Here is a 53,035-nt window from a genome sequence, read left to right as displayed (position 1 = left end):
CCGCCTCGGCGGCGGTGGCGCCCACCCCGGGCGCGGCCGCCTCGGCGGCGGTCGCCCCCGACGCGGTCGCCTCGGCGGCGGTCACCGCGTCGTCGCCGTTCCCCGGCGCGGAATCAGGGTTCTTCATGCCGTCACCCCCTGGCGGACGCGCGCGTCCAGCAGCGCGTAGCAGATGTCGATGAGGATGTTGAGGACGAAGATCGTCACGGCGGTCAGCAGCACCGCCGCCTGGAGCACCGCGAAGTCGCGTTGCAGGATCGAGTCGATCATCAGCTTGCCGATGCCCGGCCAGCCGAAGATCGTCTCGACGACGACCGCGCCGTTGATCATCCCCACGGTCAGGTCGCCCGCGACCGTCAGGGCGGGCGCGGCCGCGTTGCGCAGGGCGTGGACGAAGATGACGCGCTTCTCGTCGGCGCCCTTGCTGCGGGCCACCTTGGCGTAGGGGGCCGACAGCGCGGAGACCATCGACCCGCGCACGACCTGGACCAACACGCCGAACGGGCGGATGAGGAGCGTGGCGATCGGCAGGACCCACGCCCCCATCCCCTCGGTCCCGGAGGTGGGCAGCCAGTTGAGGGTCACCGCGAACACCAGGACGCCCATGATGGCGAACCAGAAGTCCGGCACGCTGGCCGAGGCCGACGACAGGAAGCTGGCGACGCGGTCGGCGAGCGAGTTGGGGCGGTAGGCGGCCAGGCTGCCGATCACCACGGCCGCCAGGATGGCGATGCCCATGGTGGCCCCGGCGAGTTGCAGGGTCGCGGGGAACGCCTGGAGCACGGCCTCGGCGGCGGGCTGGGCGGTGCGCAGCGACTCGCCGAAGTCGAGCTGGGCGATCTGGGTGAGGTAGTCGAGGAACTGCACGAACACCGGCTGGTCGAAGCCGTTCTGGGCGGCGAACTCCGCCCGCATCTCGGGTGTCGCGCTCAGGGGCAGGTAGAGGTTGGCGGGGTCGCCGGTCAGCCGTGCCAGGAAGAAGACCCCCAGCACCACCGCGAGCAGTGGCAGGGCGCTGGACAGGATGCGGCGCCGCAGGAAGACGAGCATGGAGTCGGTTACCCCCTCAGCCGTTCCGCTGGATCTCGCTGAGACGCAGCTCGTCGTTGGTGGCCGAGTTCGGGGTGTAGGACACGTCGTCCGCGACGGACATGATGCCGGTCATGTGGGCGAGCACCGCGTCGCGGACCACCTCGTCGTTCTGGTGGGCGAGCGCGGCGGCGAACGCCTCCTGGCGCTCCCCCTCCTGGGCCTGCTCGGCGTCGGCGATCAGCCCGTCGAGCTCCTCGGTGCCGTGGATGCTCTGCGCGCCCTCGGAGCCGTAGATCTGCTCCATCGTGAACGCCGCGTCACCGGCCTGGTTGCCGTGCTGGGCCTGGAGCAGCGTCGGGCCCGCGTCCGCGGGGAAGGGCCGCAGCAGGTACTCCAGCCAGGCGTTGACGTCGAGCATCTGGATCTCCACGTTGAGCCCGACCTCGATCAGGGAGCTCTGCACGACCTCCATGGCCTCGGAAGCCCGGGGGTAGATGCCGTTGCGGCCGATGATGGTGATGGTCGTGTCGACGGGCACGCCGTCGGCGTGCGCCTCGTCGATCAGCTCCGCGGCCCGTTCGGGGTCGTGGGGCCAGGGCTCGATGTCGGGGTTGTGGCCGGTGACGCCCTCGGGGACGATCTGCCCGGCGGGCTGGCCCAGACCGGCGAAGACCGAGGCGACCAGGCCCTCCTTGTCGATCGCGTAGTTGATGGCCTCGCGGACGCGGATGTCGTCGAGGGGCTCCTGGGTCGCGTCGATGCGCATGTAGGAGGTCTCGTTGTTGGGGTACTCGACCGCGTTGTCCCCGGCGCCGTCCTCGGGGGCGAGCCCCACGGCGATGTCGGCCTCCCCCTGCGCGACCATCGCCGCCCGGATGCTGCCCTCGGAGCGCCAGACGTACCTGGCCGACGCGAACTCGGGCGCCTCGCCCCAGTAGCCGTCGTAGCGCTCCAGGGTCAGGCTCGAACCCTGCTCCCAGGCGCCGATCCGGTAGGGGCCGGTGCCCACGGGCTCACGGACCTTGCCCTCGGCGTCGGTGGTGGTGGGCACGACCTCGACGAAGGACAGCCGCAGCGGCAGGATCGGGTCGGGCTCGCCCGTGGTGACCTCCAGCGTGGTGGCGTCGGCGGCCTCGACGGTGATCTCGCTGTCGCCGAAGACGTAGCCGTCGACGTTGCAGCCGATGTCGGAGTTGACGGCGCGGTCGATGGAGAAGGCCGCGGCCTCGGCGTCGAAGGGCGTGCCGTCGTGGAAGGTCACCCCGTCGCGCAGGGTGAACGTCCACGTGGTGTCGGAGGTCTGCTCCCACTCGGTGGCCAGCGCGGGTTCGAGTTCACCGGTGTCGGGGACGCGCTCGGTGAGCGCCTCGGTGATGTTGGAGCGGGTGACCCTGCCGGTCGCGGTGAGGGAGGCGTCGCAGGGCTCCAGGGTGGGCGGCTCCTCCGGCAGGACGACGCGGAGCGTGTCGGCGGAGGCGGCGTTGTCGCTGTTGGCGACCGAGCACGCGGTGCCGGCCAGGAGCGCCGCGGCCGTGGCCAGGGCTCCGGCGGCCCGTACCGGACGGCGGGCGGACGCCGGGGGGCGGGGTGTGAGGGGCATGGGTTTCTCCGGGGTGTGCCTTGTGGAGGGTGGGAAAGGGGGTGCGGGCTCTTCCCGGGACGGGGAGAGGCGCGATGGGTCGGGCGACGGGACGGGGGCGCTCTACGCGGCCGCCGCGACCGCCAGGCCGCGGTCGATGATCCGGCCCAGCCGCTCCCGGTGCTGCGGACGGACCTCCCCCAACGGGGGGCGTACCGGTCCGGCCGAGCGGCCTCTGAGCTCCAGGCCCGCCTTGACCAGGGAGACGGCGTAGCCGGGCGTGGTGTCGCGCAGCTCGGCGAGCGGGACGTAGAACTCGCGCAGCAGCTCGTCCTGGGTCGCCTCGTCGCCGCGTTCGAGCGCGGTGAAGAAGGCCGACGCGACGGCGGGGGCGAAGGCGAGCGAGGCCGAGGAGTAGGAGACGGCTCCGACGGCCCGGTAGGCGCGGACGAAGGTCTCGGCGGTGGGCATGCCGTTGAGCAGTGGCAGGCCGCCGCCGGTCGCGGTCACGGTGCGCTGGAGCAGCTCGATGTCGCCGTGCCCGTCCTTGAAGGCCACGATCTTCTCGCTGCGGGCGAGTTCGGCCACGGTGGCGGGGGCGAAGACCGCGGTGGAGCGCTGGTAGGGGACCAGGCCGACGCGGGCCGCGGCGACGAGCTCGCGGTAGTGGGCGAGCAGCCCGTCCTGCGGGCCGACCTGGAGGTAGGGCGGCAGGACGAGGGCGCCGTCGGCTCCCTCGTCCTCGGCCGTGCGCAGGTACTCCAGAGCGGTGCGGGTGCCGCCGCCGATGCCCGCCAGCACCGGGACCGCGCCCTCGACGCGCGCGACGGCCGTCCGCACCACCGCACGGTGCTCGTCCTGGGTCAGCGAGGCGAACTCGCCCGTCCCGCAGGCGACGAACAGCGCGGCCGGAGCGGCCTCCAGCATCTCGTCGAGGTGCTCCTCGAAGCGGGGGAGGTCGAGTTCACCCGTGGAGGCGAAGGGCGTGACGGGGAAGCCGAGCAAACCCGTGAGGGAGGTGGCGAGTTCCGCTGGGCTGGGGGACATGGGAGCCTCTTGTCTACGTATGGAGATGCGGTCTACCCTAATGGACGGCAACATTAGATTGGTGTCTCAGATCACGTCAAGGGGAAGAGCAGCCCCCTCAGCCACAAAGTGGAAAAAGGGAGATATGAGATCACCCATCACTCAGAGCACAGAGGACCCCCAGGTCACAGGTGTACGGCCGGTGAAGTCCGCCGAGCGGACGATCGCGATCCTGGAGTACCTGGGCACGGCCGACCGGCCCCGCTCGCTGCGCGAGGTCACCGCCGACCTCGGCATCCCCCGGGCCAGCGCCTACGCGCTGCTCACGACCCTGGTCCGCAGCGGATGGGTGGACCCCGACATCTCCAACACGGGGTACCTCCTGGGCATCCGCGCCCTGCGGATGGGCGCCTCCTACGTCGAGCACGACGGCGTCGTGCGACAGGCGCAGCGCGTCATGAACGAGATCGCGCAGGAGTGGGGGGAGACCGTCCACCTCGCCCGTCTGGACGGCGACGAGATCGTCTACCTGGCGACCTGCATCTCGCGGCACTCCCTGGCGGTCGTCTCACGCCCCGGCCGCCGACTGCCCTGCTGGGGGACCGGCCTGGGCAAGGTGCTGCTCGCCGGGCGCCCGTGGGAGGACGTGGAGGCGCTGCTGCCCCCCACTCTCACGGCCCGCACCCCCCACACCTTCACCGACCGCGCGGAGTTGCGGGCCGAACTGGAGCGGGTCAGGGAGCGCGGACACGCGATCGACGAGCAGGAGTCGACCGTCGGGCTGCGGTGCTTCGCGGTCGCGCTGGACTTCGGGGGCGGGGCGGCGCCCAAGGAGGCGCTGAGCTTCTCCGTCCCCATCGTGCGCCTGGACCCCGACCGGGAGCGGCGGCTCGTGGCGGCCCTGCTGGACGCGCGCGACCGCATCGTGCGCTGACCCCGGCGCCCCGGGGCGGCGCGGGCGAGGGGCCCGGGCACACCACCTCCCGGTGTGCCCGGGCCCGGGTCAGCCGGGGGGCCGGACCGGACCCCCGACGGGTCAGCCGGGGGTCAGGCCAGCCCGCGGCGGGCCAGCAGGGGCTCCATCCGGGGCTCGCGGCCCAGGAAGTCGCGGACCGCCTCCATGGGGTCCACGCCGCCGCCCACGGACAGCACCCTCTCCCGGAAGCGGTCCCCGCCCTCGCGGGTGAGGCCGCCGTTCTCGGTGAACCACTCCACGCTCTCGGCGTCCAGGACCTCGCTCCACACGTAGGAGTAGTAGCCCGCGCTGTAGCCGTTGGCGAACACGTGCATGAAGTACGCGGACCGGTAGCGCGGACGGACCAGGGGGTGCAGGGCTCCCGCGGCCTCCAGGGCGCGCGCCTCGAAGGAGGCGGGGTCCTCCACCGCCTCGCCCGGGGCCAGACGGTGCCACGACCAGTCCAGGAGCGCCGCGGCCAGGTACTCGAAGGTCGCGAAGCCCTGGTTGAACTGGCGGGCGGCCGTCAGGCGCTCGACGAGTTCCGCGGGCACCGGCTCACCGGTCTCGTGGTGGCGGGCGTAGTGGGCCAGGACCTCCGGCCAGGTCGCCCACATCTCGTTGACCTGGGAGGGGAACTCCACGAAGTCGCGCGGCACGCTCGTGCCCTGCACGCGCGGGAACCGCACGGCCGACAGCAGCCCGTGCAGGGCGTGACCGAACTCGTGGAAGGCCGTCTCGACCTCGTCGAAGGTGAGCAGGGTGGGGCCCGAGGCGGGCTTGGTGATGTTGAGGTTGTTCACCACCACCGGCCGCTCGTCCAGCAGGAAGGACTGGTCGACCAGGTTGTGCATCCACGCGCCGCCGCGCTTGGTCGGCCTGGCGTAGGGGTCCAGCAGGAACAGCCCCAGGGGCGAGCCGTCCCGGTCGAACACCTCCCACACCCGCACGTCCTCGTGGTAGCCCCGCAGGTCGGACCGCTCGGCGAAGGTGATCCCGTACAGCAGCGTCGCGGCGTGGAAGACGCCGTCCTCGACCACCCTGCCCAGCTCGAAGTAGGGGCGCAGGACGCTGTCGTCGAAGTCGTAGCGCTCCCTGCGCACCTGCTCGGCGTAGAAGGGCCAGTCCCAGGGTTCGATGTCGTGCCCGGCGTACTCGGCCAGGGCGCGGGCCTCCTTCTCGACGTTGCGCCGGGCGGGCCCGACCAGCTGGCCGAGCCGCTCCTCGACCGCGTCGACGGTCCTGGCGGTCTGGTCGGCGACGGTGTAGGCCGCGTGGTCGGAGTAGCCGAGCAGCGCGGCCCGCTCGGCGCGCAGGACGGCCGTGCGCGCGGCGATGTCGAGGTTCTCGGGGGCGCGCTCGGCGCTCAGGGCGTAGAGCCGCTCGCGGGTGGCGCGGTCGGTGAGCTGGGCCAGCGCGGGCTGCACGGTGGTGTTGAGCAGGGGCAGGACGTACTTCCCGTCCCGCTCGATCGCGCTGATGTGCGCCTCGTCCAGGCCGTCGAGGTCGGAGACGTCGTCGGTGACGAGGGAGGCCTCGCGGGTGGCCCGGACCACGTTGCGGGAGAACTCGGTGCTCAGCCCGGCGAGTTCGGTGTTGAGCTCGCGCAGCCGGGCCTGCTGGTCGTCGTCCAGGTCGGCGCCCGCCTTGACGAAGTCGAGGCGGTACCGCTCCAGCAGCCAGGCCTCCTGCGGGTCGGAGGTGGTGACCTGCCGAACGCGCTCCCACAGGTCCCGGTTCAGCGAGATGGCGTCCCTGTGCTGCGCGGCCCTGGGGGCGACCTCCCGCTCGATCTCCTCGATGCCGTCGGTGGCGTCGGAACCGGCCAGGGTGTGCAGGACGGTCTCCACCCTGGCCAGGAGCGCGCCGGAGCGCTCCAGTGCCGCGATGGTGTTGTCGAAGGTCGGGGGCCGCTGGTCGCGGACGATCGCGTCCACCTCGGCGAGGTGCTCGGCCACGCCCTTGTCGAAGGCGGGCAGGAAGTGCTCCTCGCGGATGGCCGCGAAGTCGGGGAGCCGGTAGGGAAGCTCGTTCGGGGACAGGAACGGGTTGTCGGTCAAGGATCGTGCTCCTCGTTCGTCGGTACCGCCCCGCTCCCCCGCGGTCGTGTGCGGCGGAGCTCCGGGTGACGCGCCGGACTCCCCGGCGTCAGGGTTCTCGGCCGGGCGGGCTCCGGCGTTCGGGGCGCTCGTGCTGTTCTACCTTGCTCCCCGCCCCGTGTCACCCGCGCGCCCGGGGGCGTCGTCCGCGCGTCCTCCCGCCGACCTCTCGACCACCTCCAGCAGTCGGCCCAGCCCCTCCTCGAACTCGGCGTCCCAGTCGACCGGGCGGTCCAGCACCTCGCCGAGCCGGTGGTGCGCGGGCACCTGCCGGGGGTCCGCCAGCTCGCGGCGCCCGCGCGTGCCGAGGTTGCCCTCCCCGAAGCGGCCGTTGACCTCCGATACCGCGAAGCCCAGGACGAACGTGCTGATCATCCGTTCCAGGGCCGCCACCTGCGCGTCCGGCACGCCCGCGTCCAGCAGCGCCGCGTAGAGCGCGTCCACGACCCGCATCGCCTCCGGGAGTTCGGCGGGCCGGTCCAGCAGCAGGGGGAACGTCCGTGGGTACCGGTGCGCCAGCGCGCGGGCCCCGCGGGCGCAGGCCAGCAGCCGGTCGCGCCAGTCGGACGCGGGGGCGGAGCCGGGCAGGGGCAGCTCCCGCAGCAGGCGGCCGACGAGCCCGTCCAGGAGGGCCTCCTTGCCCTCGAAGTACCCGTACAGGGCCATCGGGGTGAGACCGATGTCGGTCGCGACCGCGCGCATCGACACGGCCGCCAGCCCCCGCTCCTCCGAGAGCCGCAGGGCGGCGTCGAGGATCTCCGGCCTTCTTTCTTGCTTGATCTTGCGCACAGCCATAGTCTACACCGTAGACAATCGTCATGGAATCCCACGAGAAATTCGAGGAATCCTCCCATGTTGGAAGCGTTATCCCTGGTCAAGGAGTTCGGATCCGTCCGTGCCCTGGACGGTTTCACACTGGTCGCCGAACCCGGCGAGATCGTCGGACTGGTGGGCCACAACGGAGCCGGAAAGACCACGTTCGCCCATGTCGTCTCGGGCCTGCTGCGCCCCGACGGCGGCCGGGTGCTGCTCGGCGGGGAGCCGCCCCGGGCCGCCCGCCGCCTCCTCGGCCTGGCGCCCCAGCACCTCGCGCTGTACCCGACCGTCACGCCCCGCGAGACCCTGCGCCTGTTCGGCGGCCTGCACGGCCTGCGCCGCCGCTCCCTGGACGCGGCCGTCGACGAGATCGCCGACGCGCTCCGGCTCACCGGCTTCCTCGACCGCCGGGTGGGCGTGCTCTCCGGAGGCCAGCAGCGCCGGGTCCAGGCCGCCGCCGCGATGGTCCACCGTCCCTCCCTCCTGCTCCTGGACGAGCCGACCGCGGGTGTGGACCCCGAGACCCGACAGGCCCTCCTCGACGCGGTGCGCGCCCGGGCCGCACAGGGCGCGACGGTCGTGTACACCACCCACTACCTGCCCGAACTCACCGAACTGGGCGCCAGCATCGCCGTGGCGCACGGGGGCCGGATCCTCTCCCGCGGCAGCGCCCCGGAGCTGCTCGACGGCCTGCCCGGGGAGGTGCGCCTGACCTTCGACAACGAGGAGGTGCGCGTGCCCACCACCGACCCCACCGCCACCCTGGCGCGGATGCTCACCGAACACGCGCGGCCGGTGCGCGCCGTGGACCTGCGCCAGCCCACCCTCGACGACCTGTACCGTGCGGTGGCCCGTGCGCACTGAACCCGCGCGGCGGCTGGCGCTGCTGGTCCGCCACAACACGGTGCTCCGGCTGCGCGACCCCGGGCACCTCGTCAGCTACCTGGTCATGCCCATGGTGCTCATGCTCGTCTTCAGCCCGCTCTACCGGGCTGCGCTGCCCGACGGCGGGCGGACGCAGGCCGTCACCGGCATGCTCGTCATGTTCTCGGTGCTATCGCTGTCGGTCGTGGGCACCGCGCTGCTGAGCGAACGCACCTGGCGCACCTGGAACCGCCTGCGCGCGAGCCCGGCGTCGGTCGTGGAGATGCTGGTCGGCAAGGCGCTGCCCGTCTTCGCGCTCCTGGTCCTCCAGCAGGGGCTGCTCCTGCTCTTCGGCGCCCGGGTGGTGGGCATGCCGGTCGCCGGAACACCGGCGCTCCTGCTGTTCGCGGTCTGCGTGTGGGCCTTCGCCCTCCTGGCCGTCGGCGTGGCGCTGGCGGGCCTCGTGCGCGGCCACGGGGAGCTCGCCGCCGTCTGCGACGTCGGCGCCCTGGCCGTGAGCGCCCTCGGCGGAGCCCTCGCGCCGCTCTCCATGATGCCCGCCTGGGCGCAGGCCGCGTCCCCGTTCTCCCCCGGGTACTGGGCGATGGCCATGTTCGGGGCCGCCGTCGCCGGGGACACCGCGACCGTGGTCCGCGCAGCCCTCGTCCTCACCGCCGTCGGGGCGGTCGCGGGCGCCCTGGCCTGCGTCCGCGTCGGCCGCGGCCTCGGGGAACTCCGGGGGTGACAGCGCCGGGTGCGGGGCGGCGGGGACGGGACCACCGCACCGGCAGCTCCCCCTCGGCCGCGCCCACCCTGGCCGCGAGCCCCCCGGCTCACGGCGCGGCGGACGCCGCCTGTCCCGGGGCGACGGCGCGGCGGACGCAGTCCCGCAACAGGGCGCGCCGCTGGTCGTGCACGTCCGGGGGCTCCGCGGCGGTGGCGGCGTAGACGTTGCTCACCGGCGACCAGGCCATCGACATGGCGATGACCACGGCCATCACGTCGAAGGGGTCACCCGGCCTGACGCGCCCGGCGGCCTGGGCCTCGGCGACGGCGCGGAGCTTGTGGTCGTCGTAGCGCTCGTGCTCCGCGACGAGGTGTCCCTCCGGGCGCCGCTCCAGGCGGGCCCAGGTGGCGAGGCGGATGAGGTCGGGACAGGCGAGGTACTCGTCGTAGAGGCGCACGGCCCAGTCGGCCAGGTCCTCGGCGTCGATGGGGGCGACGTTGGTGATGCGCTCCAGAGAGGCGAAGAAGATCGCGTCGAAGAGCCGTTCCTTGTTGCCGAAGTAGCCGTAGAGCTGCGCCTTGTTGGTCCGGGCGGCGGCGACGATCCGCTCGACGCGGGCTCCGGCGATGCCGTACTGGGCGAACTCCCGCGTGGCGGCGTCGATGATCCGCTGGTACGTCGCGGCTCCGCGCGCGCTCGACGGCTGGTCGGGCATCGACTGCTCAGGCATGGCCTCCACGCTAGCAGACCGACCGGTTTGTTTGCGGAATCGGCCCGTCCTGCCTAAGGTCAAATAGACCGAACAGTCTGTTTAAGGAGAGAGATGCGCACCACGACCGGTTGGCAGGCGGATCCCGCGACACGCGCTCTGCGACGTGCATCCCTCCAGCGCCGGGACCTGCGCCCGGACGACGTCGCGGTACGCGTGGACTACTGCGGCGTCTGCTTCAGCGACCTGCACGCCCTGCGCGCGCACAGGAGCGACGCGGACGGGGTCCTGGTACCGGGGCACGAGTTCACGGGCACGGTGAGCGAGGTCGGCGGCGCGGTCACCGGCTTCGCCCCGGGCGACCCCGTGGCCGTCGGCAACATCGTCGACTCGTGCGGCACGTGCCCCATGTGCCGGGCCGGTCAGGAGAACTTCTGCCGCGAGTTCCCGACCCTGACCTACGGCGGCAGCGACCGGCGGGACGGGGCGACCACCCTGGGCGGCTACTCCCGCGAGTACCTCGTCCGTGAGAGGTTCGCCTACCGGCTGCCCCCGGGCCTCGACCCGGCCGGAGCGGCCCCCCTGCTCTGCGCCGGCGTCACCGTCTGGGAGCCCCTGCGGGCCCTCGGGGTGGGCCCGGGCAGCACGGTCGCCGTGGCCGGACTGGGCGGCCTGGGCCACCTCGCCGTCAAACTGGCCGTCGCGCTCGGCGCCACGACCTCCGTCATCAGCCGCACCCCGGACAAGGCCGACGAAGCACACGGGCTCGGCGCGGACGGGTTCGTCGTCTCCACCGACGCCGAGCGGATGGAAGCCGTCCGGGACCGGTTCGACGTGGTCATCGACACCGTCTCCGTCCCCCACGACCTGGCCCCCTACCTGGGCGCGGTCGCCATGGACGGCACCCTCAGCCACCTCGGCCACCTCGGCCCGGTCACCGTCGACACCACCGACCTGCTCATCGGCCGCAAGAGTCTCAGCTCCGCGGGCAGCGGTGGCCGCCCGTCCACCGCCGCCATGCTGAGCTTCTGCGCCGAACACGACATCACCGCCGACATCGAGCTGCTGCCGTCGTCCCAGGTGAACACGGCCCTCGAACGCCTGGAGCGCAACGACGTCCGCCACCGCTTCGTGCTCGACATGTCCGACCTGGACTGAGCGCGGGCCCGGCCGGGCCGGTCAGCCGGCACTCCCGCGGCCGTCGGCAGCCGTCCGCTCAGGCGCCGGGCGTCTCCGAGCGGTGGGAGTGCCCGTGCTGGCGCCCCAGCCCGAAGTAGTGGCGGAAGCTGTAGATCATCGGGTTCCAGCGCGCGGGGTCGACGTGGTCGGTGCCGGGCACCACCAGGCGCTCGTCCGCGTGCACCCGCAGCACCTCGGCCTGGACCACGGTGAGCTCGCCCGAGGCGTCGGCGTCCACGCGCACCGCCCGGGCCTCCAGCTGCAACGGGCACTCGGCCACGCGGGGCGGCGCGACCCGCTGCGACTCCTGCGGGGTCAGACCCGCGGCGGCGAACTTGTCGGCCTCGAAGCGGCAGCCCGGCGGCTTGCCCGGGGGCACGGGATCGCGCCCGGTCAGCGGGGCCAGGCGCTCGACGCTGGCCCAGTCCTCGGCGGCGGGGAGGCTGGCCACGAGTTCGGGGCGCGCCGCCAGGTTGCGCGCGGTCTGCCCGGTGGCCCCCAGTCCCAGCACCAGCAGGTACCCCAGGGCCCAGGCCGAGGAGATCGGGGCGAGGTTGGGGGTGCCGTCGTCGTTGACGGTGGAGATCAGCACCACGGGGGTGCCGAAGTAGAGGATGCGCGGTCGGATGGTGCGGTGGGCGAGGGGCGCGGCCGGGGCGGCGCTCCCCGGGTCCGTTCGCTGGTCGGTGGTCATGACCGGGACTCTAGGAGACCGACACTTCGGTCGCGGCCGAACCGTTCCCGGCCCCGGCGCGGAGGCTCCGGCGCCCGCGTCCGCCCTCGCGGCACCGTTCGACGACGGACTCCGGCCGTCGGCCGTGGGACCCCCGCCCGGACGACGGCGCCCGCACGCCCTCTTGAAAACAAACATCCAAAGTGTTTTTATAGTTTCAAGCACTCGTCGAACGGACCCCCATGGACCTGCTCACCGACTTCCTCGCCTGGGCCTGGCCGCGCCACCTCAACCCGCTGAGCTGGTACATCCGACCGCTGTTCTTCCTGCCCATCGCCTACTTCTGCTGGACGCGCAGGCCCGTGCCGCTGGCGCTGACCATGGTGGCCATGCTCTCCAGCTTCTTCTGGTTCCCCGCGCCCGAGGAGATCGACCCGGCCATGGCCGGGGTCCTGGAGATGGAGAGGGAACTGTTCACGGACCCCACCTGGGTCACCTGGGCCACCCTGCCGCTGGTGCCCGCGCTGCTCGGCTCGCTGTGCGCGGCGTTCTGGTACCGCTCCCTGGGCTGGGGCCTGGTCGTCGTCAACGGCGGGCTGGTGGTCAAGATCGCCTGGACCGTCGCCAACTCCGGCGCGGACGGGCTGGCCACCGTGCTCCCCCTGGGCCTGGCCATGGCGGTGGTCACCGCGGTCGTGGTCGCCGTGGCACGCTGGCGTTCGCTCCCCCTGTCCCTGACCGGCCACCGACACGGCGGGCGGGACGGGCGCGCACCGGCCGCCGCACGCTGACCGGGAACCACCGTCCGCGGACACCGCCACCGAGGGAGGAACCACCGTGCCACCCGCGTTCTCCGCACAGGAGAAGGAACGCATCACCGGCCTGCTGCTGGAGTCCGGACGCGCCCTGTTCACCACCCGGGGGCTGCGCAAGACCTCCCTGGAGGAGCTGGTCGCGCCCGCCGGTATCGCCAAGAGCAGCTTCTACGCCTTCTTCGACTCCAAGGAGGCCCTCTACCTGGAGCTGATGCTGCGCCAGATGGCCAAGGTCAGGGAGCGCGTCATCGACGACGCCCTGACCAGCACCGACGACACCCGCGAGGGGCTGCGGCGGTTCCTGCGCGCCAGTCTGGACGAGCTGGCCGACAACCCCCTGTACGGACGGCTCGTGACCCACCCCGAGGAGATGGACGCGGTCGCGCGCAGGGTCGCCCCGTCCCGGGCCGCCTCCTCCCCCGACAACCCCGCCGTCGCGCTGGGCGCGTTCGTGGACGCCCGGCGCGGGACGGGCGAACTGGTGGACGCCCATCCGGCCGCCATCGTCGGCGTCCTCCAGGCCGTCCTGCTCCTGCCCGTGAACGCCGACCGACTGGCGGCGCCGGAGCACTACCACCAGACCCTCGACCTGCTGATCGACATCGTCGCGCGGGGTCTCACCCCCCGGAAGGAATGACCGACGTGCACGCCCTCCTGCTCACCCACGGCACCCGCGGAGACGTCCAGCCCTTCCTGGCCCTGGCCAGGGCCCTGGGCGCGGCCGGGCACACCGGTGTGGTCGCGGGCCCCGCGTCCGCCGCCCCGCTGGCCGCCGAGTACGACGTCGCCTACCGCCCGGTGGACGACGGCCCCAACGCCCTCATGGGCGATCCCGAGCTGAACGGCGTGATGGAAACCGGACTGCGGGGGCTGCGCGGCGCCGTGCACGCCGCCGCCCTGCTGCGCAGGATCGCCCCGCTCATGCGCAGGGTCCACGACGACATGGCCCCGCTCGCCGACGAGGACGCGGACGTGGTCGTGCACATCCCCGGTATGCCGGGAGGGCACATCGCCGAACGCCTGGGCGTGCCCTCCGTCCCGGTGGCCCTCCAGCCCTCCTGGGTGCCCACCCGTGCCTTCCCCGCCCCCGGCGTGCCCTGGCCGCGGTGGGCGCCCGCGGCGCTCAACCCGCTGACCTACCGGCTGGCCGCCCTGACCCTGCGCGGACAGCGCGCTGTGGTCGAGGAGTTCCGGGACGGGCTGGGCCTGCCCCGAAGGGCCGGGCACCACGACCCGCTGCACCAGCCGGACGGGAGCCCCTCCACCGTGCTCCAGGCGTTCAGCCGCCACCTGCTCCCACCGCGTACGCACTATCCGCCGCGGGTGCGCACCACCGGCTTCTGGTTCCCGCCGCCGGACACGCGGTGGCGGCCCTCCCCGGAACTGGAGGCGTTCCTGGACGCCGGGAGGCCGCCGGTGTTCGTCGGGTTCAGCAGCCTGCCCACCGCCGACCCCGCGGCCACCGGGCACGTGGTGGGCGAGGCCGTGCGCCGGGCCGGGGTGCGCGCGGTCGTCGCCTCGGGCCGGGGCGGCATCACCGCCGGAGCCGGTGGGGACGACGTGTTGGTCCTCGACGGGGCCCCGCACGAGCGGCTGTTCCCGCGGTGCTCGGCGGTCGTGCACCACGGCGGCGCCGGGACCACCGGCGCCGCGCTCGCCGCGGGCAGACCGCAGGTCGGATGCCCCTTCTGGGGCGACCAGCCGTTCTGGGCGCAGCGGACCCACGCGGCCGGGGCCGCCGTCACCCCGCTGCGGGGCCAACGCCTGACCGTGGACGCCCTGGCCTCGGCCCTGGCCCGCGCGGTCGGCGACCCCGCTCTCGCCGAACGGGCGCGCGTCCTGGGCGAACGGGTGCGCGCCGAGGACGGCGCGGGCACGGCGGTGCGGCTGCTGGAGGAGGTCGTCGCCCGGCGCGGGGGCTCCTGAGCCGGGCCCGCGGCGGCCGCGTTCCCCGTCGGCCACGGCTCCGGGAGGGGCCGCGCCCGGCTTCGCCGCGGGGCGGACCGGAGCCGGGCCGACCGCGCGGATCCCGGCTCGGACGGCGCCCCGGCCGGGACCGCGCCCCGGTCCCGGCCCTCACACCGCCGCGATCAGGCCTTGGCCTGGTAGGTGTCGACCGTCCACGCGCGCGCCTGATCGCTCAGGCTCACCCCCAGGCCGGGCCGGTCGGAGAGGTGCATGCGCCCGCCCGAGATCTCCAGGTGTTCGTTGAAGAGGGGGTCGAGCCACTCGAAGTGCTCCACCCAGGGCTCGTGCCGGTAGGCCGCGGCCAGGTGGATGTGGACCTCCATCGCGAAGTGCGGGGCCAGCTGGAGGTGGCGCCGGTCGGCCATCGCCATGACCTGGAGGAACTGCGTGATGCCGCCGATCCGGGGCGCGTCGGGCTGGATGATGTCCGCGCCCCCGTGCCGGATCAGCTCGGCGTGCTCGGCGACGCTGGTGAGCATCTCGCCGGTGGCGATGGAGGTGTCGAACGTCGCGGCCAGGCGCCCGTGGCCCTCGAAGTCGTGGGCGTCCAGCGGTTCCTCGATCCAGACCAGCCCGAACTCCTCGAAGGCCCGGCACATGCGCTGGGCGTCGGCGCGCGACCACTGCTGGTTGGCGTCGACCATCAGCGGCACGCCGTCGCCGAGGTGCTCGCGCACCGCCGCGACCCGGGCCAGGTCCGTGGCGCTGTCGGGGTGGCCGACCTTGAGCTTGATGCCGCCGATGCCGTCGGCCACCGCCGCGGCCGACCTCTCCATGACCTCCTCGACGGGCGCGTGGAGGAAGCCGCCCGAGGTGTTGTAGCAGCGCACCGAGTCGCGGTAGCTGCCCAGGAGCTTGGCCAGCGGCAGGCCCGCCCGCTTGGCCTTGAGGTCCCACAGGGCGATGTCGAGGGGTGCGATCGCCTGGGTGGCCAGCCCGCTGCGGCCCACCGAGGCGCCCGCCCAGACGAGCTTGTCCCAGATCTTGCCCGTGTCGCTGGGGTCCTCCCCCAGCAGGACGGAGGCCACCTCCCGGGCGTGGGCGAACTGTCCGGGGCCGCCCGCCCGCTTGGAGTAGCCGAACCCGACGCCCTCGTGACCGGCCTCGGTGGTGATCTCGGCGAAGAGCATCGCGACCTCGGTCATCGGGCGCTGGCGCCCGGTGAGGACCTTGGCGTCGCTGATGGGCGTGTCCAGGGGAAGGGTGACCGAGGAGATCGTGACGCTGGTGACGCGGTCCTGCGTGGCCGCTCCGGCGGGCGGGGTCATGGACGTCCTTTGCTCGTGGTCGTACGAGTACGTGTGTGTGCGGGTGTGCTGTCGTGCGGGCGCGTGTGGGGGGATTGCGTGCGTGTGCGTGCATGCGGGCGCGTGCGTGTGCGGTCGTGGCCGTGCGCGTTCGCAGGCGTGGTCGCGCCCCTCGGGTGGCGTCCGGTGCGGGTCTCACCCGCACCGGACGCCGCGCCGGGCGGCTCAGGAGGTCTCGATGGCCGCCTCGACCTCGGTCATGAACTGCTCGGCGGCCTCGGCCGGGGTGAGGTCGCCGAAGGCGAGCCCGTCGCTGACGCGGCTGCTGATGTCCACGACCTGGCCCGCACCGATCGGCGCGGGCGGGTTGCCGTCCACGATCGTGCCCTCGATCTCGCCCATGAACTCGGCCATCCGGGCGTCGGACTCGGGCAGGTCGTCGAGGATGGCCTCGCGGACCTCGGTGTTGGCGGGCAGGCCCAGGTCGGCCAGGAGCAGCTCGGACGCCGCCGGGTCGTTGAGCATGTAGTCGACGAAGCGGGCCGCCTCCTCCGGGTGCTCGGAGCCCGCGGAGATCGAGTAGAACATGGCCGGCTTGAAGAACAGGCCGGTCCGGTCGAACTCGGTCTCGCCCGGGTAGCGCAGGAGCTGGATCTCGCGCCCGGAGGCCTCGACCACGTTGCCGAGCTGGTTGCTCCAGAAGTGCGCCATGGCGCCCTCGCCCGTGGCCACGACCGACTGGTCGATGCCGCCAGCCTGGATCTCCACGCTCCGGGCCGCGCTGGGCTGGCCGCCGTTGTCCAGCAGGTCCTGGGTGATCTCGAACCAGGCCTCCAGGGTCTCCTGGGAGAAGCCGAGGCCGCCGTCCTCGCTGTAGAGCGCCTCCCCGTGCTGGCGGGCGAAGACCTGGAAACCGGCCTCGTTGTAGCTCATGCTCTGGGCGCCGACGAACTCGCCGCCGCTGCCCTCGCTGATCTGTCCGGCGATCTCGACGTAGTCCGCCCAGGTCCAGGTGTCGTCGTCGGGCATCTCCACCCCCGCGGCGGCGAAGGCCTCGGGGTCGGCGTGGATGGAGTAGGCGTTGACGCCGCTGGCCGCGCCGAAGGTCTGCCCGTCCAGCTGACCGCTCTCGGCGACCAGCGGGTCGATCAGCGACAGGTCCAGCCCCTCGGCCTCGGACAGGTCCATCAGGGCGCCGCGGTCGGCGTACTCGCGCAGGTAGCGCTCCTCCTGCATGAGGATGTCGGGGGAGTCGTTGGCCGCGGTGGTGGTGGCCAGGCGGTCCCAGTACGCGGACCAGTCGGTGGTCTCCGCCGTGATCCGGATGTCGGGGTTGTCGGCCTCGAAGTTCTCGATGACCTGGAGCATGGTGGCCTGGCGCTCGTTGGAGCCCCACCAGGAGAAGCGCAGCTCCACGGTGCCGTCGTCGGAGCCCGAGCAGGCGGAGGCGAGCAGGACCGTCGCCGCGGCCGCGGCGGTCGCGGACAGGGCGGTGCCGCGGCGGCCGTGGCGGCGCCCTCGGCCCGGGGGTACGCGCATGGTGGTGTTTCCCTTCGGCTTCCGGCTCGCGCCGGTGACGGCTGGGGCTTCGGCGGGGGTGACCGCGTCCGGCCGTCCGGGGGGACGCGGACACGGACGTGTGCGTGGGAACACAGGGGCGGAACGGCTCGGAATGGTCTGGTAAGCGCTATCCAAGGACTAGGATGGTCAGTTTTTAGCACTGTGTTCACATGTGTGTCAACGGTTCACATCCGTGGACCACCTGGTGGACCATCCCGCCGCTCCGACAGTCCCTCTCGCCACGGCTGCCACCGAAGCCGCATGACCGAGCACGAAGGGCGACTCGGGGCGGCCTGGGTTCCGCCTCGGAGCGGACGTGTGCGGCAGTTCTTGCCCCTCAGTATGGAAAACGCTTACCCTTCCCCGGTGCGCAGCGAAACCTCGCGGGGGGAGGGAGCCATCACCTGCGCCGGCGCGCACGCCAGAGCTGCCCGGGTCAGGAGGTGCGGCCCCGGCCGGGGACCAGCGCCGCTCCGGCGAGCGGCACCAGGGCGAGCAGGAGCCAGGGAAGCGGTCCGCCCAGGTCCAGCAGCGCCCCCGCGGGCACGCTGCCCAGGAGCACCACCAGCCCCGACAGCGAGGACAGCGCACCCGTGAACAGGCCCAGGTGGCGGTCCTCGACCAGGTCGGGGATCCAGGCCCGCACCGTGGGCACGATGAGCACCTGGCCCAGGGTCAGCCCGGTGACGAACACCGCGGAGGGCACGAGCCCGCCCAGCGCGCCGACCGGCATCGACGCGGCGGCCCCGGCGAAGCCCAGGCAGATCAGCACCAGCCCCCACACCAGCGTCGCGCGCCGCGTCAGACGAGCGGAGGCCCAGCGCAGCACGGGCATCTGCGTGACGATGTAGAGCAGCGACGCCCAGGCCAGCAGCCAGCCCAGCGCCGTCTGGGAGCCGGTCGCCCGCTCCACCTCCGCGGGCAGGGCCAGGTAGAGCTGGTTGTAGGCCAGCAGGTAGCCGCTGTAGGCCAGGCTCAGCGCCAGGAACCGGCGGTTGCCCAGCAGCAGCCGCAGCCCCTCCCGCAGGCGCGGCGTCCCCCGGTCGACCGCCGCGGGCGCGTCCGGCGCGGTGCGGGGCATCAGCCGCAGGTGCCCGGCCAGCACGGCGGCGAAGACCGCGGCCCCGACCAGGCAGGCGGCGCGGAAACCGCCGAGCAGCAGCAGGGCGCCCAGCGGCGGACCGACGAGGGTTCCCGCCTGCCCCGCGACGGAGAACAGGGCGAGCATACGGGTGCGGGGTTCACCCGTCCGCCGCTCGTGCCGCACGGCCTGGCGCACGATCTCGGTCTCCACCGCCGGGGAGAACAGCGCGGCGGCGAAGCCGATGAGCAGGACCGAGGCGATGACCGACCCGGTGTCCTGCGCGAAGCCGAGCCAACAGAACCCGGCCACGCGCAGCGCGCAGCCCGCCAGCACCACCGGGCGCGCCCCGAACCGGTCGGTGAGCGTGCCGCCCACCACGAACAGGCCCTGCTGGCTGAAGGTGCGCAGGCCCAGCACGAGGCCGACCAGCCATCCGGCCAGGCCCAGGGCGCCGCCGAGGTGATCGGCGAGGTAGGGCAGGACCGCGAAGAAGCCGACGTTGAACGCGAACTGCGAGCCGACCAGCAGCAGGGGCAGCGCGGGCAGGCCGCACACGCCGCGCAGCGCCGCGGCCCCGCGCGCGGTGGTCCGGGACAGGACGCTCCCGCTCCCGCTCCCGTGTCCGTTCCCGCTCCCGTCTCCGCGTCTGCGGGGAGGCCGTTCCGGGCTCACGAGGCGCTCGGCAGCGGCCGGTCCCGGAAGGTGCCGGGGAAGGCCGGGACGGCCTCCACCAGTTCGCGGGTGTAGGGGTCGGCGGGGTCGGAGCAGACCTGGCGGGCGGGGCCGGTCTCCACCAGCCGACCCTCGCGCATGACCGCCGCGCGGTGCGCGACGTGCCCGACGAGTGCCAGGTCGTGGCAGATGAACAGGTAGCCCAGCCCCAGTTCGTCCTGGAGGCCGGTGAGCAGGTTGAGCACCCCGGCGCGCACCGAGGAGTCCAGGGCGGACACCGGCTCGTCCAGGACCAGCAGCCGCGGCTCACAGGCCAGCGCGCGGGCGATCCCCACGCGCTGGCACTGCCCGCCGGAGAGCTCGTGCGGCAGCCGGTCGCCGTGCGCGGGGTCCAGCCCGACCTTCTCCAGGAGCTCCGCCACCCGAGCGGGGCCGGTCGCGCGGTCCCAGCGGCCGTGGATGCGCAGGGGTTCGGCGACGGCGTCGCGCACGCGCAGGCGCGGGCTGAGCGAGCCGTAGGGGTCCTGGAAGACCGGTTGGAGCGCGGGGCGCAGGGCACGCAGTTCCCTCTCGCCCATGGCGGTCAGCTCCCTGCCCTCGAAGCGCACCGTTCCGGCCTGGGGGCGGCGCAGTCCGATCACGGCGGCGGCGGTGCTGGACTTGCCGCACCCCGACTCTCCGACCAGAGCGAGCGTCTCCCCCGCGTGGATGTCGAAGGAGATCCCGTCGACGGCCGTCACCGGGTCGGCCCGCCGGGTGCGGCCCGGGTAGCGCACCACCAGATCGCGCACGCTCAGCAGCGGTGGGGTGGTCATGTCGTCCTTCCTCATGGTGTGTGCGCGGTGCCCGTGAACAGGGAGAACGCCGGGTCGGGCAGGTCCTGCCAGCGGTGGCAGGAGACCAGCCTGCCCGACTCCCCCGCCGCCGCGGGTGAGGGCTCCTCGGCGTGGCACCGATCCTCCGCCAGCGGACAGCGGGGCGCGAAGGCGCAGCCGCCGGGCAGCGCCTCCGGCGATGGGGGCGTTCCGGCGATGGCGGGAAGGCGGCGGTCCTCGGCCCCGGGCCGGGGCAGAGCGGCGACCAGGCCCGCGGTGTAGGGGGCGCGGGGCCGGGTCAGGACCGGCCCCACCGGGCCCGACTCGACGTGGCGCCCGGCGTAGACGACCACCACCCGGTCGGCGTAGCCGCCGACGACGCCCAGGTCGTGGGTGACCAGGACGACCGCGGTACCGGTCCGCTCCCGCAGCCCGCACAGCAGTTCCAGCATCCGGGCCTGCATCCTGGGGTCGAGCGCGGTCGTGGGCTCGTCGGCGAACACCAGGGCGGGTTCGTTGACCGTGGCCATCGCGATGACCGCCCGCTGGCGCATGCCGCCGGAGAACTCGTGCGGGTAGGCGTGCGCGCGCCGGGCCGCGTCGGGGATGCCGACCCGGTCCAGGGCGGCCACCGCCCGCTCCCACGCCGAGGCCCGGCTCATCCGGCGCACGGAGCGCAGGGCGCGCACGAGCTGGGCGCCCACGGTGTGCACGGGGCTGAGCACCGCGAGCGCGTCCTGGGGCACCAGGGACATCCGCCGCCCGCGCAGGGGCCGCAGGGCCGAGGGCGGGGCGCCGACCAGTTCCCGTCCGTCCAGGCGGACGCTTCCGGCGACGGAGGCGCCGGAGGGCGCCATGCCCAGGACGGCGCGGGCGGTGACCGACTTCCCGGCCCCCGACTCCCCCACGAGCGCGAGCACCTCGCCGGGGCGCACGTCGAAGGAGAGCCCGCGCACGGCGCGGACCCCGCCACCTCGCCGTCCGGGCAGGGTGACCCGCAGGTCGCGGACCGACAGCAGTGCCTCACCGCTCACCGCTTCCCCGGTCTCGGGCGCCCCGCCGTCCGGGACCGGAAGGCCGCGCCCGTTCGTCCTCACTTCCTTGTCGCCGATCGTCACGTCAGGGCTCCTTGGGGTGGTGCGGCCGCGGCGGGACGGAACGTCCGGCGCCGCGAGGGCGTCCACGAGCCCCGGGGGAGCGTGGACGAGGAGACGGCGAACGCGGCCAGCAGCAGGAGCATGGCGGCCGGGGCCAGGGCCGCCAGGGGCGCGCGCTCCACGTAGGCCAGGGACTCCGACAGGCTCAGGCCCCACTCGGCCGAGGGCGGCTGCGAGCCCAGTCCGAGGAAGCCGAGCGAGGCGATGGCCAGCGCGATGCCCGGCAGGCGCAGCGCGGCGTGGCGGGTCACCGGCCCCAGGACCGCGGGCAGGACGTGCCTGACCAGGATCCAGCGGGAGTCGGCGCCCAGGGCACGCTGCGCGGTCAGGTAGGCGGCCGCGCGCGTCTCCTGGACCAGCGCGGAGGTGTGCGCGGCGAGCGGGGGCCAGGAGACCAGGGCCACGGCCACGGCGGCGCCGAGGGGTCCGGGCCCGGCGATGGCGGCCACCAGGATTCCGGCGATCACCGGGGGCAGGGCGTTGGCTATCTCCGAGGCGCCCGCCGACAGCGCCGGTGCGAACCCGACCAGCAGCGCGACGGCCAGGCTGGCCAGGCACACCAGCGCCGCCGTGCCCACGGTGGCCAGGGCACCGTGCCCGAGCCGGGCCAGGACGTCGCGGCCGACCGCGTCGGTGCCCAGGGGGTGGTCCCAGGAGGGCGCGGCGAGGCGTTCGGCCACCTGGACGGTCATGGCGTCGCGGGTCAGACCCCACAGGCACACCGCCAGGATCAGCGCCGCGCACACCGCGGGCACCGCGCGGCGCACTGCTCCCGCGGGGGCCGTGGGCGGCGGGGGCAGGGACAGGGCCGCGTCGTGCAGGCCCGGGCCCAGCAGGAGGCGGCGCGCGGCCTGGGCGGCGACCCCGGCCGCGGTGCCGAGCAGCACCAGGCCGAGCACGGAACCCTGGAGCAGCGGCAGGTCCTGGGACTGGGCGGCGCCCAGGGCGGTGCGGCCGATCCCGGGGACGGCGAAGACCGTCTCGACCGCGACGGCGCCGCCGGTCAGGCCGACGACGACCATGGCGAACTGGGGGATGAGGGCGGGGGTGGCCCGGCGCAGGGCCGCGGCGGCGATGGCGGCCGGAGAGCAGCCCGAGGCCGTCCACAGCCCCACCCAGCGCTCGGCGAGGACGGCGGGCAGCGCGTCGTCGAGCAGTCGTCCCAGCAGTCCGCCCGCGGGCAGGCCCAGCGCCAGGGCGGGGAGCACGAGGTTCACCGGCCCCTGCCAGCCGTAGGGCGGCAGCCAGCCCAGCCACACCGAGAGCGAGACCATGAGCAGGACGGCGACGAGGAACTCGGGCAGGGCCGTGAGCATCGCGGCGGCGGCCCCGCTGCCCGACCCGCCCGGGCGCTGGGTGCCGCGCGCTCCGCGCACCAGCGCGGGGGCGCACAGCGCGGTCGCGACGAGCAGGGCGACGACGAGCGCGGCGCCCATGACCGTCAGGGACACGCCCATGGCCGAGACGACCGAGGGCAGCACGGGCGCGTCGGAGACCCAGGAGCGGCCGAGGTCGCCCTGCAGGACGCCGCCGAACCAGCGGGCGAGCGTCACCGCGGGGCCGTCGGCCAGGCCGAGGTCCTCGCGGATGGCGTCGAGCACCTCGGGCGTGGGCGCCTGCTCGGCCGAGCGGGCGCGCAGCACCGACAGGGCGGGGTCGCGCCCGGACAGCCAGGGCAGGAGTCCGACGACGACCGTGACCAGGGCCAGGGCGGCGACGCGGGAGACCAGGGGCAGGAGCCACCCGGCCCCGGTGCGGGCGGGGGCGGCGGTGCGGGCGGGGGCGGCGTCCATCAGTCCAGCCGGGTCCGCGGGGTGACGAGCAGGCGCTCGCGCGGGTCCTTGGCCGAGTCCACGACGTTCGCGGCGTCGCCCTGGATGACGCGTTCGTGCAGCATGGGGATGGCGGCGTCGGTGGCCAGGACGGCGGCCTCGGCCTCCAGGATCGCGGCGCGCCGCTCGTCGCCCGCGGGAGTCCGCTCGGCCTCCTCCAGCGCCGCGTCCACCTCCTCGTCGCACAGCTGGGCGATGTTGAAGGAGCCGTCGCAGGAGAAGTCGCTCGTCATGTAGGCGGCGGGGTCGCCGGAGTCCAGGACGGTCGCCCGGGAGAGGATGAACGCGTCGAACTCGCCGTTGAGGGCGTCCTCCTCGATGTTGGCGTACTCGCGCACGACCTGTTCGACCTCGAACCCGGCGTCCTCCAGCTGCTGCTCCAGGACGGTGGCGACCTCGGGCAGCTCGGCGCGGTCGGTGAAGGTGGCCAGGGTGATGACGGCGCCGTCGGGGGCGGCGGCCTCGGTGGCCCCCGAGCGCTCGGGGCGGTCGGCGGCCCAGGGCAGCGCGGGGCCCAGGAGGCCCTCGGCCACGTCCGCGCGCTCCTCGTAGACGCCGTCCACCAGCTCCTGTCGGTCGATGGCCTCGCGTGCGGCGGCGCGCAGGCCGGGGTCGGTGAAGGGCCCGTCCTGGGTGTTGAGGTAGAGGGTGTTGGTGCGCGGCATGGGCACCTCGGTGATGAGCTCCTGGTCCAGCAGGGCGGTCTGGGAGGTGGGCACGGCCTCCACGATGTCGGCCTCGCCGGTGCGCAGGGCCGCGGCGCGGGCGGTGCCGTCGGGCACGAAGCTGACGTCGATGCCCGGGGCCAGGGCGGCCTCACCCCAGTAGTCGTCGTAGCGATCCAGGCTCGCGGAGGTGGTGCCGTTGACCTCGACCAGCTCGAAGGGGCCCGAGCCGGTGCCGACCGGGCTGACCGTGTCCCCCTCGTAGGCGCTCTCGGCCAGGATCGACAGCTGCGGCGAGGACAGGCGCTGCGGGACGAGCGGGTCGGCCTCGGCGGTGGTGACGGTGACGGTGTCGCCCTCGGCCTCGATCCCGAGTTCGACGCCGTCGAGGATGCGCGGCTTGGGCGAGGCCTGCGCGGCGTACTCCAGGGAGTGCGCGGCCACGTCGGCGGTCAGTTCCGTGCCGTCGTGGAAGGTCACGCCGTCGCGGATGGTGAAGGTCCAGGTGGTGTCGTCGACCTGGGTCCACTCGGTGGCCAGGCCGGGCTGGGGGTCGCCGACCTCGTCCAGGACGACGAGGGTCTCGGCGGTGCTCCAGCGGGAGAGCTTGAAGGCGTCGTCGGTGAGCGGCGAGAGGGCCGACCTGGGCGGCTGCATCATCGCCACCGCGATGCGCCCGTCCTCGTCGGAGGCGGCGTTGTCGCCGCCGGAGGGGAAGCAGGCGGTCAGCAGGAGGGCGGAGGCGGCGGCCAGGCAGGCGCCGGGAGGGATCTTGCGCAGGTGCACAGCGGTTCTTCCGGGTCGGGGGCGGGGAGGCCGCCGCGGCGCGCGGACGCCTCGGCGGACCAGAGCAGCATATGACAACCGTTTTCATTATTAATCCCCCCGCCCCCCGCCGAACAGGGACAAGGCGGGACCGAGGGGGCGCGCCGGACCGCCGCGCGTGGGGACGCGGAAGCCCTGCGGGGAAGGGGATACCCGGTTTGCCCCGGGGGCCCCGGCCGCCGGGGCAGCGGTCGGCCCGGGTTCCGCCCGGGAGGCCCACGCCACCCGCGCGTATGAGGGCCGTCACTCCCCCTGCGTGCCGACGCCCGGTTCCGAGGTGGACGTGGACTCGGGGCGGGTGGGATCCGCGCGCGGCGGTGGGGACGCCGCGCGCGGACGGGCTCGGGGCAGTGCCGTTCGGGGCGACCGGTGCCGACCCGCGCCGGTCGGAGGGCCGGTCCGGGTCAGGAGGGTTCGGCGGTCAGCCTCCAGCCCCGGGCCCGCTCCCGCGCACGGACGAAATCGGCGTGGCGCCCTCCCGCGGCGAGGAGGCCGTCCGGGGTCCCGGTCTCGGCGACGCGTCCGGCGTCGAGGAAGACCACCCGGTCCGCGGCGGCCACGGTGGCGGGCCGGTGCGCGATGACGAGCACCGTGCGCTCCCGCGCGAGAGCGACGGCGGTGGCGGTCAGCAGCGCCTCGTTCTCCGCGTCCAGGGCGGCCGAGGCCTCGTCCAGGACGACGACCGGCGCGTCCTTGAGCAGGGCGCGGGCGATGGAGACCCGCTGCTTCTGCCCTCCCGAGAGCGAGGCGCCGCCCTCGCCGACGCGGGTGTCCCAGCCGTCGGGGAGCTCGGCCACCACCGCGTCGAGGCCGGAGGCGACGGCCACCCGGTCCAGGTCCTCGCGCGTGGCCCCGGGGTCGGCCAGGAGCACGTTCTCGGCGATGCTCGCGTCGAACAGGTACACGTCCTGGAAGACCATCGCCACGCGCCGGGACAGCTCCTCGCTGCCGACCGAGCGCACGTCGACACCGCCGAGGCGCACGCTGCCCGCGTCGGCGTCGTGGAAGCGCGCCAGCAGCCGGGCCACCGTGGTCTTGCCGGAGCCGGAGGGCCCGACCAGGGCGGTGAGCGTCCCGGGTTCGGCCCGGAAGGAGACCCCGTCCAGGACGCGGGGCCCGTCCGGTGTGTAGGAGAAGGACACGTCGTCGAACTCCACGTCCGCGCCCCGGGGCGGGACGGGAGCGTCCGGCTCGGGGAGGGGGCGTGCCTCCAGGACGGCGTTGATCCGGTCGAGCCCGTTCGTCGCCATCCTCAGGGCGGCCCCCTGGTCGGCCGCGCCGGACAGGGGGTGGACGAACCTTGCCGCGAGCACGAGCAGTGCGACCGCCAGGGGCGCGTCGAGGGTGCCGCCGAGCGCGAGGAACACGGTGGCCACCAGGAGCAGGCCGAAGGCCAGCCGCACGGCGAAGGAGTAGCAGAGCAGGGCGGGAACCGCACGCAGCAGCAGTCGGCGGGCGGCGCCGTGCTCGGCCTCCAGCGCCGCGTCGAGCCGTTCACCGCCCCGGTCCGTCCGCCCGAAGGCCCGCAGCACGGGCTGGGCGCGGGCGTACTCCAGCACCCGGTCGGCCGCCTCGTCGGTGACGGCGTCGCGTGCGGCGTCGTTGCGCCCCACCGCCTCGCCGGACAGGGTGAAGACCATCCACAGCAGGGGCAGGCAGGCGGCGGCGGCGAGTGCGATCCGCCAGTCCCACACGAACAGGGCCAGGACCGAGACGACGGGGGTGACCACCGCGTCGGCCAGGGGCGGGTACAGGTGCACGGGCAGGCTGGTGGCCCGGGAGACGCCGTCGGTGGCGAGGCGGTTGAGCTCCCCGACCCGACCGCCGGTGAACCATCCCAGGGGCAGGCGGACGACGTGGTCGCCGAGCCGGTGGTGCAGGCCCCGCGAGAGCGCGCCGCCGACGCGGAAGTTGAGGTACAGGCTGCCCGCGCGCAGGACCGCGTAGGCGGCGGTGGCGGCGAGCAGGACGGCCGCCCAGGGCCAGGCCCGGTCCGGGTCGGGGCCCAGGAGGCGGGTCAGCACGGGCACCAGGAGGGCGAACAGCACACCCTGGAGGGCCGAGACGACGGTGGTGAGCGCGAGGCTCGCGCGCATGGGCCCGGCCTGCTCGGGGCCCAGGGCCTTGAGGAAGGCTCGGATCACTGGTCTTCTCCCGGTTCGTCCCGTGCGTCTTCGCCACGGGTGCTTCCATGGGGCGCGCCCCCGTCACGGGCGCCTTCACCTGGGACGACGCCGTCGCTGGCATCCCCGTCGCCCGCATCCGGGTGCTGGGCGCGCCACAGGTCGGCGTACCGGCCGCCGCGCGCCAGCAGCTCACCGTGGGTGCCGCGCTCCACCACGCGGCCGTCGTCCATGACCGCGATGAGGTCGGCCCCGGCCACGGTGCTCAGCCGGTGCGCGATCACCAGGACCGTGCGCCCCCGGGCCAGTTCGCTGAGGGCGTCCTGGATGGCCGCCTCCGACACCGGGTCCACGGCGGCGGTGGCCTCGTCCAGGACCAGCACGGGGGTGTCGGCGAGCAGGGCGCGGGCGATGGAGACCCGCTGGGCCTCGCCGCCGGACAGGTCGGCGTCCTCGCCCACCACGGAGTCGTAGCCTCGCGGCAGCGCCTCGATCCGCTCGGCGACGCGCGCGGCCCGGGCGGCCTCCTCCACCTCCCCGCGGGTCGCCCCGGGACGGCCCATGGCGATGTTGTCGGCCACGGTCTCCCTCAGCAGCCGCACGTCCTGGAACACGAAGCCGACCGTGCGGTACAGCTCCTCGGTGGGGATGTCGCGCACGTCCGCACCGCCCACGGTCACCGATCCGGCGGTGACGTCGGCGAAGCGCGCGGGCAGGGTGGCCAGGGTGGTCTTGCCCGCGCCGGACGGACCGACCAGCGCGGTCACGGTGCCCGGTTCCAGGGCCAGGTCCACTCCGCGCAGGACCTCCTCGCCCACCTCCCCGCCTCCCTCGGCGCCGTCCTGGGCCGGGTAGGCGAAGCGCACTCCGTCGAAGACCACGCGGGCGCCCCGCGGTCCCCCTCCGGAGCCCTCGGGCAGGGGCGGGGTGGCGAGCAGGTCGCGGACCCGTCCCGCGGCGGCCCTCGCCGTCTGGATCTGCTGCACCCGTGAGCCGATCACGTTCACCGGCGCGCACAGCGCCGGGGCCAGCAGGGCGAAGGCCACCACCGACACGGGGTCGCTCCACCCCAGTGCGGTGAAGCCCGCCCCCGCCGCCACCACGGTGACGGTGACCGTGGGCGCCGACAGCACCAGGAAGGAGGCGACCGTGGCCGGGGTGGTGGCGCGCGACCAGGAGACGAAGAAGTCCGCGAAGGCGTCGGCGGCCCGGGTGAAGCGCTCGTGGGCCCTGCGGTGCCCGTTGAAGTGCTTGACCACCTGGATGCCGTCGACGAACTCCACGGCCGCGGTGTTGATCGCGCCCATCGCCTCGGCGTACTCGGCCATCTTGTGCGTGGACCCGGCCATGGCCCGTGCGAACAGCAGCACGCCCGCGGCCACCGGCAGCACCGCGACCAGGGTCAGGCGCCAGTCCACGGAGGCGAGGTAGGCCAGGGCGACGACGGGGACCGTCACGACGGCGGCCAGGTCGGGCAGGGTGTGGGCGACCAGGGAGTGGACGTCCTCGATGTCGTCGTGCAGGGCCTTCTTGACCCGGCCCGAGCCGCGGCCGGAGAACCAGCCCAGCGGGACCCTCCCCATGTGGCGGGCCAGGGCGCGCCGCACGGACAGCTGCATGTCGTTGTCGGCCAGGTGGCCGACCAGGGTGGAGGCGGTGCCCGCGGCCAGGGCGGCGACCGCTCCGGCCAGCGCGACCGCGACCAGCGTCCACACCAGGGCGGTGTCGGTCGGCCCGTCGGCGAGCAGCGCGGCGGCCGCCTCGGCCAGGCAGATCAGGGGGACGAGGCCGAGCGCGCTGGCCAGGCCCTGGAGGACCACGGCCGCGCGGACGCGCCCCCTGACGGGTTCCATGAGGACGCCGAGCGGGGAGGCCGCGCGCCCGGTCTCCGGTTCCGGCGCGGCCTGCGTGTGCGGTGCGGTGTCCTGTGCGGTGCTCACCTGGCCAGCACCCCGGTCTCCGGGGCGGCCTCGCGGCCGGTCCGGGGCAGGCGCCGCACGGACGGGCCGGTCAGCGCCGCGCGCGGGGCGGGCGTGCCGGTGACCATGTGCCGGTGGCCGACGGGGGCGAAGAACGCTGCCCCCGGTGAGCGGTGGTCGATGGCGGGAATGGTGTCCTCCAGGTTCTGCGGCGTGGTCAGGGGGTGCTCGGCCAGAGGTCGGGCGGGGGTCGGGCGGAGAGAGCGGCAGGACGCCCGCGGCGGCCCCGGTGCGCCTCTCCAGCCCGCCCGCGTGGGCGCTTGTCCGCTCCAGGCCGTGCCGGGCGGCGAACCGGCGCGGCAGCAGGACGGACAGGCCGGGGAGCACCCCCGCCGACAGGACGATCGCGTAGTCCCGTGCGGCGGGGATGCGGCTCAGGCGGTCGTGCGCGGGCCCGTCGCCCGCCACGTCCACGTGGTCGGCTCCGGCTGCCGGGGCTGCCACCGTCTCCGCGTCCGCGATGCGGTGGGAGGGCCCGGCGCAGTCGAGTACCACGCCCGGGCCGGAGCAGCGGGCCCGCAGCGGCTCCGGGGAGTCGGCGTCCACCGCCCGTTCGACGGAGTCCTCGTCGGTGACGTCGACCGCGTGGCCGCGGGCCCTGCGGCCCCGGTCACCAGGGCCACACCGGGGCCTTGTGCGGAACGGGTCGTGGACACGACCCTCCTCTCGTGGAATGCGGCAGCGGGCCCGGAGGTCCGTGGCTGGCGAACCGGCCCGCCCCATGAGCTGGCCGAAAACGTTTCCGGTGTGACGCGAAGGGTCTGACCTGCGGTGATCTTGTACTTACAGCGAGTTTGGTGCACCGAACCTCGCTACAAGTACAAGATCGCGACGGATCGGCGCACCCTTTCGGCCGCTGCCTAGGCACAGCCCGGGCACACGCCCGACAGCTCGAAGGAGTAGTCCAGGGAGCCGTAACCGCTGTCCTCGCGGATACGTTCGACGACACCCCCCAGCTCGTCCGCCTGCGCGATGTCCTCCACCCGTCCGCAGACCCGGCACAGCAGGTGGTGGTGGCGGGAGGAGGTCCTGCACAGCCGGTAGAGGCGCTCTCCCTCGGGCGAGTGGAGGGTGTCGAGGACGCCCTCCTCCGCCAGCCGGTGGAGCGTGCGGTAGACGGTGGACAGGCTGGGCGGCCTGCGGGCGGGGGGACGCCCTCCGGAGAGGGCGAGGTGGATCTCCTGGCAGCTGCGGAAGCGCGTGCTCCGCCCCAGGGTCTTGAGGACGACGTCGTCGTACTGGGACACCCGGGGCATCTCAGACAGCCGTCCGATCGGTCCTCACCGCGAACGGCGTGCCCGCCGCCCCCGGCGCTCGGCGCCGTCGCCTGCCTCCAGACACGTCACGGGCCTCCGGTCATGTGACACAGACTGCATGGAAATGATTTTCATAACCGTACTATGCTCATGCCCGTATCACCTCAAAACCTCCCTAACCACACCGGAAACCGCTCCCCCAGACCCCGCCGAAACCACCGCCCGACCGGGCCCGACACGCGCATCGCGGAATCCGCGAGGAGCCCGGGGCCCGCCCCCGGGAACCGGGACGTCGGCGCACGGCCCTACGCTCGGTCCCGCACGTTCTTCTCCTTCCACCGCGGAGGCACGGCCATGGGCGTCTCGCTCCACTACAGCGCCACGCGCGCCACCCCCCTGGACGCACGCGAGCACGCCCTGGCCGCCGAGGTGCTCGCGGAGGGCGAGAGGGCTCTCGTGGAGGAGGCCGCCGCGCTGCTGCCCCGGTGGCACGCCGTGGGCGAGGTGCCCGAGTCCCACCAGGGGCCGGAGGAGGTGTTCGAGGGGCTCGGCCTGTACGACGGCCGCCACCTGTCGGAGGGCGAGGTGCTGGCTGGCTCCAGCAGGCTCCCCCACCACACCTGCGGCGTCGAACCGCTCCTGTGCCAGCTGCGGCACTACCTGGGGGCGCTCACCCGGCTGCGCGGGGCCCTGCCCGACGCGCGCTGGAGCGTCCGGGTCGGGGACGCCGAGGTTCCCTGGACCGAGGAGGGCGGGTACGACATGGGCGGCGCGTCCGCCTGAGGCCGCGCCGCGGCCGGGGCCTCAGGGACCGGCCCCCTCCCCCGACGGGTTCGGTGCGGTGGGCCGCAGGCCGACGAGGCCGAGGAAGTAGGCCATGTGGTCGGCCATGTCGACGCCCGAGTCGTAGGCCCACTGCGCCTGCAGGCCGTCCATGAGGGCCACGCCCAGGACCGCCAGGCGGTCGGCGTCCTGCTCGGCCGGAAGCTCCCCCTGCCTCTGGAGGCGCCGGATCTCCTCCGCGATGGTCTCGCGGGCCGTGGCGTAGCGTTCCCGGAAGAAGTCGTGGGCGGGGTGCCCCTCCTCGGCGGCCTCCGTGGACAGGCGCGAGTACAGCTGCACGAGGCCGGGCACCTCGGCGTTGTGCCGGACCAGCCGGACCAGCGACTCCGCGATGCCGGGGCGCCCGCCACCGACCTCGGGGCGCCCGTCGGCGGCGCCGGAGTTCTGGCCGACGGCACCGGAGCCCCGGCCGGGAGCACCGGGACGCTGGTCGCCGGGGCGTTGGCCATCGGGGAGCCGGTCGACGGCGTCAGCGCCTTGACCGGCGGCGCCGGAGCGCTGCCGCGCACCCTCCCCGTAGGCCAGCAGGTCGAGCTCGTCGCGGTGGCGCAGGACCTCCACGAAGAGCCGTTCCTTGCTCCCGAAGTGGTGCAGCAGGCCGTTCTGGCTGAGTCCGACCGCGTCGGCGATCTCGCGCACCGTCGCGCGGCTGTACCCGTCGCGTCCGATGACGGTGAGCGCCGCGTCGAGGATCTCCCCGCGCTTGGCCACGCCCTTCGCGTAGGGACCTCGTCGTGCCATGGCGCGACTCTAGCACTTGCCGCGCAAAAACCGCATGACGTACTGTTTTCACACGGACGCGCCACCGCCCTCCGTTTCCTCTGGACAGGAGCGAGCACCCATGACCCATGACCCGACCCCCGGCCTGAGCGGACTCACACTGGCGGAGAAGGCCTCGCTGAGCAGCGGCGCTGACTTCTGGACGACCAAGGCCGTGGGGGACGTCCCCTCGCTCGTGCTCACCGACGGGCCGCACGGCGTGCGCCGGCAGGCCGGTGCCACCGACCACCTCGGCCTGTCCGAGAGCCTGCCCGCGACCTGCTTCCCGCCCGCCGTCGGCCTGTCCCAGAGCTGGGACCCCGACCTGGTCGGGCGGGTGGGCGCGGCCCTGGGCGCCGAGGCCGGGGCGCTGGGCGTCGACGTGCTCCTGGGTCCGGGAATCAACATCAAGCGCGACCCGCGCGGCGGGCGCAACTTCGAGTACTTCTCCGAGGACCCCCTCCTCACCGGCGTCCTGGGCGGCGCCTGGGTGAGCGGTCTCCAGAGCACCGGCGTGGGCGCCTCGCTCAAGCACTTCGCCGCCAACAACGCCGAGCACGACCGGATGCGCTCCAGCTCCAACGTCGATCCGCGCACGCTGCGCGAGATCTACCTGCGCGCCTTCCAGAAGGTCGTGCGCACGTCCGCCCCGTGGACCGTGATGTGCTCCTACAACCGCATCAACGGCGTCTACGCCTCGGAGGACCACTGGCTGCTCACCACGGTGCTGCGCCAGGAGTGGGGCTTCGACGGCGTGGTCGTGAGCGACTGGGGCGCGGTGCAGGACCGGCCCGCGGCGGTCGCCGCCGGGCTGGACCTGGAGATGCCCGGTGACGGCGGCGCGAGCGACGCGCGGCTCGTCGCGGCCGTGGAGGGCGGGGCCTGCTCGGCGGAGGACGTGGACACGGCCGCCTCCCGCGTGGCCGCCCTGGCCGCCAGGGCGCGCGCCTCCCACCAGGACCGCGCGGACTCCGCACGAACCCTGGAGGTCGGCGCGCACGACGTCGAGGCCCACCACGCCCTCGCCCGCGAGGTGGCGGCGCGGTGCGTGGTCCTGCTCAGGAACGACGGCGCGCTCCTGCCGCTCGCGCCGGACGGATCCGTCGCGGTGATCGGCGGATTCGCCCGGAACCCGCGCTACCAGGGCGGCGGCAGCTCCCACGTGAACCCCACGCGCGTGGACGTCCCGCTGGAGGAGATCCGCGCCCTGGCCGGTTCCGGCACGGTCACCTTCGCCCCCGGGTACACCACCGAGGCGCGGGGCGGCGTGGAGTCGGGTGGTGCGGAGTCGGGCGGCGCGACGGACCTGCGCGAGGAGGCGGTACGCGCCGCGGCCGCGGCGGACACCGCCGTGGTCTTCCTGGGCCTGGCAGAACACCAGGAGTCCGAGGGCTTCGACCGGGAGCACATCGAACTCCCCGCCGAACAGCTCGACCTGCTCGCGGCCGTCGTGCGGGCGCAGCCCCGGACGGTCGTCGTGCTCTCCCACGGCGGCGTGCTGCGGCTCGCCCCGGTCGCCGAGCTGGCCCCCGCGGTCCTGGACGGGGCCCTCCTGGGCCAGGCGGGCGGCGGCGCGATCGCCGACGTGCTGTTCGGCCGGGTCAACCCGTCCGGGCGGCTCGGCGAGACGGTGCCGGTCCGGTTGCAGGACGCCCCCGCGTACCTGAACTTCCCCGGCGAGAACTCCGCGGTGCTCTACGGCGAGGGCCTGTACGTGGGCTACCGCTGGTACGACGCCCGCGACATGGAGGTGTCCTTCCCCTTCGGGCACGGCCTGTCGTACACGAGCTTCGCCTACTCCGACCTCGAACTGGAGCAGGACGGCACCGGCGTCACGGCGCACCTGACCGTCACCAACACCGGGGACCGCGCCGGGCGCGAGGTCGTGCAGTTCTACGTCTCCAAGCCCGACTCGGCCGTGTCGCGGGCCCCGCGTGAGCTGAAGGGCTTCACGGGCGTGACCCTGGAACCCGGACAGAGCGAGCGCGTCAGCGTCCTGCTGTCCCGTGAGGACCTGGCGTACTGGGAGGTGCGGGCCGACCGCTGGGTGGTCGAGGACGGCGAGTACGTGGTGTCGGCGGGCGCTTCGAGCCGGGACCTGCGGGCCTCGGCGGCGATCGCCGTCGAGGGCGACGCGCCGCGCCTGCCGGTGACGCTCGACTCCACGCTGGGCGAGGTGATGGCCGACCCCAGGGCCGTGGCCCTCCTCGCGGAGGCCTTCACGCCGCCGGTGGCGGCCGACGGCTCCGCCAACGCCATGGGGATGGACATGGTGCGCATGATGGCCTCGATCCCGATCCGCCGCCTGGCGAACTTCGGCCCGGTGGGGCTGGACGACCTCGAGGAGCTCGTCGCGAAGGTCAACGCCGAGAACTGAGCGCCCCACCCGCCGGGCCGCCCCCTGTGGGTGCGGGGCGGCCCGACGGGTCGGCGGCGGGGCGCTGGGGCGGTGTCCGAGGGTTCCGCCCCCGGTCCGTCCCGCTCGGCGACGCGACCGCCCCCGTGCGCCGCGGTGGCCGGGGACCGGCGGTGTTGTCGGTGGTTCGGGATACCGTGTGCCGCGATGGGCCGGACGGAGACCGTGAGGGACTCGCGGCCGTGGGGGCGGGAAGGTCCCCGGCCTCCGGTTCGGGACTGGTATTCGAGTATCCGCGCCCCCGCCCCGGTCCCCGGGCCGGGGACCGGCCCCGGAACACCACCCGCACGGCGTCCACAGGAACCCGGCCCGAGTCCGGGTCGTTGCACCTCCGTAGTACCCGCCGGAGTTTTTCGACAAAAACGCGGGGAATGCGTTCGGGAAGTAGCCGATGACTGGGTAGAGGGCTGGGGATGTGCCAAAGCAGACAGCCGGAGGTTGAGATGACGCAGGGTATCGGCGACCCCGGACCGATCGTGCGCGCGCTGACCGCTCTGGGCCTCCCCCCCGTGTTCGATCCCCAGCACCGCAGCGGCGGCGCGAGCGAGGAGGACGTGCCCGCGCTGGCGCAGAGCCTGATCGCCGCGGCGGAGATCCAGGCCGGTCCGGACTCGGTGCGCCCCGGCGAGGGCGGCCCGAACGCGTGGGCCCACGCGGTACAGGATCGGGAGGTGGGTCAGGCCCTGCTGTACCGCAGGATGGAGCGGACCGTCAGCGACTGGCAGTGGGCGACCGACCCGGACCCCTCACGGCCGGGTGCGGCGGCGGAGGCGGCGATGTGCGCGGCGCACGCGCTCATCGCCGTGCACTCCGCCCCCGACGGGCACCACGTCCGGGCCGCGCTGGACGAGGCGGAGGACGCCCTGTTGGCCGCCGTGGTGCTGGTACGCGGTTCCCGCTCCGCGGCGGCGTGAGGCGCGCGTCCCCCGCGTGCCAGGAGTCCGTACCGCCTCGGGGGTACGGGCTCCTGGCACGTGCGGGTCCTACCGTTCCAGGAAGTCGGCCGTCACCGCGGCGAGGCGGCGGTGGGCCTCGGCGTCGCCGATGTCGGCGGGGAGGTCTCCCGCCTGGGCCCCGTAGGCGCCGAACTGGGCGTGGTTCATCCCCTGGATCTGGTGCGTGTGCGCGCCGGGCGGCAGGTTCACGCGGTTCTCCTCGACCGTCGCCGGGTCGGACAGGCCGTCCCGGCTGCCCGAGACCGAGATGACCGCGAGGTCCTCGCGGTCGGCCAGGCCCGCGCCCTCCGTGGCGTAGGAGCCCCACAGGACCAGCCCGACGACCGTGTCGTCCGTGCGCCCGCCGAGGTGGGAGGCGGCCATCGCGCCGCCCAGCGAGTGCCCGCCCACGTACCACGCGTCGACTCCGTCGCCGTGCTCGGCGATGGCCCGGTCGGCGCGGTCGGTGTCGAACACCGCGAAGTTCAGCGGCATCCGCGGGATGACCACCCGCACGGCGCTGTCGGCGGCGATCCGCGCCCAGGGCGCGGCGTAGGCCTCGGGTGCCACGCGCGCGCCCGGGTAGAAGACGACTCCGGCCTCGGGCGGGGCGTGGGTGGAGGAGACGACCACGGCGTCGTCGGTCGCGGCCACCTCCACGCCGGGGGCGGCGACCGCCTCCCGCAGCGCCCGCGTCTGCGCCTGGTAGGGGTTGAGCGCCCAGACGGCGAAGCCGCCGACCGCGAGGACGAGCAGGAGCGCCAGGGCGAGCGCGGCGATCCCCAGCGCCTTCTTGGCGCGGCCGGGTTGTCGGTTCTCTTTCTTCACGCTTTCCAAGATACTTGTTTAGTGAGGAAAGATCGGAGGTAGCGGTACGGGCACGCGGGCCGGGCGCCCGCACCGACCAGACGCCGACCGCCGACCACGGGGAGCAGCCGTGACCGCCGCAACCGCCTCGCACACCCCGTCCACCCGCGCGTCCCTGCTGGCCCTGGCCGGGTTCGCCGCCGCCGTCACCGCCGCCGCGCTCGTCGGGGTGCTCTCCAGCACCAGCACCGCCGCGGAGTACGCCGCCCTGCGCCAGCCCTCGTGGGCCCCGCCCTCCTGGGTGTTCGGCCCGGTGTGGACGACGCTGTACGCCATGATCGCCGTGTCGGGGTGGCTGGTCTGGCGCCGCCACGGCTGGCGCGGCGCACGCGCGGAGCTGTCGCTCTACTTCGTCCAGCTCGCGCTGAACGCGGCGTGGACGCCGCTGTTCTTCGCCGCCGGTCTGCGGGGGGCGGCCCTGGTCGACATCCTCCTGCTGGTGGCGGCGCTGACGGCGACCATCGTGCTGTTCGCCCGCCGGTCCCAGTGGGCGGCGGCCCTGCTGGTGCCCTACTGGGCCTGGACGGCGTTCGCGACCGCGCTCAACCTCTCCGTCTGGTGGCTCAACGCGGGCGGCTGAGGGCGGGCACACCGCGGGCGCAACCACAGGACGGTTTTCGGTCGGAAAAGAAACCCCTTTGTGGTCCTGGGTAGATTGCCCGACTCGGAACCCGGCCCCGACCCGACCGCGGCAGGGCGTTCCCGCAGTTCACACGCTCCTCTCACCACGTTCACCCCGGTTCTGCGCGCGTCATCGGAGCGACACGGAGCACACGAAAATCGCTGTCCTGATTTTTATCGTTCCGTTATGGGGAATGACCTGGACACCAGACGGAGAGTGCTGCCGTCACACAGGAGGAGTACCGAGCAAGAAAGAGGAAGCATGCGGATCACCCAGCCGAGCATGAAGCGCATCAAGCTGGTCGTCCCCGACACCGTCGACTTCGTCGGCATCCGCGACCTCGACGGGACCTTCACCAAGGTGGCCTCACCGAAGAAGAGCTACCGCTTCAAGCGTGAGGACGCCTCCTTCGACTTCGCCTCCACCGGCCGAACGGTGGACGAGAACGGAGACAAGGCCGAGATCTTCACGGCGGTGCGCGTGAACTGACGGCGTCCCCACACCCGCCTTCCTCGAAGAACCCCTCAGCGCACGGAGACCGCCACGGGCGGCCCGGGACCACCTCCCGGGCCGCCCGTGCTGTGCGCGGGGCCCACAGGGGACCTCACCCACCTCGGGGGCCTCACCCGTGCCCGGCGCCGCCGCGGCCCGAGAACAGCACCAGGGCCTGGGCGGCCTCAGCCGGAACGGTCAGGTCCAGGCCCGTGGTCCCGCGGAACGCCTGGAGCCGGTTGACCACCGTGTTGCGGTGGCAGTACAGGGCCTCGGCGGTGGCCTTGACCGACCCCGTGGCGGCGTAGTGGGCCAGCGTCTCCAGCAGCCGCGCCCGGCTGTCACCGTCGAGCCGCTCGAAGCGCTCCACGCGGTCGCGTCCGAAACCGGGGATCAGGCCGCGCAGCTGGTCGTGGGCGATGGCGGACCAGACGTCCTCCTCCCGGACGAACCCGCCGCCGGTGTCGGCGTAGCCGGACAGCACGCGGGCCGCCTCGACGGAGGCGGGGACCGCGGCCAGCCCCCGCACCCGCGCGACCAGTCCCCCCGAGGCCCCCGGGGGCAGGTCCGGCCACGGCGTCCGGCCGGTCTCGCGCACCAGGGCGACGCCGTCGTCGAACTCCCACGCCAGTCCCCCGCCGCGTTCGCGGACGCGGGCCGCGGGCCGCTGCTCCCGTTCCGGGGGAGACACCACGAAGGCCACGTCGAAGGTCCCGTGCTCGGGGAGTCCCAGGGTGCCCGCCACCTCGGACGCCACGTCGGCGGCCCGGCTCCCGGAGTTGAGCAGCCGGGAGAACGCCTGGGCCGCCGCCGCCCGGGAGTCGCGTTCCAGGGCGGCCCGCTCCTCCAGGAAGGCGGCCTGCACGTCGCTGATGTACTGCTCGACCGTGGTCAGGATCTCCTCGGCGTGCAGCACGAGGATCTGCGAGGAGCCGGGCCCGCCCGCGCGCACCAGGCCCGCCCAGAGCACGCGGAAGTCGAGCCGGACCGCCTCCAGCAGGTGCTCGCGTGCCACGCCCTGGCGGGCCCGGCGCACGCCCAGGCGGGTGGAGAGGTCGCGCAGGTGGTCCGGCAGGGGCACTCCGGCGATCCGCCGGGTGAGCATGTCGAAGGTCTCCGTCGCGCTCTGGCGCAGGTCGGAGTCGGGAACCATGCCGTCGGTGTAGTTGCCCAGGGCCGCCAGGCGCTGGAGGAAGTCCTCGACGAGGTTCTCCCGGTCCTCGGCGAGCAGCTCGACCATGCCCGCCCAGGAGCGGGGCTCGTCGGCGGGCGGGGCCTGCTCCGCGGAGTCGTCCGTCACGGCCGCCTCCCTTCATGCGTCTCGGCGGCGTTCGGCTTCCGGCGTCCGGTGTGCGGCACCGAGCACCGAGCACCGAGCACCGAGTCTATGTGCACATGCACAGCGCCCCGGGGGAATCTTGTGTGGATGACGATTGAGCGGCGCGGGGCGCGTGGCGAGGATGGACGTGGCCCACGCCCGGCCCCCGCGACCCGACGTTCTCCGAGAGGAACACCACCTTGACCGCACACGAACAGGGCCCGTCGCAGGACGCGTCGTCCGCCGACACCCGCTTCCTGGAGGACTTCCGGGCCATGAGCGCCTTCGGCGCCACCCCGTCGGGGGGCGTTGACCGGCAGGCCGCCACCGGGCCCGACATCGCCCAGCGGCGGTGGCTGGAGGGACTCCTGACCGAGCGGGGGCTGCGGGTGGTCTACGACCGCGTCGGCAACCAGTTCGGCCTGTTGGAGCGGGTGCCGGGCGCCCCCTACGTGGTCGTCGGCTCGCACATGGACTCCCAGCCCACGGCGGGGCGCTACGACGGGGCCTACGGCGTGCTGGCCGCCGCCCACGCCGTCTTCCGGATCGCCGAGCAGGACGCCGCCGCCGGAGCCCCCGCGCCCGTGTACAACCTCGCGGTCGTGAACTGGTTCAACGAGGAGGGCTCGCGCTTCACGCCCTCCATGATGGGCAGCGCCGTCTACACCGGCGCGCTTCCGCTGGAGACGGCGCTGGCCGCGCGCGACGCGGCCGGGGTCACGGTGGCCGAGGCCCTGGCCCCGACGGGCTTCCTGGGGGAGGACGACGGTCCCGAGGCCGCCTTCTGCGCCGAGATCCACATCGAGCAGGGACGCGTCCTGGAGGAGTCCTCCACCACGATCGGCCTGGTCAGCGCCAGCTGGGCCGCGCGCAAGTACGCGGTCACCGTCCACGGGGAGCAGGCGCACTCGGGGGCGACCGTGATGGCCGACCGCCGCGACGCGCTCGTGGGCGCCTCCATGCTGGTCGTCGCCGCGCGCGAGCTGGCCGACCGGTTCCCCGGGGTCCTGCACACGGCCGTGGGCCAGCTGGACGTCTACCCGAACTCGCCGGTGGTGGTGCCCTCGCGCGTCGAGCTGCTGCTCGACCTGCGCTCGCACGACGAGGAGGCGCTCGCCGAGGCCGACCGGCTGCTCCAGGAGCACGTCGCCCGCATCGAGGCGGCGGCCTCCGTCACCGTCGAGCAGACCCTCTCCCACTCCTGGGGCGTCAACCCCTACCAGCCCGAGGGCGTGGCCCTGGCCCGCGCCAGCGCCCGGAGCCTGGGCCTGAGCAGCGGCGAGGTCATGACCGTGGCCGGGCACGACTCGATCAACATGAAGGAGCGCGTGCCCACGGTCATGCTCTTCGTGCCCTCGGTCGAGGGCGTGTCCCACAACGAGGGCGAGTACACCGAGGACTCCGACCTGGTCGCGGGCCTGGCGGTGCTCACCGACGTGGTCCGGCGGCTCGGCGCGGGCGAGCTGGCCTCCGACGGGTCCTACACCCCGGGGCGCGCGTGAGCGCACCGCCCTGCGTCTGAGCCGGAGGGCGCCGAGGGGCCCGCGCAGGCCGCGCGGGCCCCTCGGCGCGTCCGGGGAGGACGACCGCCCTCGCCGTCGGGCGGCGCGGCACCCGCCGGCTCCCCGTGCTCGTGTGGGCGGGCCCGGAACGCCGAACGGGCGGTGACCGGGAAGCCCCGGTCACCGCCCGTCGCGTTCTCCTCCCCGAGGTCAGCGCACCACCACGTCGTCGCGCACGCGCAGCCGCTCGCCGTAGAAGCCGCCGACCGCCGTGACCAGGGCGATGCCCAGGAACAGGGCCGAGGCCACCCAGGACCGGCCGTCCGCGCTCTCCAGCAGGGCCGTCGCGACGAACGGCAGGAAGCCGCTCAGGGCACCGGCCAGGTTGTAGGCCAGCGCGACGCCGCTGTAGCGCAGGTGCGCCGGGAACAGCTCGGTGAGCAGCGCGCCGGAGACCGCGTAGGCGATGGACAGGAAGCCCACGCCCGCGGCCACCGCCAGCACCACGAGCACCGGGGAGGTCGTGTCGATCATCCAGAACACCGGGAAGGCCATCACCGCCGTGGCGATACCGCCCCACATGGTGACGCGGCCGGGGCCGAGCTTCTCCGCCAGGCGCCCGAAGTAGACGATCACGGCGATCTGCACCACCGCGGCGACCAGGGTGGCGTTGACCATGAGGCTGCGCGACAGCCCGAGGGTGTCGGTGCCGTAGCTGATGGCGAACGTCGTCATGACGTAGAAGCCGCCGACGCCCAGCATGGCGGAGGCGATCGCGATGAGGAGCCTGCCCCACGCGTGGCGGAACACGTCGATCGCGGGGACCTTGGAGCGCGCCTCCTGCTTCTCCATCTCCTCGAAGACCGGCGACTCCTCCACCTTCTGGCGGATGTAGACCGCGATCAGCAGCAGCGGGAAGGCCGCCAGGAACGGCAGGCGCCAGCCCCAGGAGTCGAACTGCTCGGCGGGCAGGAGCAGGACCAGCGAGAAGGCGCCCGAGGAGAGCAGGGTGCCCACGGGCGACCCGATCTGCGGCAGCGCCGCGTAGCGTCCGCGCTTCTCCGGCGGGGCGTGCTCGACGGCGATGGTCACCGCGCCGCCCCACTCGCCGCCGACCGCGACGCCCTGCACGAGCCGGAGCAGGGCCAGCAGCAGCGGAGCGGCGATGCCGATCGAGGCGAAGTCGGGCAGCAGGCCGATGAGGCCGGTGGCCACACCGATGGAGACCACCGTGATCAGCAGCGCCGGTCGCCGTCCGATCCGGTCGCCCATCCAGCCGAACAGCACCGCGCCCAGCGGACGCGCGACGAAGCCGACGCCGAAGGTGGCGAACGCGGCCAGGGTGGCGGCCGTGGCGTCCAGCGTCGTGAAGTACAGCCGGTTGAACACGAGCGCGGCGGCCGTGCCGAAGAGGAAGTAGTCGTACCACTCCAGGGCGGTGCCGACGAAGGCCGCGAAAGCGATCCGGCCCGCGTCGCGACCGCTCACCTCCGGCCCGCCCCGGGCCGGGCGCTCCTCGGTCGCCTCTGGGTCGAGGTCACTCATCTGTTTGTCGGGCGTGGATACCCCGTCCCTCAGGACGGGAAGAACACGCCCTCTCCTTTCTGTGACTTTCTGTTGGATTCGGCTCACGCGACCGCAGGGCGGTCGCTACGGTGCGTGCCATGACCAGGAGGAGCGTGAAGCGGGCCTATCGGTACCGCTTCTACCCCACCCCCGTGCAGGCGGCTGAGCTGTCGCGCACGTTCGGGTGCGTGCGCCTGGTCCACAACCGCGCTCCGGCCGAACGCAGCGCCGCCTGGCATCAATGCGTCGTTGCCGCTGCGTGTACGGACGTGGACGTGCCCCCGGTGCGGGGCGGCCCATGATCGGGACGTGAACGCGGCGAACAATCTCGAAGCCGCCGGGCTGGCGGTTGTTGCCTGTGGAGCTGGTGTGAGACCTCAACGGGAGTCCTCCCGGACGGGGCGACCGGCAATGAAACAGGAAGGCCACGGGGCGACCCGTGACGAGGCTCTGGCCTCGAACCACCGGTAGGTGGTCCCGGAATCTCCTGCCTTCAGGCAGGAGAGGAAGTCAACGTTGGTTTCTCCTATTCGCTGGGGGATCGGGGCCGGGCGGGCGTTCGCCCGGTGCCGCCCGTGGGACACGGGCGGGGCCTGGCCGGGTGGGCCCGGGCCGGAAGCCGTGTCAGGCCGGTTCGGGCCGGAGCTCGTCGGTCCGGCCAAGCCGGGTCAGGCCAGACCGTCGAGGTTCTCCGCGCCGTGCACGCACTCCCCGCCGACGAGGGTCGCCAGGACGCGGATCGTGCCGATGCCCTCCTCCGCGGTGTCCACGGGGTCACGGTCCAGAACCACCAGGTCGGCGAGCTTGCCGGGGGTCAGGCTGCCCCTGCGGTGCTCGTCGTGGCTGGCCCAGGCCGCGTCCATGGTGTAGGCCCGCAGGGCCTGCTCTGCGCTGACACGCTCGTCGGCGGCCAGGACGGTTCCCGAGGCGGTCGCGCGCTCCACCATCGACTCCATGCCCAGGAGCGGCGCGCCCGGGGCGACCGGCCGGTCCGAGCTGCCCGGAACGCGCAGTCCGTGGTCGAGGAAGGACCGGTGCCGGTAGAGCCAGGGCACGCGCTCGGGGCCCACGGCGGCGGCCATGCCGTCGCCCAGGGCGTACAGGAACCGGGGCTGGGGCACGGGGACCAGGCCCGCCTCGGCGATGCGGGGCAGCTGGTCCGGGCGCACCACGCCCGCGTGCTCGATGCGGTGGCGCACGTCGGGGCGCGGCAGCGCACGCTGCGCCTCGGCGAACGCCTCCAGGGCGACGTCGACGGCGTCGTCGCCGATGGCGTGCGCGGCCACGCGCCATCCCGCCCGGTGGGCGGCGACGACCAGCGCGCGCATCTCCTCCGGGGAGTCCTGGTACACGCCGTGGCCGTGCCCGCAGAGCGGTTCGGTGACCGCGGCGGTGCGGCCGATGAGGGATCCGTCGAGCCAGATCTTCATCGGCCCCAGGCGCAGCCGGTCGTCACCGAAGCCGGTGCGCAGCCCCAGGTCGATACCGGTGTCGATACCGTCGTCGGCGTGCCCGCCCAGCGGGTGCATGTTGTCGGCGGCGACCATGAGCTCGACCCGGGGAAGCAGCTCGCCGCGGTCGCGGGCGAGCTGGTAGGCGGCGGCCTCCACGGGGGTGCGGCCGATCAGCCCGCGCCCGATGCCCGCCTCCACGACGTGGGTGAGGCCCTCGGAGGCGTAGACCCGGGAGGCGCGCGCGAGCGCGTCGGCGAGTTCGGTCACGGGGTAGGGCATGACCAGCGCGGTCACCCGTTCCTGCGCGCGCTCCTGGAGCAGGCCGGTGGGAGCGCCCGCGCCGTCGCGGACGATCACTCCCCCGTCCGGGTCGGCCGCGGCGGTGTCGGACACGGAGGTGTCGATCCCGGCCTGGCGCAGGACCGCGCTGCTGACGGTGCACATGTGGCCGGAGCGGTGCTTGAGCCACACGGGTCGGCCGCCCCCGGCCCGGTCGAGGCCGTGGCGGTCGGGGTGGGCGCCGAGCAGGGCGTCGTCGTAGCCGGAGCCGACGATCCACGTGTCCTCGGGCAGCGCCGCGGCCGCGCGGGCGACCGCGTCGTAGAGGGCCTCCAGGGTGGACACCGTCTCCAGCTCCAGCTCGGCGAGCGACTGGCCGAACCACGCCATGTGGTTGTGCGCGTCCCCGAAGCCGGGGACGACCACGGCGCCGCCGCAGTCGACCGTCCTGCGCGCGGGCAGGTCGGCGACCTCCTCGTCCAGGCCGAGGACGCGCCCGGCGGCGATGCCGAGCACCGTGGCGCGGGGCCGGTCGTCGTCGACCGTGCGGATACGGGCGTTGGTCAGTTTGAGGTCGAGCATGCTGGAGGCGTTCTCCGTGGGGTGGAGCGGTTGGGACGGCCGCGGCGGTTGGGTCCCAGGCGGGGCGCGCGGCCGGGCCGGACCTGCCGGACGGACCTGCCCGGCGGGCGGGCCGGACGGACCGACGCGCCGGACGGGCAGACAGACCGGACGTACCGGACCCGCCGGGCGAATCCGGCGTGCCGCGCGGACGTACCGAACCTTCCGGCGCGTACCGCGCGAGTGTTCGGCGGCGGGCGTGGGCCCGCCCGCGCCGTGGAGGGCGCACGCGGTCCCACCCCTGATGGTGCCGCACGGCCCATGCCGTTCCCACCTGGGATTTCCTTCCAGGTTGCAGCAACTGTGAGCTGGCGAACAATGGCGATTCGCAGCGGATTGGGCGCACGGCGATAGGCATGTGCACAACGACAGCCCGGTACGCGACACTTCCGAAACACGCACGTCATACGCCGTTACCTGCGCGGTGTCACATCGCACAGTCGCGCGCCGGGCAGGCATCGGTCCGCTCTGCGGGGCGTCACTCCCCCGGCACCCCTCCCGGCGTCCCCGGCGGTTCCTCCCGGCCGGCGGTCAGACCCCAGGTGTGTCCCCCGAGGCCGACCGCGGGTGCGCGGGTGCCTGGCCGGGGCCGCTGCCCGGCCGGGGCTGCCCGTCAGCGCCAGGGGCCCGGGCCGGTGGACTCGCGCCACAGGATCGTGTTGAGCGGCTCGTTCCCGACCTCCGCCGCCGTGCCCCGCACGGCCGCGACCAGGCGGCGCATGGCGTTGCCGCCCAGCCGTTCGAGGTCCACGTCGACCGTCGTGAGCGAGGGCGACAGGTAGGCGCCCACCGGGTTGTTGTCCCACCCCGTCACGCTCAGGTCGCCCGGCACGCTCCACCCGCGTTCCATCGCCCCGCGGACCACGCCCGCCGCGACCACGTCGTTGCCCGCGATGACGGCGCTGACCCCGCTGTCCTCGGGCAGGGAGCGCACGGCCTCGGCGCCCGACCCGGCCGACCAGTCGCCGTCGACCACGCCGTGGGACTCCAGCCCCAGGCGTTCGACCGTCTCCAGGTAGGTCTGCCTGCGCCCCCGCGCCGAGGCGTACTGCAGGGGGCCGGACACGTGCAGGAAGCGCCGGTGCCCGGCCTTGGCCAGCCCCTCGACGAGGTCGGCGACGATCGACCCGTCGGCGATCTCGCCCAGGCCGCGCATCGCGTCGTCGTAGTCGGGGGAGACGACCACGGAGGCGCCCTCGCCCGCGCTCCGGAGGCTGTCGGGAGCGACGGGGGCCAGGGAGAGGATGCCCTCCACCTGGCCCGATTCGGCGAGTTCGAGCATGCGCTCGGTCCGGGCCCCGACCCCGCCGTCCATGCTCACCGCCTCGACGACGAAGCCCTCCGCATGGGCGGTCGCGATGGCCCCGGCGAGCAACCGGCTCGGGCTGGCGGTGGGCACACCGGGCAGGAGGACCGCCAGGCGCCCGGTCCGGCGCGTGCGCATCGACCGGGCCCCGAGGTTGGGGCGGTAGTTGAGCTCCCGGACCGCGGCGTCGACGCGTTCGCGGGTCGCCTCCTTGAGCCCGCCCTCGAAGCGCAGGTAGCGCGAGACGGTCTGGTGGGAGACGCCCGCCAGGCGGGCGACCTCCATGATGGTCGGTCGACGCCTCGGCGGTTCGGGCTCGGCCATCGACTCCTCCTTCGGCGGGCCCGTCGACGGCCTCCGTCGGCGGGATCGGTCTTGACTGCTGATGTGAACGATCACTATTTTAGACCCGGCCGCAGAAAGTGAACGTTCACCATGGGTTGGTGATCCGAGGGGTGTGCCAGTGCCGAGTAGCAGTTCACCGATCCGCGTAGCCGTCGTCGGAAGCGGCGGCATCGCCCGGGGCAGGCACCTGCCCGCGCTCGCCGCCCTGGGCGACAGGGTCGACGTGGTCGCGTTGGCCGACCTCGACGCGTCCCTCGTGGCCGCGACCGCCGACGAGTGGGGCGTGCCCGGCCGCCACACCGACCTCGACGCCCTGCTGCGCGCAGAGTCCCCCGACCTCGTGATCGTGTGCACGCCGCCCGTCGCGCACAAGGACGCGGTGATCGCGAGCCTGGACGCCGGGTCCTGGGTGTGGTGCGAGAAGCCGCCCGCGCTCTCCCTCGCCGAGTACGACGAGGTCCGCTCCCACGAGGGGGGCGAGCACGGCCCCTTCGTCAGCTACGTGTTCCAGCACCGGTTCGGCTCCGGCGCCCAGCGCCTGCGCCGCCACATCGCCGAGGGCACGCTCGGCCGCCCGCTCGTCGGCGTGTGCAACACCCTGTGGTTCCGCGCCCCGGAGTACTTCGAGGTCCCCTGGCGCGGCCGGTGGGAGACCGAGGGCGGCGGGCCGACCATGGGCCACGGCATCCACCAGATGGACCTCATGCTCTCCCTGCTCGGCGACTGGTCCGAGGTCACGGCCGTGATGTCCACGACCGCGCGGTCCACCGAGACCGAGGACGTGTCGATGGCGATCGTGCGACTGGAGTCGGGCGCGACCGTCTCCGTGGCCAACAGCCTGCTCTCCCCCCGCGAGACCAGCTACCTGCGCTTCGACTTCGAGCACGCCACGGTCGAGCTCGAACACCTCTACGGCTACGACAACGCGCACTGGCGCTGGACCCCGGCGCCGCACGTGCGCGACGCCGACACGGTCGCGTCCTGGCCGCCGGTGGAGGACGAGCCGAGTTCGCACCGGGCCCAGCTCGCCGCGCTGCTCGACGCGATGGAACGCGGGGAGCGGCCCCGCGCCAGCGGCCGCGACGGGCGGCGCGCGCTCGAACTCGTCGCAGGGATGTACCGGTCGGCCCTGACCGGCACGACGGTGCCGCGGCGGGACCTGACCCCCGACGACGGCTTCTACCACACGATGCACGGGGGCGACGCGGAGACCGCCGCGGCCGTCCTCACTCGAACGGAGGCGACCACAGGTGTCTGAGACCCCCACCCTGACCGAAGGCGGCGACGCGCTCACGGTGGCGGTGGGCGGGGTCGAGATCGCGCGCTACGTGCTGCGTCCCGACTCTCCCGCCACCGAGTCGCCCAAGCCCTACCTGCACCCCCTGCGCACCCTCAGCGGCGCGCCGCTGACCGCGTTCCGGCCGTGGGACCACCGCTGGCACAAGGGCCTGCAGATGACCTGGTCCCACGTCTCGGGGCAGAACTTCTGGGGAGGGCCGACCTTCGTCCGCGGCGACGGCTACCAGTGGCTGGGCAACAACGGCGGCATCAGCCACGAGGGGTTCACCTCCGTCGCCCGGGACGGGGACGGCGTCTCGGTCACCGAGCGCCTGGCCTGGACGAGTTCGGGCGGTGAGCGGTGGATCGCCGAGGTGCGCACCCACCGGTTCCACTCGGTGGACCGCGAACGGGGGATCTGGGCACTGGACTTCGCGACCTCGCTGACCAACGTGCGCGGGAAGGTGCTCGAACTGGGCAGCCCCACCACCCACGGACGCGCCGCCGCGGGCTACACCGGGCTCTTCTGGCGCGGCCCCCGGTCGTGGACCGGCGGCGACGTGGTCAGCGCCACCGGCCTCACCGGCGCCGACGTCATGGGCACGGAGGCGAACTGGATCGCCTTCAGCGGCCGGCACGACGAGATCGACGGCGGCGCGACCATCCTGGCCTACGCCGGGACCACGAGCGCCTCCGTCCCGATCAGGTGGTTCGTGCGGACCGAGCCCTTCCCCGTGTTCAGCCCCTCCCCGTCCTTCGACGAGGAGATCGTCCTGGAGCCGGACCACACGCTGTGCCTGCGCCACCGCCTGGTGTTCGTCGACCGGGTGTGCGCCGCCGACGAGGCCGGTGCGCTCGCACGGGAGTACGCGCCGGGGGAGGACACGCCATGAGCACGCCCCGTTTCCCCGGCGGCACCGCCGTCAGTGGCCTGCGTGTCTACGACTGGGAGGCCCCCGACGGCCTGCACGGCGGCACGCCCCACGTCCACACCGCGTCGTCGGAGGCCTACGTGGTGGTCGCGGGCGAGGGCGAGGTGCACACGGTCACCCCACGGGGCGTCGCGGCCGACCCGCTCGCGGTCGGCGCCGTGCTGTGGTTCACCCCGGGCACGGTGCACCGGCTGGTGAACTCCGGCGGGCTGGAGATCACCGTGGTCATGCAGAACGCGGGCCTGCCCGAGGCGGGCGACGCGGTGTTCACCTTCCCGCGCGAGGTGCTGGCCGACCACGGGGCCTACGCCGCCGCGGCGGCCCTGCCCGCGGAGGGGCCGGAGGAGCTGCGCGCGGAGCGGGCGCGGGCCCGGCGAGACCTGGCCATGCGGGGCTACCTGGAGCTGGTCGCGTCGGTCCGGGAGGAGGGCGCGGGGGCGCTGGAGGAGTTCCACCGGCTCGCGGCGGAGGTGGTGCGGCCGCGTGTGGAGGAGTGGCGGGAGATCTGGCGCGAGGGCGTGGAACGGGAGGTGGAGCGGACCCGGGATCAGCTCGCGGCGCTGGCCGGGGGCGACCCGGGGATCATGCGGGAGGCCGCCGTGGTGCGCACCGAGCCGAGGCCGGGGCCCCGGGCGTTCGGGATGTGCGGACGCCTGCGTACCTGGCGGGTCACGGACGTCCCTGCTCCCGGCGGGGGCACGGGGACCCCAGAGGCCCCCTAGACAGTGTTTTTTGGGACCTCCGCTTCGCTTCGACCCGTGTTCGGGCGCCCGAAGCACGGGAACCTTCGGTGTCTCCGGCGGGTTCGCTCGTGCCCACCCGTCGCCCGCCACCACCCTCAACGGACGCCTACGGCGCGGTTCTCCCACGGAAACCCGCCTCCACCACCTCCAGAACCCCGTGGGCGCCCGAACCAACCCCCCCACAAGCTGAGGCCGGTTCAAAAAACAGACCCTAGGTTCCGAAGACCCGGAGCATCTCGCGGGTCCGCACACCTCAGAGGGCTCAGGGGCCCCGGGCGCCCCGAAGGTCCGGGGCCTCTCGGAGATCCCGGAGACCCAGAAGGCCCCAGAGACCCGGAAGGGGACGCTGAGCGCCCCGGAGGCCCGAGCGCCCTCGACGCCCTGGAGGCACCGGACACCCCGGAGGCCCTGTCCGCCTCCTGGCGCCGCATGGCGCCAGCGTTCACCGGTTGCTTGGTAAGGGCTTTCCGTACCACCTGGTTCCGCATCTCCGACCGTGCCGTCAGACCAGGTCGGCACTCTCACAAAGCGCGCCGCCCGAACACAACCGAAATACCCTTCTTCACTTGCGCACCTCATTTCCCACTGGGCTCACAAACGGAAACCCTCGCACCCCGAACGCACAGCACCGCCGCCGCACCCGAGCGTGACGAAGCTCGGGGCAGAGCAGTTCCGAAAAAACGAGCACTGCCCCGACCAGGAAGAACTCCGCTCCCTTAACACGAACCCGCATAGAGGACAAGACCGTTGACGTGTTGGGAACGAACACTTAACTTCTCCGTTGAAAGCGCTTTCCGTACTGTGAGTTCCGCCGTTGCGTCAGCACGGCTGTCTCCCGCGGCACCGCCGCCGCACGACCGGCCGCTCCGCACCGGCCCGCATCCACCGAGTCCCCGTCCCCCAGCCGATCCCCGGTCCCCGCCCCCCGGGACCACCGTCCCCTTCCGTTCACCGTCCCGATGGTCAGACGCACCAACCCCCCTGGAGACGAACGATGAAAACGAGACCCGCCCTCGCGTGCGCCGCCTTGCTGGCAGGCACGCTCGTCACGCTTTCCGGCACCACGGCGCACGCCGCCACCACCCGCTACGAGGCCGAGGGCTCCTCGGCCTCCTGCAACGGCAGCATCGAGACCGAGTGGCCGGGCTACTCCGGCGACGGGTTCTGCGACACCGAGAACGAGGAGGGCGCCCACGTGCAGTTCAACGTGAACGCCTCCGCCCCGGGAACGGCCACGCTGACCGTGCACTTCGCCAACGGCACCTCCTCCGCCCGCCCCGCCGACGTCCTCGTGAACGGCTCCCGGGCGGCGTCGGTCTCCTTCGAGGGCACCGGCGACTGGGACGAGTGGGCGACCAAGACGCTCACCGTGCAGCTGGACGAGGGCGGGAACACGATCCGGTTCGACCCGACCGGCTCCCAGGGCATGCCCAACGTCGACTACCTCGACGTGGAGGTGAGCGGCGGTGGTGACGACGGCGGAGGCGATGACGGCGGCGGTGACGACGGCGGTGGCGACGACGGAGGCGGCGACGACAACCCGCCGACGGCCTCCGCCCTGTACGTGGCTCCGGACGGCAGCGCGGGCGCGGACGGCACCGAGTCCGACCCCACCACGCTCACCTCGGCCATCGACCGGATCGAGTCCGGCGGGACGATCCACATGCGCGGCGGCACCTACGGGCTCCCGGACACGGTCACCATCCCGCAGGGCAGCGACGGCACCGCGGGCGACCGCACGGAGCTGTCCGCCTACCCGGGTGAGACCCCGGTGCTGAACTTCTCCGCCCAGAGCGAGGACTCCACCAACCGCGGCCTGGCGCTGGAGGCGTCCTACTGGCACATCGAGGGCATCGTCGTCGAGCACGCCGGGGACAACGGCATCTTCGTCAGCGGCAGCCACAACGTCATCGAGGGCACGGTGACCCGCTTCAACCGCGACACCGGCCTCCAGCTCTCGCGCCGCGTCTCCAGCACCCCCGAGAGCGAGTGGCCCGCCCACAACCTCATCCTGAGCGCGGAGTCGCACGACAACGTCGACTCCGACGGCGAGGACGCCGACGGCTTCGCCGCCAAGCTCACCTCCGGTCCCGGCAACGTGTTCCGCTACGCCGTGGCCCACAACAACATCGACGACGGCTGGGACCTCTACACCAAGAGCGAGACCGGCCCCATCGGCGCCGTGACCATCGAGGACTCGCTGGCCTACGAGAACGGCACCCTCAGCGACGGTTCCCAGGCCGGGGACGGCGACCGCAACGGCTTCAAGCTCGGCGGCGAGGACATCGGCGTCGACCACGTCATCACGGGCAGCATCGCCTACGACAACGGCAAGCACGGGTTCACCTACAACAGCAACCCCGGCTCGATGACGGTGTCGGACAACGTCAGCATCGGCAACGAGGAGCGCAACTTCAACTTCGACGACGGTTCCTCGGTGTTCCGGAACAACACCTCGTGTGACAGCGGGTCCAACGACCGGATCATCGGCAGCGCCGACAGCTCGAACCAGTTCTGGTCCGGCTCGAACGGGTCGCGGTGCTCCTCCTACGACGGCGGCCTGGACTGGTCCTACGCCTCCGACGGCACCCTGGTCGTGACCTTCGGGGGCCAGCGGGTCACGCCGTGACCGGCGCCCGCGCCGGAAGCGGCACCGCGGGCCGGGTGCGCTGACGCGACCGAGGCGCCCGCCCCGGTTCGGTCCCCGGACCCGCACCCGCATCCGCACAAACAGGAGGCCCCGACCAGCGGGGAAGTCCGCTGGCCGGGGCCTTCGCGTGCCCGGGAGGGCACCGAGCTTCCCACGGGACGTGCGCGGACATGCGGGCCCGCACGCGTGCCGGGTCACCGCCCGGCGCGAAGCCCTGCGGGAAAGGTGTTCAGTACTCCAGCTCCGGGCGCAGCGGCCCGCCCACCCTGTGCAGGTGCCGCAGCACCTCGGCGTAGGAGTGCAGCAGGCCCGTCTCGTGATAGGCCAGCCCGTACCGCTCGCACGCGGCCCGGACCAGCGGCTGCGCGCGGCGCAGGTTGGGCCTGGGCATCGACGGGAACAGGTGGTGCTCGATCTGGTAGTTCAGCCCGCCCAGGACCAGGTCGGTCAGCGGCCCGCCCCGGATGTTGCGGGAGGTCAGGACCTGGCGGCGCAGGAAGCCCGTCTTGGTCCCCTCCTCGAGGACGGGCATGCCCTTGTGGTTGGGCGCGAAGGAGCACCCCATGTACAGGCCGAACAGACCCTGGTGCACCAGGACGAAGCACAGCGCCTGGAGCGGGGTGAGCGTGAGCAGGACGATCGTGAGGTAGCCGCCCAGGTGGAGCGCCAACAGCACGCCCTCCAGGACGCGGGACCGCACCGGCAGCGTGTCCCTGGCCAGCTCGCGCACCGAGGCGACGTGCAGGTGGAAGGCCTCCAGGAGCAGCATCGGGAAGAACAGCCACGCCTGGCTGCGGGCCAGCCACCGGGCCGGGCCCCGTCGGCGCGACAGGGCCTGCTCCCGGCTGAAGGCCAGGGCGGCCCCGGCGATGTCGGGGTCCCTTCCCTCGTGGTTGGGGTGTGCGTGGTGGCGGTCGTGCTTGCCGACCCACCAGCCGAACCCCAGTCCCACCAGCAGGTTTCCGTGTATCCGCCCGATCAGGCGGTTGACCCGCTGGCTGGCGGAGATCTGCTGGTGCCCGGCGTCGTGCCCGATGAAGGCCGTCTGGGTGAAGAGCACCGCGAGCACCGCGGCCGTCACCATCTGCCACCAGGAGGGCCCGATCAGCGCGAAGGCCGTCCAGGTCGCGGCGAGCAGTGAGAGTGTGAGAGTGATCCGTAACGTGTAGTGGCCCGGTCTCCTTCTCAACAGTCCGGACTCGTCGACGGTCCGGGAGAGGACGGCGAAGTCGCTTCCCCTCCGCTGTCGCGTTCGCGTGGCGTTGGCGGAATCCGTCTGGTCACCTTCGGTCGTCAACCAGGGCCTCCTCCGTTGTCGCGTGCACCGGCGGGAGGTCCCGCGTCCCGACGGGTTCCAGGAGCCTTCGGGCCTGGACCAGTGGGGACGCCAGCCGCGGGTCCACGCCCGGCGTTCGGGCCCGGACACGGGCCCCGACCATGAGGGATATACCCGCCGACCCGAAGAAGGTCACACCGGTCGGGTCGACGACGACGGGAACCGGGGCGGGGGTGTCGGCGGCGGAGGGCGGACGAAGCGTGCAAGGAGCCATGAGTGGAGTGCTCCACCATCCCCGGGGCGGACGGGTCGTGCTCGGGCCGCTCCGGACGAAGAGACGTGCGCGCGGTGGGCGCGCCACGGGTGCACGGAAGAGGGCACGGGTCCCCGGCCCGTACCGGGAGCGGGTTGGCCCGGGTCTCGCATGGTCGGAACGCGCGTCGGCGCACCCCGGCCCGGCGGGCCGGACCCTCTCTCCGAACGGAACACCATCCCCGTTCGGTTTTCAGACTACACGCGCCCCCTCGCCCTTCCCTGGTGCGAAGGCGAAGTCCGGGAGGCGGAAGGGAAGGCACGGCCCGGCCGCGGTCCCTCAGGGGTCGAGGCTGCGCAGCGCTTCCTCCCAGCGGTGGCGGCGATCGGCCTCCGGCAGCTCCCACCAGGGCGTGCCGCGCTCGCCCAGGCCCTCCTTGGCCAGGCCCACGCGTGCGCGCGCACGCCCCTCGGCGTCCGGGTCCCCGGCGCGCAGCGCAGCGGCCACGTCCCTGCGCGCGGACATCAGGTGTTTCACCAGGCGATCACGTACCGGCTCCGGCAACCGCGGGTCGCTCGCGCGCCAGCGGCGGCCGGAGACCACCACGTAGCGTCCGTCCTCGGTGCGTTCGGGCATGTCCGTGTGGTGCCCGCGACCGGCCCGGGGCAAGCGCGCCGCTCGCCTCAGGACCGGTCGGCCCCCTCACCCGCGCAACGTCTCCCCGCCGTGATCTTGCTACCAGCGTCACTTTGGGCGGCGAACGTGACGCTGGTAGCAAGATCACCGCTCATAAGGCGTGTGTTGTCCACAGGTCACGAAGAACCGCAGACGTCAAGGACGGCTCTACCGCACGGTTGGGACATGGACACCTCTGTTGCGCGCCCCCACACTGACGCCGTCTCAGCCACTACCGCATACCAC

45 protein-coding genes and 1 pseudogene (1 of these 46 cut by a window edge) are annotated in these 53,035 nt (G+C 73.8%); 20 read left to right on the top strand and 26 right to left on the bottom strand.

The window, feature by feature from the left end:
- Window positions 1-123 precede the first annotated feature (123 nt).
- The 3 genes from FYW99_RS21445 to FYW99_RS21435 all read right to left on the bottom strand — a co-directional run bounded on the left by FYW99_RS21445 (window position 124) and on the right by FYW99_RS21435 (window position 3,658).
- Window positions 124-1,050 carry an ABC transporter permease gene (locus tag FYW99_RS21445; protein ID WP_150253814.1) on the bottom strand — a complete coding sequence of 309 codons (927 nt, stop codon included), beginning with the start codon at window positions 1,048-1,050 and terminating at the stop codon, window positions 124-126.
- 16 nt (window positions 1,051-1,066) lie between these two features.
- Window positions 1,067-2,632, bottom strand: coding sequence for an ABC transporter substrate-binding protein (locus FYW99_RS21440; RefSeq protein ID WP_150253813.1), 1,566 nt, complete (start codon window positions 2,630-2,632; stop codon window positions 1,067-1,069).
- A gap of 102 nt (window positions 2,633-2,734) precedes the next feature.
- Entirely contained in the window at window positions 2,735-3,658 is a 924-nt protein-coding gene (locus FYW99_RS21435) for a 5-dehydro-4-deoxyglucarate dehydratase (protein WP_150253812.1), read from the bottom strand.
- Between the two features lie 181 nt (window positions 3,659-3,839).
- Here FYW99_RS21435 and FYW99_RS21430 point away from each other — a divergent pair, with 181 nt between their 5' ends.
- Window positions 3,840-4,571, top strand: coding sequence for an IclR family transcriptional regulator (locus tag FYW99_RS21430; RefSeq protein WP_223839366.1), 732 nt, complete (start codon window positions 3,840-3,842; stop codon window positions 4,569-4,571).
- Window positions 4,572-4,684: 113 nt separating this feature from the next.
- On the opposite strand, the gene FYW99_RS21425 is transcribed toward FYW99_RS21430, so the two are convergent.
- Both FYW99_RS21425 and FYW99_RS21420 read right to left on the bottom strand, forming a co-directional pair.
- Window positions 4,685-6,652 (bottom strand): M3 family metallopeptidase, encoded by a 1,968-nt coding sequence (locus FYW99_RS21425; RefSeq protein WP_150253810.1) that lies wholly within the window; start codon window positions 6,650-6,652, stop codon window positions 4,685-4,687.
- A gap of 138 nt (window positions 6,653-6,790) precedes the next feature.
- Window positions 6,791-7,480, bottom strand: a complete 690-nt coding sequence (locus tag FYW99_RS21420) for a TetR/AcrR family transcriptional regulator (RefSeq protein ID WP_223839356.1) — start codon at window positions 7,478-7,480, stop codon at window positions 6,791-6,793.
- Between the two features lie 63 nt (window positions 7,481-7,543).
- Here FYW99_RS21420 and FYW99_RS21415 point away from each other — a divergent pair, with 63 nt between their 5' ends.
- Together FYW99_RS21415 and FYW99_RS21410 are read left to right on the top strand one after the other, a co-directional pair.
- Complete coding sequence (locus FYW99_RS21415) at window positions 7,544-8,371, top strand: ABC transporter ATP-binding protein (RefSeq protein WP_150253808.1); 828 nt, start codon at window positions 7,544-7,546, stop codon at window positions 8,369-8,371.
- Complete coding sequence (locus tag FYW99_RS21410) at window positions 8,361-9,116, top strand: ABC transporter permease (RefSeq protein ID WP_150253807.1); 756 nt, start codon at window positions 8,361-8,363, stop codon at window positions 9,114-9,116. The genes FYW99_RS21415 and FYW99_RS21410 overlap by 11 nt, the downstream gene beginning before the upstream one ends.
- A gap of 88 nt (window positions 9,117-9,204) precedes the next feature.
- Here FYW99_RS21410 and FYW99_RS21405 read toward each other — a convergent pair whose 3' ends face one another.
- On the bottom strand, window positions 9,205-9,828 hold the full coding sequence (locus FYW99_RS21405) for a TetR/AcrR family transcriptional regulator (protein WP_150253806.1): 624 nt from the start codon (window positions 9,826-9,828) through the stop codon (window positions 9,205-9,207).
- Window positions 9,829-9,921: 93 nt separating this feature from the next.
- Here FYW99_RS21405 and FYW99_RS21400 point away from each other — a divergent pair, with 93 nt between their 5' ends.
- Window positions 9,922-10,965: an NAD(P)-dependent alcohol dehydrogenase gene (locus tag FYW99_RS21400; RefSeq protein WP_150253805.1), complete on the top strand. Its 1,044-nt coding sequence runs from the start codon at window positions 9,922-9,924 to the stop codon at window positions 10,963-10,965.
- 58 nt (window positions 10,966-11,023) lie between these two features.
- On the opposite strand, the gene FYW99_RS21395 is transcribed toward FYW99_RS21400, so the two are convergent.
- A complete protein-coding gene (locus FYW99_RS21395) occupies window positions 11,024-11,680 on the bottom strand; it encodes a flavin reductase family protein (RefSeq protein WP_150253804.1) in 657 nt (218 codons plus the stop codon).
- A gap of 221 nt (window positions 11,681-11,901) precedes the next feature.
- Here FYW99_RS21395 and FYW99_RS21390 point away from each other — a divergent pair, with 221 nt between their 5' ends.
- The 3 genes from FYW99_RS21390 to FYW99_RS21380 are packed head-to-tail and all read left to right on the top strand — an operon-like array spanning window position 11,902 to window position 14,400.
- The gene (locus tag FYW99_RS21390) at window positions 11,902-12,450 is read left to right on the top strand and encodes a hypothetical protein (protein WP_150253803.1); all 549 of its coding nucleotides are present in this window, start codon (window positions 11,902-11,904) and stop codon (window positions 12,448-12,450) included.
- Window positions 12,451-12,496: 46 nt separating this feature from the next.
- Window positions 12,497-13,111 (top strand): TetR/AcrR family transcriptional regulator, encoded by a 615-nt coding sequence (locus tag FYW99_RS21385; RefSeq protein ID WP_150253802.1) that lies wholly within the window; start codon window positions 12,497-12,499, stop codon window positions 13,109-13,111.
- On the top strand, window positions 13,108-14,400 hold the full coding sequence (locus FYW99_RS21380) for a nucleotide disphospho-sugar-binding domain-containing protein (protein ID WP_150253801.1): 1,293 nt from the start codon (window positions 13,108-13,110) through the stop codon (window positions 14,398-14,400). The genes FYW99_RS21385 and FYW99_RS21380 overlap by 4 nt, the downstream gene beginning before the upstream one ends.
- 164 nt (window positions 14,401-14,564) lie before the next feature.
- Here the strand turns inward: FYW99_RS21380 and FYW99_RS21375 are convergent, their stop codons facing one another.
- The 10 genes from FYW99_RS21375 to FYW99_RS21330 form a co-directional block, all read right to left on the bottom strand.
- Window positions 14,565-15,710 carry an L-talarate/galactarate dehydratase gene (locus FYW99_RS21375; protein WP_150253800.1) on the bottom strand — a complete coding sequence of 382 codons (1,146 nt, stop codon included), beginning with the start codon at window positions 15,708-15,710 and terminating at the stop codon, window positions 14,565-14,567.
- 204 nt (window positions 15,711-15,914) lie between these two features.
- On the bottom strand, window positions 15,915-17,228 hold the full coding sequence (locus FYW99_RS21370; protein WP_150253799.1) for an ABC transporter substrate-binding protein: 1,314 nt from the start codon (window positions 17,226-17,228) through the stop codon (window positions 15,915-15,917).
- Between the two features lie 457 nt (window positions 17,229-17,685).
- On the bottom strand, window positions 17,686-19,005 hold the full coding sequence (locus tag FYW99_RS21365; RefSeq protein WP_150253798.1) for an MFS transporter: 1,320 nt from the start codon (window positions 19,003-19,005) through the stop codon (window positions 17,686-17,688).
- Window positions 19,002-19,820: an ATP-binding cassette domain-containing protein gene (locus tag FYW99_RS21360; RefSeq protein ID WP_150253797.1), complete on the bottom strand. Its 819-nt coding sequence runs from the start codon at window positions 19,818-19,820 to the stop codon at window positions 19,002-19,004. Before FYW99_RS21360 ends, FYW99_RS21365 begins: the two co-directional genes overlap by 4 nt.
- Before the next feature lie 11 nt (window positions 19,821-19,831).
- Window positions 19,832-20,854: an ABC transporter ATP-binding protein gene (locus FYW99_RS21355; RefSeq protein ID WP_150253849.1), complete on the bottom strand. Its 1,023-nt coding sequence runs from the start codon at window positions 20,852-20,854 to the stop codon at window positions 19,832-19,834.
- An 80-nt stretch (window positions 20,855-20,934) separates the two neighbouring features.
- The gene (locus tag FYW99_RS21350; RefSeq protein WP_150253796.1) at window positions 20,935-22,770 is read right to left on the bottom strand and encodes an ABC transporter permease subunit; all 1,836 of its coding nucleotides are present in this window, start codon (window positions 22,768-22,770) and stop codon (window positions 20,935-20,937) included.
- Window positions 22,770-24,260 carry an ABC transporter substrate-binding protein gene (locus FYW99_RS21345; protein WP_150253795.1) on the bottom strand — a complete coding sequence of 497 codons (1,491 nt, stop codon included), beginning with the start codon at window positions 24,258-24,260 and terminating at the stop codon, window positions 22,770-22,772. The genes FYW99_RS21350 and FYW99_RS21345 overlap by 1 nt, the downstream gene beginning before the upstream one ends.
- Window positions 24,261-24,703: 443 nt before the next feature.
- Window positions 24,704-26,443: an ABC transporter ATP-binding protein gene (locus FYW99_RS21340; RefSeq protein ID WP_150253794.1), complete on the bottom strand. Its 1,740-nt coding sequence runs from the start codon at window positions 26,441-26,443 to the stop codon at window positions 24,704-24,706.
- Window positions 26,440-28,362 (bottom strand): ABC transporter ATP-binding protein, encoded by a 1,923-nt coding sequence (locus FYW99_RS21335; RefSeq protein WP_150253793.1) that lies wholly within the window; start codon window positions 28,360-28,362, stop codon window positions 26,440-26,442. The genes FYW99_RS21340 and FYW99_RS21335 overlap by 4 nt, the downstream gene beginning before the upstream one ends.
- Before the next feature lie 899 nt (window positions 28,363-29,261).
- Window positions 29,262-29,657 carry a Fur family transcriptional regulator gene (locus FYW99_RS21330; protein WP_150253792.1) on the bottom strand — a complete coding sequence of 132 codons (396 nt, stop codon included), beginning with the start codon at window positions 29,655-29,657 and terminating at the stop codon, window positions 29,262-29,264.
- Between the two features lie 354 nt (window positions 29,658-30,011).
- Between FYW99_RS21330 and FYW99_RS21325 the strand changes: the two genes are divergently transcribed.
- The gene (locus tag FYW99_RS21325; protein WP_150253791.1) at window positions 30,012-30,440 is read left to right on the top strand and encodes a hypothetical protein; all 429 of its coding nucleotides are present in this window, start codon (window positions 30,012-30,014) and stop codon (window positions 30,438-30,440) included.
- A gap of 21 nt (window positions 30,441-30,461) precedes the next feature.
- Here the strand turns inward: FYW99_RS21325 and FYW99_RS21320 are convergent, their stop codons facing one another.
- Entirely contained in the window at window positions 30,462-31,241 is a 780-nt protein-coding gene (locus FYW99_RS21320) for a TetR/AcrR family transcriptional regulator (protein WP_223839352.1), read from the bottom strand.
- A 100-nt stretch (window positions 31,242-31,341) separates the two neighbouring features.
- On the opposite strand from FYW99_RS21320, the gene FYW99_RS21315 reads away from it, so the two are divergent.
- Both FYW99_RS21315 and FYW99_RS21310 read left to right on the top strand, forming a co-directional pair.
- Entirely contained in the window at window positions 31,342-33,636 is a 2,295-nt protein-coding gene (locus FYW99_RS21315) for a glycoside hydrolase family 3 C-terminal domain-containing protein (protein ID WP_150253790.1), read from the top strand.
- Between the two features lie 482 nt (window positions 33,637-34,118).
- Entirely contained in the window at window positions 34,119-34,589 is a 471-nt protein-coding gene (locus FYW99_RS21310; RefSeq protein WP_150253789.1) for a hypothetical protein, read from the top strand.
- Between the two features lie 69 nt (window positions 34,590-34,658).
- Here FYW99_RS21310 and FYW99_RS21305 read toward each other — a convergent pair whose 3' ends face one another.
- Window positions 34,659-35,438 (bottom strand): alpha/beta hydrolase, encoded by a 780-nt coding sequence (locus FYW99_RS21305; RefSeq protein WP_150253788.1) that lies wholly within the window; start codon window positions 35,436-35,438, stop codon window positions 34,659-34,661.
- 109 nt (window positions 35,439-35,547) lie between these two features.
- Here FYW99_RS21305 and FYW99_RS21300 point away from each other — a divergent pair, with 109 nt between their 5' ends.
- Together FYW99_RS21300 and FYW99_RS21295 are read left to right on the top strand one after the other, a co-directional pair.
- Entirely contained in the window at window positions 35,548-36,057 is a 510-nt protein-coding gene (locus FYW99_RS21300; protein WP_150253787.1) for a TspO/MBR family protein, read from the top strand.
- Between the two features lie 303 nt (window positions 36,058-36,360).
- A complete protein-coding gene (locus tag FYW99_RS21295) occupies window positions 36,361-36,588 on the top strand; it encodes a hypothetical protein (protein ID WP_150253786.1) in 228 nt (75 codons plus the stop codon).
- 133 nt (window positions 36,589-36,721) lie between these two features.
- Here FYW99_RS21295 and FYW99_RS21290 read toward each other — a convergent pair whose 3' ends face one another.
- Window positions 36,722-37,831 carry a helix-turn-helix domain-containing protein gene (locus tag FYW99_RS21290; RefSeq protein WP_150253847.1) on the bottom strand — a complete coding sequence of 370 codons (1,110 nt, stop codon included), beginning with the start codon at window positions 37,829-37,831 and terminating at the stop codon, window positions 36,722-36,724.
- Between the two features lie 278 nt (window positions 37,832-38,109).
- Here FYW99_RS21290 and FYW99_RS21285 point away from each other — a divergent pair, with 278 nt between their 5' ends.
- The gene (locus FYW99_RS21285; RefSeq protein WP_150253785.1) at window positions 38,110-39,411 is read left to right on the top strand and encodes a M20 family metallo-hydrolase; all 1,302 of its coding nucleotides are present in this window, start codon (window positions 38,110-38,112) and stop codon (window positions 39,409-39,411) included.
- 210 nt (window positions 39,412-39,621) lie between these two features.
- Here the strand turns inward: FYW99_RS21285 and FYW99_RS21280 are convergent, their stop codons facing one another.
- Window positions 39,622-40,956 (bottom strand): MFS transporter, encoded by a 1,335-nt coding sequence (locus FYW99_RS21280; RefSeq protein WP_150253784.1) that lies wholly within the window; start codon window positions 40,954-40,956, stop codon window positions 39,622-39,624.
- 119 nt (window positions 40,957-41,075) lie between these two features.
- Between FYW99_RS21280 and FYW99_RS21275 the strand changes: the two genes are divergently transcribed.
- Window positions 41,076-41,279 carry a helix-turn-helix domain-containing protein gene (locus FYW99_RS21275; RefSeq protein ID WP_150253783.1) on the top strand — a complete coding sequence of 68 codons (204 nt, stop codon included), beginning with the start codon at window positions 41,076-41,078 and terminating at the stop codon, window positions 41,277-41,279.
- Window positions 41,215-41,448 (top strand): annotated as a pseudogene (locus FYW99_RS21270) (zinc ribbon domain-containing protein); the annotation flags it as partial. The gene FYW99_RS21275 and the pseudogene FYW99_RS21270, both read left to right, overlap by 65 nt.
- 197 nt (window positions 41,449-41,645) lie before the next feature.
- Here FYW99_RS21270 and FYW99_RS21265 read toward each other — a convergent pair.
- Together FYW99_RS21265 and FYW99_RS21260 are read right to left on the bottom strand one after the other, a co-directional pair.
- Window positions 41,646-43,292 (bottom strand): amidohydrolase, encoded by a 1,647-nt coding sequence (locus FYW99_RS21265; protein WP_150253782.1) that lies wholly within the window; start codon window positions 43,290-43,292, stop codon window positions 41,646-41,648.
- A 652-nt stretch (window positions 43,293-43,944) separates the two neighbouring features.
- Entirely contained in the window at window positions 43,945-44,961 is a 1,017-nt protein-coding gene (locus FYW99_RS21260) for a LacI family DNA-binding transcriptional regulator (protein WP_150253781.1), read from the bottom strand.
- Between the two features lie 139 nt (window positions 44,962-45,100).
- On the opposite strand from FYW99_RS21260, the gene FYW99_RS21255 reads away from it, so the two are divergent.
- From FYW99_RS21255 to FYW99_RS21240, 4 genes are all read left to right on the top strand, one after another.
- Window positions 45,101-46,240, top strand: coding sequence for a Gfo/Idh/MocA family protein (locus FYW99_RS21255; protein ID WP_150253780.1), 1,140 nt, complete (start codon window positions 45,101-45,103; stop codon window positions 46,238-46,240).
- Entirely contained in the window at window positions 46,233-47,153 is a 921-nt protein-coding gene (locus FYW99_RS21250; protein ID WP_150253779.1) for a DUF6807 domain-containing protein, read from the top strand. The genes FYW99_RS21255 and FYW99_RS21250 overlap by 8 nt, the downstream gene beginning before the upstream one ends.
- On the top strand, window positions 47,150-47,914 hold the full coding sequence (locus FYW99_RS21245) for a cupin domain-containing protein (protein ID WP_150253778.1): 765 nt from the start codon (window positions 47,150-47,152) through the stop codon (window positions 47,912-47,914). The genes FYW99_RS21250 and FYW99_RS21245 overlap by 4 nt, the downstream gene beginning before the upstream one ends.
- A 1,015-nt stretch (window positions 47,915-48,929) precedes the next feature.
- A complete protein-coding gene (locus tag FYW99_RS21240; protein ID WP_150253777.1) occupies window positions 48,930-50,564 on the top strand; it encodes a CBM35 domain-containing protein in 1,635 nt (544 codons plus the stop codon).
- Between the two features lie 250 nt (window positions 50,565-50,814).
- Here FYW99_RS21240 and FYW99_RS21235 read toward each other — a convergent pair whose 3' ends face one another.
- The 3 genes from FYW99_RS21235 to FYW99_RS21230 form a co-directional block, all read right to left on the bottom strand.
- Window positions 50,815-51,882, bottom strand: a complete 1,068-nt coding sequence (locus FYW99_RS21235; protein WP_150253776.1) for a fatty acid desaturase family protein — start codon at window positions 51,880-51,882, stop codon at window positions 50,815-50,817.
- The gene (locus FYW99_RS33095) at window positions 51,866-52,135 is read right to left on the bottom strand and encodes an STAS domain-containing protein (protein WP_394350370.1); all 270 of its coding nucleotides are present in this window, start codon (window positions 52,133-52,135) and stop codon (window positions 51,866-51,868) included. Before FYW99_RS33095 ends, FYW99_RS21235 begins: the two co-directional genes overlap by 17 nt.
- A 318-nt stretch (window positions 52,136-52,453) precedes the next feature.
- Window positions 52,454-52,750 carry a hypothetical protein gene (locus FYW99_RS21230; RefSeq protein WP_150253775.1) on the bottom strand — a complete coding sequence of 99 codons (297 nt, stop codon included), beginning with the start codon at window positions 52,748-52,750 and terminating at the stop codon, window positions 52,454-52,456.
- Between the two features lie 225 nt (window positions 52,751-52,975).
- Between FYW99_RS21230 and FYW99_RS21225 the strand changes: the two genes are divergently transcribed.
- Window positions 52,976-53,035, top strand: partial view of an endonuclease domain-containing protein gene (locus FYW99_RS21225; protein ID WP_223839341.1) — the start only. It continues 966 nt past the right edge of the window; 60 of the gene's 1,026 nt are visible here — the first part of the coding sequence; its start codon is at window positions 52,976-52,978; the stop codon falls past the right edge of the window.

The sequence above is a fragment of the Nocardiopsis deserti genome (assembly GCF_008638355.1).
Lineage (GTDB): Bacteria > Actinomycetota > Actinomycetes > Streptosporangiales > Streptosporangiaceae > Nocardiopsis > Nocardiopsis alborubida.
Note: the sequence above shows the minus strand (reverse complement) of the source record. Positions and strands in the feature narration are given on the sequence as shown.

Coding starts and splice junctions, on each gene's coding strand:
- FYW99_RS21325 (WP_150253791.1), top strand. CDS start 30,012: ATGGGCGTCTCGCTCCACTACAGCGCCACGCGCGCCACCCCCCTGGAC.
- FYW99_RS21395 (WP_150253804.1), bottom strand. CDS start 11,680: ATGACCACCGACCAGCGAACGGACCCGGGGAGCGCCGCCCCGGCCGCG.
- FYW99_RS21415 (WP_150253808.1), top strand. CDS start 7,544: ATGTTGGAAGCGTTATCCCTGGTCAAGGAGTTCGGATCCGTCCGTGCC.
- FYW99_RS21230 (WP_150253775.1), bottom strand. CDS start 52,750: ATGCCCGAACGCACCGAGGACGGACGCTACGTGGTGGTCTCCGGCCGC.
- FYW99_RS21350 (WP_150253796.1), bottom strand. CDS start 22,770: ATGGACGCCGCCCCCGCCCGCACCGCCGCCCCCGCCCGCACCGGGGCC.
- FYW99_RS21290 (WP_150253847.1), bottom strand. CDS start 37,831: ATGGTCGAGCTGCTCGCCGAGGACCGGGAGAACCTCGTCGAGGACTTC.
- FYW99_RS21245 (WP_150253778.1), top strand. CDS start 47,150: ATGAGCACGCCCCGTTTCCCCGGCGGCACCGCCGTCAGTGGCCTGCGT.
- FYW99_RS21405 (WP_150253806.1), bottom strand. CDS start 9,828: ATGCCTGAGCAGTCGATGCCCGACCAGCCGTCGAGCGCGCGCGGAGCC.
- FYW99_RS21330 (WP_150253792.1), bottom strand. CDS start 29,657: ATGCCCCGGGTGTCCCAGTACGACGACGTCGTCCTCAAGACCCTGGGG.
- FYW99_RS21380 (WP_150253801.1), top strand. CDS start 13,108: ATGACCGACGTGCACGCCCTCCTGCTCACCCACGGCACCCGCGGAGAC.
- FYW99_RS21315 (WP_150253790.1), top strand. CDS start 31,342: ATGACCCATGACCCGACCCCCGGCCTGAGCGGACTCACACTGGCGGAG.
- FYW99_RS21360 (WP_150253797.1), bottom strand. CDS start 19,820: ATGACCACCCCACCGCTGCTGAGCGTGCGCGATCTGGTGGTGCGCTAC.
- FYW99_RS21320 (WP_223839352.1), bottom strand. CDS start 31,241: ATGGCACGACGAGGTCCCTACGCGAAGGGCGTGGCCAAGCGCGGGGAG.
- FYW99_RS21240 (WP_150253777.1), top strand. CDS start 48,930: ATGAAAACGAGACCCGCCCTCGCGTGCGCCGCCTTGCTGGCAGGCACG.
- FYW99_RS21445 (WP_150253814.1), bottom strand. CDS start 1,050: ATGCTCGTCTTCCTGCGGCGCCGCATCCTGTCCAGCGCCCTGCCACTG.
- FYW99_RS21400 (WP_150253805.1), top strand. CDS start 9,922: ATGCGCACCACGACCGGTTGGCAGGCGGATCCCGCGACACGCGCTCTG.
- FYW99_RS33095 (WP_394350370.1), bottom strand. CDS start 52,135: ATGGCTCCTTGCACGCTTCGTCCGCCCTCCGCCGCCGACACCCCCGCC.
- FYW99_RS21280 (WP_150253784.1), bottom strand. CDS start 40,956: ATGAGTGACCTCGACCCAGAGGCGACCGAGGAGCGCCCGGCCCGGGGC.
- FYW99_RS21370 (WP_150253799.1), bottom strand. CDS start 17,228: ATGCGCGTACCCCCGGGCCGAGGGCGCCGCCACGGCCGCCGCGGCACC.
- FYW99_RS21375 (WP_150253800.1), bottom strand. CDS start 15,710: ATGACCCCGCCCGCCGGAGCGGCCACGCAGGACCGCGTCACCAGCGTC.
- FYW99_RS21265 (WP_150253782.1), bottom strand. CDS start 43,292: ATGCTCGACCTCAAACTGACCAACGCCCGTATCCGCACGGTCGACGAC.
- FYW99_RS21260 (WP_150253781.1), bottom strand. CDS start 44,961: ATGGCCGAGCCCGAACCGCCGAGGCGTCGACCGACCATCATGGAGGTC.
- FYW99_RS21390 (WP_150253803.1), top strand. CDS start 11,902: ATGGACCTGCTCACCGACTTCCTCGCCTGGGCCTGGCCGCGCCACCTC.
- FYW99_RS21440 (WP_150253813.1), bottom strand. CDS start 2,632: ATGCCCCTCACACCCCGCCCCCCGGCGTCCGCCCGCCGTCCGGTACGG.
- FYW99_RS21295 (WP_150253786.1), top strand. CDS start 36,361: ATGCGGATCACCCAGCCGAGCATGAAGCGCATCAAGCTGGTCGTCCCC.
- FYW99_RS21435 (WP_150253812.1), bottom strand. CDS start 3,658: ATGTCCCCCAGCCCAGCGGAACTCGCCACCTCCCTCACGGGTTTGCTC.
- FYW99_RS21310 (WP_150253789.1), top strand. CDS start 34,119: ATGACGCAGGGTATCGGCGACCCCGGACCGATCGTGCGCGCGCTGACC.
- FYW99_RS21275 (WP_150253783.1), top strand. CDS start 41,076: ATGACCAGGAGGAGCGTGAAGCGGGCCTATCGGTACCGCTTCTACCCC.